43 protein-coding genes and 1 tRNA gene (1 of these 44 running past the window's edge) are annotated in these 57,671 nt (G+C 23.7%); 36 read left to right on the top strand and 8 right to left on the bottom strand.

Annotated features, from left to right (window positions below; all coding sequences use genetic code 11):
• Positions 1–72 carry the final stretch of an aspartate kinase gene (locus tag N3A58_08875; protein MCX8059510.1) on the top strand. 1,134 nt of this gene lie to the left of the window's left edge, so the window shows 72 of its 1,206 coding nt (coding positions 1,135–1,206); its start codon lies off the left edge, out of view; the stop codon is at positions 70–72.
• Between the two features lie 25 nt (positions 73–97).
• On the opposite strand, the gene N3A58_08870 is transcribed toward N3A58_08875, so the two are convergent.
• A complete protein-coding gene (locus N3A58_08870) occupies positions 98–943 on the bottom strand; it encodes a hypothetical protein (GenBank protein MCX8059509.1) in 846 nt (281 codons plus the stop codon).
• Between the two features lie 184 nt (positions 944–1,127).
• On the opposite strand from N3A58_08870, the gene N3A58_08865 reads away from it, so the two are divergent.
• Together N3A58_08865 and N3A58_08860 are read left to right on the top strand one after the other, a co-directional pair.
• On the top strand, positions 1,128–1,865 hold the full coding sequence (locus N3A58_08865) for a DUF434 domain-containing protein (GenBank protein MCX8059508.1): 738 nt from the start codon (positions 1,128–1,130) through the stop codon (positions 1,863–1,865).
• A gap of 76 nt (positions 1,866–1,941) precedes the next feature.
• Positions 1,942–3,126, top strand: coding sequence for a hypothetical protein (locus N3A58_08860; protein MCX8059507.1), 1,185 nt, complete (start codon positions 1,942–1,944; stop codon positions 3,124–3,126).
• A 177-nt stretch (positions 3,127–3,303) separates the two neighbouring features.
• Here N3A58_08860 and N3A58_08855 read toward each other — a convergent pair.
• A tRNA-Ser gene (locus N3A58_08855) sits at positions 3,304–3,390 on the bottom strand.
• Between the two features lie 148 nt (positions 3,391–3,538).
• Between N3A58_08855 and N3A58_08850 the strand changes: the two genes are divergently transcribed.
• The 9 genes from N3A58_08850 to N3A58_08810 all read left to right on the top strand — a co-directional run bounded on the left by N3A58_08850 (position 3,539) and on the right by N3A58_08810 (position 14,911).
• Complete coding sequence (locus N3A58_08850) at positions 3,539–5,998, top strand: chemotaxis protein CheA (GenBank protein ID MCX8059506.1); 2,460 nt, start codon at positions 3,539–3,541, stop codon at positions 5,996–5,998.
• Positions 5,995–6,459 (top strand): chemotaxis protein CheX, encoded by a 465-nt coding sequence (locus N3A58_08845; protein MCX8059505.1) that lies wholly within the window; start codon positions 5,995–5,997, stop codon positions 6,457–6,459. Before N3A58_08850 ends, N3A58_08845 begins: the two co-directional genes overlap by 4 nt.
• A gap of 136 nt (positions 6,460–6,595) precedes the next feature.
• Positions 6,596–7,081, top strand: coding sequence for a chemotaxis protein CheW (locus N3A58_08840; GenBank protein ID MCX8059504.1), 486 nt, complete (start codon positions 6,596–6,598; stop codon positions 7,079–7,081).
• Between the two features lie 53 nt (positions 7,082–7,134).
• Entirely contained in the window at positions 7,135–8,382 is a 1,248-nt protein-coding gene (locus N3A58_08835; GenBank protein MCX8059503.1) for a hypothetical protein, read from the top strand.
• Positions 8,383–8,402: 20 nt separating this feature from the next.
• Positions 8,403–9,566: a hypothetical protein gene (locus N3A58_08830; GenBank protein ID MCX8059502.1), complete on the top strand. Its 1,164-nt coding sequence runs from the start codon at positions 8,403–8,405 to the stop codon at positions 9,564–9,566.
• A gap of 147 nt (positions 9,567–9,713) precedes the next feature.
• Positions 9,714–11,012, top strand: a complete 1,299-nt coding sequence (locus tag N3A58_08825) for a hypothetical protein (GenBank protein MCX8059501.1) — start codon at positions 9,714–9,716, stop codon at positions 11,010–11,012.
• Between the two features lie 12 nt (positions 11,013–11,024).
• Positions 11,025–11,744, top strand: a complete 720-nt coding sequence (locus tag N3A58_08820) for a hypothetical protein (protein ID MCX8059500.1) — start codon at positions 11,025–11,027, stop codon at positions 11,742–11,744.
• A gap of 30 nt (positions 11,745–11,774) precedes the next feature.
• The gene (locus N3A58_08815; GenBank protein ID MCX8059499.1) at positions 11,775–12,689 is read left to right on the top strand and encodes a 1-acyl-sn-glycerol-3-phosphate acyltransferase; all 915 of its coding nucleotides are present in this window, start codon (positions 11,775–11,777) and stop codon (positions 12,687–12,689) included.
• Positions 12,690–12,721: 32 nt separating this feature from the next.
• Entirely contained in the window at positions 12,722–14,911 is a 2,190-nt protein-coding gene (locus N3A58_08810; protein MCX8059498.1) for a hypothetical protein, read from the top strand.
• A 38-nt stretch (positions 14,912–14,949) separates the two neighbouring features.
• Here the strand turns inward: N3A58_08810 and N3A58_08805 are convergent, their stop codons facing one another.
• A complete protein-coding gene (locus N3A58_08805; GenBank protein ID MCX8059497.1) occupies positions 14,950–15,654 on the bottom strand; it encodes a DUF554 domain-containing protein in 705 nt (234 codons plus the stop codon).
• Between the two features lie 122 nt (positions 15,655–15,776).
• Here N3A58_08805 and N3A58_08800 point away from each other — a divergent pair, with 122 nt between their 5' ends.
• The 6 genes from N3A58_08800 (at position 15,777) to N3A58_08775 (ending at position 26,069) form a co-directional block, all read left to right on the top strand.
• A complete protein-coding gene (locus tag N3A58_08800; protein ID MCX8059496.1) occupies positions 15,777–16,730 on the top strand; it encodes an NAD(P)-dependent oxidoreductase in 954 nt (317 codons plus the stop codon).
• 34 nt (positions 16,731–16,764) lie between these two features.
• Positions 16,765–18,657: an ABC-F family ATP-binding cassette domain-containing protein gene (locus N3A58_08795; protein MCX8059495.1), complete on the top strand. Its 1,893-nt coding sequence runs from the start codon at positions 16,765–16,767 to the stop codon at positions 18,655–18,657.
• Positions 18,654–18,977 (top strand): hypothetical protein, encoded by a 324-nt coding sequence (locus tag N3A58_08790; GenBank protein MCX8059494.1) that lies wholly within the window; start codon positions 18,654–18,656, stop codon positions 18,975–18,977. The genes N3A58_08795 and N3A58_08790 overlap by 4 nt, the downstream gene beginning before the upstream one ends.
• Before the next feature lie 118 nt (positions 18,978–19,095).
• Complete coding sequence (locus N3A58_08785) at positions 19,096–22,068, top strand: MFS transporter (protein ID MCX8059493.1); 2,973 nt, start codon at positions 19,096–19,098, stop codon at positions 22,066–22,068.
• On the top strand, positions 22,065–24,881 hold the full coding sequence (locus N3A58_08780; GenBank protein ID MCX8059492.1) for a HAMP domain-containing protein: 2,817 nt from the start codon (positions 22,065–22,067) through the stop codon (positions 24,879–24,881). The genes N3A58_08785 and N3A58_08780 overlap by 4 nt, the downstream gene beginning before the upstream one ends.
• Before the next feature lie 87 nt (positions 24,882–24,968).
• A complete protein-coding gene (locus N3A58_08775; protein MCX8059491.1) occupies positions 24,969–26,069 on the top strand; it encodes a formyltransferase family protein in 1,101 nt (366 codons plus the stop codon).
• Positions 26,070–26,084: 15 nt separating this feature from the next.
• Here N3A58_08775 and N3A58_08770 read toward each other — a convergent pair whose 3' ends face one another.
• Positions 26,085–27,557: a hypothetical protein gene (locus tag N3A58_08770; protein ID MCX8059490.1), complete on the bottom strand. Its 1,473-nt coding sequence runs from the start codon at positions 27,555–27,557 to the stop codon at positions 26,085–26,087.
• Positions 27,558–27,698: 141 nt separating this feature from the next.
• Here N3A58_08770 and N3A58_08765 point away from each other — a divergent pair, with 141 nt between their 5' ends.
• From N3A58_08765 to N3A58_08725, 9 genes are all read left to right on the top strand, one after another.
• Positions 27,699–28,853: a GntR family transcriptional regulator gene (locus N3A58_08765; protein MCX8059489.1), complete on the top strand. Its 1,155-nt coding sequence runs from the start codon at positions 27,699–27,701 to the stop codon at positions 28,851–28,853.
• Complete coding sequence (gene glmS / locus N3A58_08760; protein MCX8059488.1) at positions 28,840–29,271, top strand: methylaspartate mutase subunit S; 432 nt, start codon at positions 28,840–28,842, stop codon at positions 29,269–29,271. The genes N3A58_08765 and glmS overlap by 14 nt, the downstream gene beginning before the upstream one ends.
• Positions 29,255–30,895: a glutamate mutase L gene (locus N3A58_08755; GenBank protein MCX8059487.1), complete on the top strand. Its 1,641-nt coding sequence runs from the start codon at positions 29,255–29,257 to the stop codon at positions 30,893–30,895. Before glmS ends, N3A58_08755 begins: the two co-directional genes overlap by 17 nt.
• Positions 30,896–31,021: 126 nt before the next feature.
• Positions 31,022–32,488 carry a methylaspartate mutase subunit E gene (locus tag N3A58_08750; protein ID MCX8059486.1) on the top strand — a complete coding sequence of 489 codons (1,467 nt, stop codon included), beginning with the start codon at positions 31,022–31,024 and terminating at the stop codon, positions 32,486–32,488.
• 134 nt (positions 32,489–32,622) lie between these two features.
• Positions 32,623–33,870, top strand: coding sequence for a methylaspartate ammonia-lyase (locus N3A58_08745; protein ID MCX8059485.1), 1,248 nt, complete (start codon positions 32,623–32,625; stop codon positions 33,868–33,870).
• Between the two features lie 66 nt (positions 33,871–33,936).
• Positions 33,937–35,331 carry a DUF1446 domain-containing protein gene (locus tag N3A58_08740; protein ID MCX8059484.1) on the top strand — a complete coding sequence of 465 codons (1,395 nt, stop codon included), beginning with the start codon at positions 33,937–33,939 and terminating at the stop codon, positions 35,329–35,331.
• A gap of 162 nt (positions 35,332–35,493) precedes the next feature.
• On the top strand, positions 35,494–35,814 hold the full coding sequence (locus N3A58_08735; GenBank protein ID MCX8059483.1) for a DUF4387 domain-containing protein: 321 nt from the start codon (positions 35,494–35,496) through the stop codon (positions 35,812–35,814).
• Positions 35,815–35,874: 60 nt separating this feature from the next.
• A complete protein-coding gene (locus tag N3A58_08730; protein MCX8059482.1) occupies positions 35,875–36,840 on the top strand; it encodes an alanine-tRNA synthetase second additional domain-containing protein in 966 nt (321 codons plus the stop codon).
• Positions 36,800–37,735: a fumarate hydratase gene (locus N3A58_08725; protein ID MCX8059481.1), complete on the top strand. Its 936-nt coding sequence runs from the start codon at positions 36,800–36,802 to the stop codon at positions 37,733–37,735. Before N3A58_08730 ends, N3A58_08725 begins: the two co-directional genes overlap by 41 nt.
• Before the next feature lie 44 nt (positions 37,736–37,779).
• Here the strand turns inward: N3A58_08725 and N3A58_08720 are convergent, their stop codons facing one another.
• Positions 37,780–38,634, bottom strand: a complete 855-nt coding sequence (locus N3A58_08720) for a YdcF family protein (GenBank protein MCX8059480.1) — start codon at positions 38,632–38,634, stop codon at positions 37,780–37,782.
• A gap of 300 nt (positions 38,635–38,934) precedes the next feature.
• On the opposite strand from N3A58_08720, the gene N3A58_08715 reads away from it, so the two are divergent.
• Positions 38,935–39,486, top strand: a complete 552-nt coding sequence (locus N3A58_08715) for a Fe-S-containing hydro-lyase (protein MCX8059479.1) — start codon at positions 38,935–38,937, stop codon at positions 39,484–39,486.
• A gap of 7 nt (positions 39,487–39,493) precedes the next feature.
• On the opposite strand, the gene N3A58_08710 is transcribed toward N3A58_08715, so the two are convergent.
• Together N3A58_08710 and htpG are read right to left on the bottom strand one after the other, a co-directional pair.
• A complete protein-coding gene (locus tag N3A58_08710) occupies positions 39,494–40,315 on the bottom strand; it encodes a DUF1848 domain-containing protein (GenBank protein MCX8059478.1) in 822 nt (273 codons plus the stop codon).
• Positions 40,316–40,347: 32 nt separating this feature from the next.
• Positions 40,348–42,417, bottom strand: a complete 2,070-nt coding sequence (htpG, locus tag N3A58_08705) for a molecular chaperone HtpG (GenBank protein MCX8059477.1) — start codon at positions 42,415–42,417, stop codon at positions 40,348–40,350.
• A 177-nt stretch (positions 42,418–42,594) separates the two neighbouring features.
• Between htpG and N3A58_08700 the strand changes: the two genes are divergently transcribed.
• The 6 genes from N3A58_08700 (at position 42,595) to N3A58_08675 (ending at position 51,807) form a co-directional block, all read left to right on the top strand.
• Complete coding sequence (locus N3A58_08700; GenBank protein ID MCX8059476.1) at positions 42,595–44,478, top strand: 2-oxoacid:acceptor oxidoreductase subunit alpha; 1,884 nt, start codon at positions 42,595–42,597, stop codon at positions 44,476–44,478.
• A gap of 88 nt (positions 44,479–44,566) precedes the next feature.
• Positions 44,567–45,352, top strand: a complete 786-nt coding sequence (locus N3A58_08695) for a thiamine pyrophosphate-dependent enzyme (GenBank protein ID MCX8059475.1) — start codon at positions 44,567–44,569, stop codon at positions 45,350–45,352.
• 304 nt (positions 45,353–45,656) lie between these two features.
• Positions 45,657–47,462 (top strand): ABC transporter ATP-binding protein/permease, encoded by a 1,806-nt coding sequence (locus N3A58_08690; GenBank protein MCX8059474.1) that lies wholly within the window; start codon positions 45,657–45,659, stop codon positions 47,460–47,462.
• A 101-nt stretch (positions 47,463–47,563) separates the two neighbouring features.
• Positions 47,564–49,738: an ABC transporter ATP-binding protein/permease gene (locus tag N3A58_08685; protein ID MCX8059473.1), complete on the top strand. Its 2,175-nt coding sequence runs from the start codon at positions 47,564–47,566 to the stop codon at positions 49,736–49,738.
• A 194-nt stretch (positions 49,739–49,932) separates the two neighbouring features.
• Complete coding sequence (locus N3A58_08680; protein ID MCX8059472.1) at positions 49,933–50,583, top strand: hypothetical protein; 651 nt, start codon at positions 49,933–49,935, stop codon at positions 50,581–50,583.
• Between the two features lie 45 nt (positions 50,584–50,628).
• Entirely contained in the window at positions 50,629–51,807 is a 1,179-nt protein-coding gene (locus N3A58_08675; protein ID MCX8059471.1) for an HD domain-containing protein, read from the top strand.
• Here N3A58_08675 and glpK read toward each other — a convergent pair.
• Positions 51,804–53,285 carry a glycerol kinase GlpK gene (gene glpK, locus N3A58_08670; GenBank protein ID MCX8059470.1) on the bottom strand — a complete coding sequence of 494 codons (1,482 nt, stop codon included), beginning with the start codon at positions 53,283–53,285 and terminating at the stop codon, positions 51,804–51,806. The genes N3A58_08675 and glpK overlap by 4 nt on opposite strands.
• 282 nt (positions 53,286–53,567) lie before the next feature.
• Between glpK and N3A58_08665 the strand changes: the two genes are divergently transcribed.
• Complete coding sequence (locus tag N3A58_08665) at positions 53,568–55,661, top strand: cation:proton antiporter (GenBank protein ID MCX8059469.1); 2,094 nt, start codon at positions 53,568–53,570, stop codon at positions 55,659–55,661.
• 194 nt (positions 55,662–55,855) lie between these two features.
• Positions 55,856–57,671 (top strand): ABC transporter substrate-binding protein (locus N3A58_08660; protein MCX8059468.1); only part of this gene is annotated, 1,816 nt, incomplete at its 3' end.

The raw sequence follows: 57,671 nt of genomic DNA, 5'->3' as shown, positions 1-57,671 counted from the left end.
AAAAATGATCATGATTCTATTATTAAAAGTTTATATGAAAAATTAAAAAGTTTTTTTATTGAAGAATTTTAAGTATTATAAGTTAAATTTCAAAGTGTTAATGAAATATAAAATTGATTAATTTATAATCTAAATAATTAAGGTATTTTTCTTTTAATAAAAGTATAATTTTTTGATCTAAAATTGATTTTTTAAAGATAATAAAATTGATATTGTCTCTAAAATTGAATATTTTAAAATTTTCGGTATTTTCTGTTTTATCAATATAGTCATCTAAATTTTTTTTACAAATGCTCGAAATTTTTTTTATACTGGAATACAAATTATTAATTTCATTTTCCTTAAAAAATTTTTCAAAATTTTCTTTTCTGACAAAATTATTTATTAAATAATTTCTTATTAACATTTCAAGATCGCTTTCAGTAGAAGTTTTGAAAAAGGATAAAAAGTTTGAATAATTATAAATTATTTCAAAATTATTTATACCTAGAAAAAACATAAAATTAAAATTATAGTTTTTATAAAATTTATATAAAAAGTTTATATCTTCAAGGAAATCCAAAATAAACTTATCAAAATAGGGGAATATTTTAGAAGAGAATTTTTTTGAAAACAGTTTTTTTTCTTTATTTAGATCACATGCTATTATATCAAGACCGATAGAGTCAAAATTAATAAATAATAAAAGATCACCTTTAACTCTTTTTTTAATTTCTTTAATACTATTTTTTATTGATAATAATTCATGGATTGAATCTTGGTCATTATAAATTATGGTATATGGTTTAAATTTAAAATTATTAATTATTAGATCATAGTTTGATACAATGGAAATTATGAAAAATTCATTTGAGAAAATTTGATGATTATAATAAAAAAATAGAATAATTATAATTAAGAAAAAAATAAAATATTTAATTTTTTTTATTTTATTTTTATACATAAATTAAATTAATAAAAAGAATTACATTTTAGTTTAATTTATATTTTATTATTATTGTTTTTATTTTTCTTTTTTAATTTTATTTTTTTAAAAATATTTTTCAACAAGTTGTAAAGAATAATAAATTAAATTTTTAATTAAAATATTAAAAAAATAATTATAATACATAATATAGTAAAGACAGATGAATAAAATAAGAATAGATTTATTAAAAAAAGCTATAAAAGATTATTCAACTTTTTTAAATAAAAATTATCCTGCAGATAATGTATTTAAAATTGTTTCAGATTTTTATAAACTTAATAATGTAGAGAGAGGTTTTATAAAAAGGGGGGTTTGTAAAAAAGAAATTTTAATAAAAAGAAAGAAAAAGAGATTAAAATATTTATGGAAATTAAGAAATAAAAATATTTATATTGATTTTTTTAATATTTTACTAACATTTCATAGTTTCTATACAGGTAAAGTTGTCTTTATTGGTTTAGATGGATATTTAAGAGATATTTCACTTATTGGAGGCCATAATATACATAAGATAAATGTTGAGAAATATTATTATTGTATTTTTGAATTTTTTATTAAAGCTAAACCAAAAAAAGTTATTGTTTTATTTGATGAACCAGTTTCTTTTTCTAAAAATATTAAAGAAGACTTTGAAAATTATATTAAAAATATTAAAAATAATTTTATAAATAATATAAATTATATAAGCAAAAATAGCGCATATAAAAGGTTTACTAAAATAAATTTTGAATTGGTTACTATTAAAAATCCAGATAATTATTTAATTGAATTAAAAGATAAAAATGGTGTCTTAGTAACTTCCGATTCATATATTATTGATAAGTCCGAATTAAAAATATTTGATTTGGTTGGGTGGTATATAAAAAAAGTACTTAAGAAAAAAGTTTTTAATTTATAAAAAATATTTATTAATTAAAAAAGATTGAAAATTATTTATTGAGGATTAATTTATTGGAAAAAATTAAAGGTGTAATATGAAATTGTGTTTAATATTTGGTGGTGTTTCTCCAGAACATGAAGTCTCTATTGCTTCAGCTTATTATTGTTATAATACAATTAAAAAATATTTTAAAAATATAGAATTAAGTCTAATTTATATTTCAAAAAATAATCTAATATATTCGAAAAGGTGTCCATATGAAATATTTAATTATTTTGAAAAAGAAAATAAAACTATAATAGATAAATTTTCACTTGAAAAAATACTTGATCAAAAAGATGTTGAAAATGAAAAAGAAGATATTTCATTTTTGGCTAAAAAGATAATTGATTATGATCTTATATTTCCAATGATACATGGTCCTTATGGAGAGGATGGAAATCTCCAAGGATTTATTTCTATATTAAAAAAGAAGTTAATTGGTTTTGATACTCTAAATTCAGCGATAGGTATGGATAAAGTAATATTTAAAAATATTTGTATTGCAAACAATATTAAAGTAGCCCCATTCATATGGTACCCAGTATACAATTTTATTTTAACAAGTGAGCTTGAAAATTTTATGATCTTATCCAAAAAAATAGATCCTATAGAATATTATCAGAAAAAATTATTTATAAACATAAAGGATAATTTTTTAAATAAAGAAATTATTAAAGAAGTATTTGAAAAATCTAAAAAATTATATTCACTCCCATTTTTTCTCAAAGCATCAAATCTTGGTTCATCAATTGGAGTTTATAAAATTGATTCTTATGAGAAATTTTGGACAAGTTTAAAAGAACTTATATTTTTGACAGATAAAATAATTATTGAAAAACAAATAGAAGGTTTTGAAATAGAAGTTTCTTATTTGAAACTGAAAGATTTTACTGATTTTATATCACTCCCAGGTAGAGTTATCCCTTCAGAAGAATTTTATTCTTATGAAGACAAATATCTTAAAAATGAAGCTAAATTTGAAATTCCTGTAAAACTAGAAGATAAAATTATAGATAATTTTAGAGCTATTAGTTTAAATATCATAAAAGCTTTAAATGCAAAGGGATTTGCAAGAATAGATTTCTTTTATGATAATAAGAATAATGAAATATATTGCAATGAAATAAATAGTATTCCAGGTTTTACTAGAATTTCTATGTATCCTCAATTGCTTTTAAAATCAGGGCTTTCTGAAAAAGATATTTTTGAAAATCTAATATTTAGTTCATTGTATTGATATAATAAGTTTTCAATTTTTTATGTAAATTTTTTCAAAATTAATAAAGAAAATTTTAAATTATTAAGTAAATATTTCTAATCAAGAACATTTTTAAAATGAGATTTTTAGTAATAAAAATATTAGAATAAATAAAGCCAATATAAAATTAATTATCTTTTCATTTTTGTGAGAAAACGGAGAGAGAGGGATTCGAACCCCCGGTCCCCGTGAGGGGACAACGATTTTCAAGACCGCCGCATTCGACCACTCTGCCATCTCTCCCTTATTAAACTTATTTAAATAATTTTTTTATAATTGTCAAGTAATTTTTAATTATAAATTCTTATTAAAGTTAATTTGACAAAATATTAAAAATAAATTATAAATTTTAAAAGATTAAATTTTAATTATTAAATTAGGATAAAATTATATGGAAAAACTTGAAAATTTTGAAGAGTTTTTTTCTGAGTTTATTGTAGAAGCAAATGAAATGATTGAAAATATGGAACAATCTATAATAGAGCTTGAAAAGGACAATAAAAATAGAGAAAAGATAAATGAGATATTTAGAGGGGCCCATACAATAAAAGGTTCTTCAGCAACTCTAGGATTAAATGATATTTCAAAGTTTGCACATATTTTTGAAGATTCCCTTGATTTTATTAGAAGAAATAAAAATTTACCTATTACCTCAGAACTCATTGATATTATATTGGAAGGAATTGATACTTTAAAATTACTTCTTCAAGCAAAACAAAATAATGAAGTTAAAATACCAGATATTGAAGATATTATAAAAAGAATAGAGAATATCCCATCTATGTATTCTATAAATGTAAATGAGAAAGAAAAAGAGAGAAAAGTAATTAAAGAAGAAAAGGAAGAAAATGTTGAAGAATATAATAAAAAAGTTAAAAAAATAGAAGAGTATGAAGCTCAAAAAATTCAAAACGAAGAAAAAAATGAATTAATTGAAAAAGAAGATAAAAAAAATATTTCTATTCCAAAATCTAAAATAGATGAAATGTTTTCTGATGTTGATTTTGAGTATACAAAACTTTATAAAATTACTGTTTACTTTTCAAAGGATGATCCCATGGCTTCAGTTGGTCCAATTCAGGTATATTCTTCTTTAAGAGACCTTGGAGTTGTATATTATACATATCCCGAATATGAAATACTTAAAAAAAATGAGTTTCATCAATTTACTATCTATTTTTTTTCATCAAATAAGAATAGAGAAGTTATTTATAATTTTACTTATATACCTGATACTACAACAGAAGTTATAATTAAAGAATTAAATAAAGATGATTTATTGGAATTTTCTGCAGACAAAATAATTGATAATAATAAAGATGATAAAATTGAAAATTATGAAAAGGGATTAGAAGAGGATAATTCTAATAATGAGGTTTATGAAGAAGATAGCGAAAAATTTAATAAAAGAGAAACAGAAGAAAAAACAATTTCTAAATATGATGTGAATGAAGAGGAAAAATTTGAGGAAAATAAATCACCAGCAGTCCAGGTTAAACAGAAAACTATTATTAGAGTTGACTCGGAAAGAGTTGATGAACTTCTTAATATGGTATCTCAATTAGTTATAAATAAAGCTTCTTTTTCAGATAGTTTGAATAGGCTGAGTGATAGTATCTCTAAGATTTCTAATTATGAGGATATTTTAATAAAATCTATTAAAGATTTGATTATAAAACTTGGTGAAAAAACAAATCTTATTGATTTTGGAAATGAGATATTTGAAAATTTTGAAAAAATTATAAATAGCTTTTCTAATGGATTTAAACAGATAAGAAGTAATCTTGATAACTTACAGAGTGATATACACATTCATTCAAATATTATTAATCAAATGCGTGATAGTGTTATGAAAGTTAGGATGGTACCTATTGAACAGCTTTATTCTAGGTTTCCAAGAATAGTGAGAGATTTGCAGAAAAAACTTAACAAAGATATAGAACTTATCTTAGAAGGTCAAGATACAGAACTTGATAAATCAATAATAGAAGAATTAAATGATCCCTTAATGCATATGTTGAGGAATTGTATAGATCATGGTATCGAATCACCAGCTGAAAGAAAAGCTATTGGGAAAAATCCTATTGGAAAAGTTAAAATCTCTGCTAGAAATGAAGGAAGTATTATCTATATTTCTGTTTCTGACGATGGAAGGGGAATAGATTATAATGAAGTTAGGAAAAAAGCTATTGATAAAGGTTTAATCTCTCCAAATGATAATTTGACTATATCAGAAATTTATAATTTTCTTTTTTTACCAGGTTTTTCTACAGCGAAAAAAGTTTCTGAAGTATCTGGTAGAGGTGTTGGTCTTGATGTTGTTAAAAAGTCTATAGAAAAATTAAATGGGACAGTTTCAGTTGATTCAAAAGTTGGTTATGGAACTACTTTTACAATTAAGTTACCTTTAACACTTGCTATTATTAAAGCCCTTATGGTTGATATAGACAATGAAGTTTATGCTATTCCCATTGATTCAATATTTGAAACAAAAAGGATAGAGTATAATGAAATATTTAAAATTGAAAATAAAAATGTAATAAAATTAAGGAATGAATTTATATCTGTAATTATATTGAGAGAACTTTTTAGTATGGGTAATATAGAAGATTTTAAAAGTGGTTACCTTGTAATAGTTGGTTTTGAGGGTAAAAAAGTAGGACTAGTTGTTGATAATATGCTTGGTGAAGAAGACATTGTTATAAAACCATTAAGCAATAAACTTACAAAAGTAACAGGTATTTCAGGTGCTTCTATACTTGGAAATGGAGATATTGCTTTAATACTTGATGTTAATCAACTAGTTGAATTTCAACAAGTTGAGAATATTGAGCAAAAGGAGACTATATGAACATAGAGTATATCAATCCATTTGTTGAGGCTTCTTATGAAATTCTAAGTGAAGTTTTACAAGTTGAAATTAAAAGAGGGGAACTTTATTTAAAAGAGAATGTTTCATCAATTAAAGGTGTTGGTGTTATTGTTGGACTTATTGGAGAAGCAGAAGGAAGACTTATTCTTGATATGAATGAAAAAACAGCTTGTGAAATAGCTTCTATAATGAATGGTGAAAAATATACAAAAGTGGATGAAATTGTTAAAGATACTATTTCCGAAGTTTCAAATATGATTACTGCTTTATCTATTACTAAACTTCATGACAAAGGCTTTAATTTTGATCTTACCCCACCTTCAATAATAAGTGGTAAAGAAGTTGAAGTAAGAGATAAAGATTTAGAAACACTTGTAGTCCCATTAATTTTACCTTTCGGAACCGTAGAAATAAATATAGCAATTAAAGAAGAATTTTAATAAATAGTTTAATTTTGTAGAATTTTTTTAATTGATTTATTATTTTTTAATTAAAAACTATTATTAAAGTGTAAAAATTTAAAAAGTTGTTCTAAAAAATTTTTTATTATTTAATTTTAATAAGTGTGGAGTAAATATGGAGAAAAAATATGTTACCTTTCATCTTGGTAGTGAAATATATGCAATAGATATAATGTTTGTAAAAGCTGTTTATAAACTTGAAGTTATATATAGATTACCAAATATGCCTGAATCTATAAAGGGGGTTTTTAAAGTTAGAAATAATATAGTACCAATAGTAGATTTAAAACAAAGATTTGTTTTTGAAGGAACAGATGATAGTTCTTCTACAGTTCTTGTTGTTAATGTTAATGGGATGGAAATTGCTATTATAATCGATAAAGTGAGGAAAGTTATAGATATTGATTCGAGTGTTATTCAACCACCACCAGTTTTGAATTCAGGAATTCAAAAAGAGTATTTAGTTGGTATTGCTAAGATAGGGGATAACAAAGAGGATATAATTTTAATTATTGATATACAAAAGTTATTTTCTCCATCTGAAATTTCTAAATTAAAAAATTTAAAAACTTCTCAAATAAAAAATTTGAAATCTATATAAATTGAAAGCAATTATAAATAAAAAAAAATTCCTATTAACCGATAGTTTAAAGTATGAAGTGTTTTAGTACTAAAAGTATTTTTTTCTTTCTTTTCTTTATATTTCTATTTTTATTTTCAATTTTTTTAAGTAAATATTTTTCTTTAGTAGGTTACTTAAATGCAGTAGAAGAGAGTGAAGATTCGTTATTTATAAATTCCTTAGAAAAATTAAAAGATAATAAGTATTCAGAAGCTATAAATTTATTAGAAATATTATTAAACAAGTATCCAGAATCTTCTAAAACAGGAGATTATAATTTTTTTTTAGGGATTTCCTATTATCTTATTAAAAATTATTCAAAATCTAAGGAATCATTATTAAAGGTTACATTATCAGAAAATCAATTTAGTTTTAAAGTAGATTCTCTTTACTTTCTAGGCAAACTAAATTACTTTAATAAAAAATATAATGAAGCTTTATCTTATTTTATTAATTATCTTGATAAAAATAGTAGTGGAATTACTAATATAAATAGTTATTATTATATTTCTGAAATTTATGGATTACTTAAAAACAAAGTTCAACAAGAAAAATATTATAAATTATTTTTTAATAATTCTTTTAATGAGAACTTAAAATTTTCAAAAAATAATTTGACAAATCTTTCAGATTATCTTTTTTTAAGAGAAAAATACTATATATATTATTGTATAATAAATAGTTATAAAAATCTTTTATTAAAAGGAATAGATATTAGTTTCAAAGATGAATCTGAAAAGAAAGTTGATTATATTGAACAGATTGAGGCAGAACTTAATAAACTAAAAAAAGAAAATGAAGAATTAAAAAATAAAATAGCAATTTATGAAAAAAACATGAGTGAAAAAATATCAAGTGATGTAAATACATTATTGGATAAACTAAATAAACTTGAGGTAGAAAATGCAACATTAAAAATAGAAAACGAGCAATTAAGGATAGCTTTGAATAAAGCTTATGAAACTATAGAATATTTAAAGGTTGAAAATAATTCATTAAAAAATCAGATAAATGATTTAAATAAAAAAGTAGAAGAACTTCAATCACAAAAATATATCATTTCTCAAACTAATGAAGAAGTTAAGAATCAAAATGGAAAGGATAATATTGATAGTAAATTACAAGAATTAGAGAAATTAAAAACAGATGTAGAGAAGAAAAACATTATTTTAGATTTGAAGTTAAGAATACTTGATATATTAAATAAAATTATTGAAAAAAAGATGGCTATTTTAAATGAGTTAATATCAATGATTGAAAAAGTTCAGATAGAGGAATAAATATTAAAGATAATTTTTTTATGAAAAATACTAGGAATAAATGCCTTATTTTGATTTTATTGCCTATTATTTTTTTATTCTTATTTTATTTTGATATACCTTTTAATAGAGAAGGTTTTATAAATTTGAAATTATATGCAGAAAATGAACTTGAAAATGAAGAGTTTAAAATAACAATTGATAAAGATAGTGGTTTTTTTAATGTTTATTCTAAAAAATATAAAGTTTACTATTTTTTCCCTTCTAAGCCATTAACTTCTATTATATTAATAAAATATGATACAACACTGATTCAATTGGATAAAATAAGTGCAATTAAAAGAGAGATATTTTTAGATAAAGATACAATAGTTTATAATTTTGAACTTTCATATTTAAGTTTTATTGAAAAAATAAAGTTTGTTAAAATTGATGATTTAAATACTGGAATTGAAGTAAGTTTTGAGATAATAAATAAAGATAAAAGAGGACACTATATAACTCTAGGCCTTGTTGTAGATACTTATTTAGGCGAATCTAGCTTAACTCCTTTTAGAGTTTCAACAACTGGATTAATAGAAAAAGCTAGAGTCTATGAAAAAACTTCAATCCCTGATATAATTTATTCTTTAGATAATCCAAAAGATCCATCCTATGGAATAGTTTTTTATTTTAGAAAAACTGGTTATACTGTGCCTGAAAGAATTTTTTTATCATCATACGATGATATGGTTATTAACCTATTTGATTATAAAAGTTTCTCTCCTTTAAGTTTTGATAGTAAATATAAAAAAGGGGATGCTGCTATTGGAATTCTTTTTGGTGAAAAATACATTGAAAAATCACAAACTTCTATAAATACTATGCTAATTGGTTTTTATCCAATTTTATCTTCAGAGGAGAAAAAAGAAACAATAGATAAAAGTTCAGAATATCTTGAAAAATATATAAAAGAACAGATAGAGAAGTTAAATAAGAAATTAAATGAATTGAAAGATGTCCTTGATAAAGCTTATATTAAAATTAAAGATATTAAAAAACTTGATGAATTTATTAATAAATTAAATGATATATATAAACTAATAATAATGTTAGAAGAGAATTTAAACAATATAACATTAGAAGAGTTTACAAAAAAGATAAATGAGATAAGTAAAATGATAGATTCACTAGAAAAAGAGATCAATAACTATCTGAAAGATTAATAATTTTCTCTTTAATATAAAATTTTAATGTTTTAATATATTTTTATCAATTAGAATAATTTTTAAAAGCGTTTTAACAAAATAATTATTTTTATTAACAAAATTTGATTAATTGAATTTTTTTTATTTAATTTTATATTTTTTTTGATGAATGAATTAAAAGAAAAAGTTAAAAACTTATTTTCTTGGATTAAACTGGATAATGCAGCAAAAATATACCCAAGCATTACAAATACAAAAAATACAAATTTTTTTAGGGTGTCTGTTTATTTAAAAGAACCTGTTAATATAAGTATTCTAGAAGAAACTTTAAATTATGTATTTCCAAGATTTCCATATTTTCAAGTTTATCTTAAAAAAGGCTTATTCTGGTTTTATTTTGAAAAAACTGATAAAATTCCTCAATTATTATGTGAACAAACTTACCCATGTAGAAGTTTAAAAATATTTAATGATAATTTACTTGTAAAGATTATACCATATAAGAATAGAATTTCTGTAGAATCTACCCATATTTTAACTGATGGATATGGTATCTTGACTTTCTTGAAAGCTTTAACAGGATGCTATTTACATTTTAAGTATGGAGAGGATTTTGATTTTGAAGATTTAATAACTCCAAAAAAAAAGATAAATGAAGAAGAATATGAGGATGCTTTTCAAAGATTTAAAAATATAAAAACTGCAAAAGTTCCTAAAAAGATAAGAGCATTTAAGGTTGATTGTGATGCTAACAAAAATAATGAATATTTTATAGTGAGATTGGAAATTTCAATAGAGGAGATTTCTAAAGTTACAAAAAACTTAGGAGTGACAATTAATGATTTTATTGTTGCCTCTATGATTGAAGCATATCAAAGATATTATATAAATGACTCAAAATTATGGAAAAGAAATAAAAAGCAACCTATTACTGTTGTAGTTCCAGTTAATTTAAGAAAACATTTTGGAGTAAATACATTAAGGAATTTCTCATATATTTTAGATCCTTCTATTGATATGAATCTTGGAATTTTTACTTTTGATGAAATCTTAAACAATGTTCATCATTTTATGAAATTGTATAATACTCCTAAGAATATTTTACCATATCTTAAAAGAAATATAATTTCTGAAAAAAAATTTATTATTAAAATTATTCCATTATTTATTAAGGATTTTATATTGAAATTATCCTATGATGCTATTGGATCAAAACCTGTTTCAACATCTGTTTCAAATATAGGAATTATAAAAATGCCAGAAAAGATGAATAAATACATTGATTCATTTGATTTTATTCCTTCCCCGTCATATACTTTAAAATATTTAACAGGTGTTATAGGATTTCAAGATAAGCTTATTATTAATATAGGAAAAGTTTGTAAATGTACTAAAATAGAGCGGTATTTTATAGAAAATTTCATTAAAAATAATATTAAAGTTAAAGTAAAAACAAATTTTTAATTTGGAGGTTTTATGCCATATTGTAAGAGGTGTGGTATAGAAATAGATCAGAAAAAAGATAGATGCCCTTTATGTGGAGAAATACTTGTAACTTCATTTACCAATATTGATGATAAGGGGGATTTATATCCAAATATTTCAACAAATTCTTTTAATGATAAAAGAGATAATTCTAAAGATATAAAAATAATTTGGTCAATAATTGGATTATTTTTTTCGGTAGCTTTATTTATATTTATTGTTATTTTAATAAAATTTCCACAAACTAAAAATTGGGTATTTTATCCCATTGTTTCTATAATATTTTTCTTTGGTTTAATTTCTATTATCTTTTTTCTTTATAGGAAAATTTTTTTGACTCTTTTTTTAGTTTTTATTGATTTATCAATATTTCTTTTTTTTATTGATTTTATTGATAAAAAAATAAACTGGTTTTTAACTTTGGGATTACCTATTATTATATCAGTAATTGTTTTATGTTTACTTTTTTACTTAACTTTTTTAAAAGTTAAAACTAAAGGTTGGAATATATTTGGTTTTATTTTAATTTATATATCTTTTTTTTGTATTTTAATAGATTTTATAATTTGTTTTTATTCATTTAGAAAGTTTGATCTTATTTGGTCTCCATTTGTTTTAGCGATATTAATTCCAATTTCTATTTATTTTTTATATCTTCATTATGGAGCAAAAAAGAAGTTCAATATAGATAGGTTTTTTCATTTAAATTAATTAATAATTATTATCTTTAGGGGAATAATTATGGAAAATATTAAAAATAAATTAAAAAATGAAAAAGAGAATAAAAAAGAAATTGTAAATTTTTTCCATACTAGAAAAAAAGAAGAAATATATGAAGGTGGACTTAAATATAGTAAACTTATTAAAGGTGGTAAGTTTAAGTTAATACCATTTTTAAGAAATGCTTATAAAGAAGGTAAATTATTAACTACATTTAAAATATTATGGAGGACTTTGCTTTTGGGATTTGAAATACCATTTGCTTATTTGAAAAAGAAAACTATTTCTTGGAAAGAATATTCTTATTTAAGGATGAAATCATGGGGGGAAGATTTATGTAAAATTGCTAAAATAAATCTAAAAATTATAGGGGAAGAATTTCTAAAATTGAATGAAACTTATCTTTTTGCTTCTAACCATCTTTCACCTTATGATATTCCAGTTTTGAGTGCATCTATCCCTGTCCCTAATGGTTATATAGCTAACAAACAATTTACATCCTTTTTTGTAACTCATTTTTGGGTAAGACATTCAGGAGGAGTTTTTATAGATAAGCATGATAAATCTTCTCAAATTAAATCATTAAAAGATATTGCTGACTCTCTAAGAAAAGGTAATAATTTAATTTTATTTCCTGAAGGTTATATGAGCAAGGATGGTGAATTGCAGAGTTTATATAAAGGTGGACTAATGGCGGCATATTATGGCAATGCTTTACTTGTACCAACTTTTATTTATGGTACTAGAGAGGTATGTAAACCTGGTGAGTTTGGTGTTAATAAAGGCAAAGATGTTTTTGTAGCGTTTGATAAACCTTTAAATCTTAAGTTATTAAATAAAGAAGATTTAAAAAACATTGATAAAATTATATTTAATAAGTTAATTAGTTTAAAAGAGAAAATAATATCTATTTTTTTAACAAAAACAGACAAATAGATATAAAAAAGATTTAAAATGAAAGAGCTTTTATGGAAAAATCCTATTATAATTTTAAAAAATTTTCAAAAAATATTAAAAAAAATTTTGTTAATCTAAAAAACAGATACAATTTGTCTTATTTTTTTTACTTTTTATCAATTATATTTTTTATAGGTTTTCTTTTTTATTTTTATGTTTTAATTAATAAGCATACTATTTCTAATAAGTTTGATTTGAAGATAAATAAAGCTTATTGCATTATTGATAACAATATTTTTAAATCAAATAGTATTCTTAAATTAAATGGGGAATGGGAATTTTATTATGATAAACTTTTAATTTCAGAAAAAATTGATTATCAAAATGAAGATTTTATTAATAAATACAGGGACTTTATATTTGTCCCATCATATTGGCAGAAAAATAAAGATAAATTTGGCAAAAATTATCCTTATAGAGGTGTTGCTTCTTATAGATTAATTTTAGAGAATAAAAGTAATATTAAAAATATAGGATTTTTAATTAGAGGGATTGGCGGAGCTTATACTTTTTATATAAATGGTGAAGAAATATTTAGAAAAGGTGTCATAAATAGAGATATAAAAAAAGCAAAATTAAAATTCTCATCTGATGTATTTTATTACTCTTTTAAGGAGGGATATGATAAAATAGAAATAATTATAGAAACTCAATCTGATTATTACTTTAAAAGTGGCATTTATTTACCAATAGAAATTGGAAATCAAAAGGAAGTTATTAATAAAAATATTTTTCAAACAGCATCAGATCTTTTTATTTTTGGAATTGTTTTCATTATGGGCTTTTACCATATTATTTTATATTTTGCTGGTTATAAAGAAAAGGCGTATTTATATTTTGGTTTTTTTTCTATAGTATATTCTTATAGGATAATTTCTACAGGTGTACTTATTATAAATAAAATATTTCCAGAATTAAATATAAATTGGGATCTAAGAATATATCAGATATTTTTATTTTTAATTTTACCTACATTTTCAAGTTTTATTGGTAAATTATTTGAAAAATATTATAGTAAGTTTTTATTTAAATTATTTAATTTTTTCCCTTTATTTTTAATCTTATTAAATTTAATTATTCCATTGAAATATATTGATTATTTGTTAATAATTTTTGAAATATTTGCTTTATTTTTTATGATTTACTTAATTTACATTTTAATAATATCTTCTATAAAAAAATACAAATATACTTTTATTTTCTTTTTCGGAATTTTAATTTTAATTTTATCAACTTTTCATGATATTATAAAAGATTTTGGTTTTGGCTTGCAAATAAATCTAATGCCTATCTCTATTGCTTCTTTTATTTATATTCAATCCTTAATTCTTTCTATTAGGTTTTCTGATGAACATAAAGAAATAATTAAAATGTCTAATGAGCTTGAGAAGTTAAATATTTTTTATCAAAAGTTTGTTCCTCAAACTTTGCTAAACTATTTAAAAAATGATAATTTTAAGGATAAAATTATAACTGGAGAAAATCTTCAGACTAAAATGGGTATGATGCTTATAAAAATTAATAATTATAATGAACTTTCCATTAAACTTAATCATGAAGAAATTATTAAAATAATGAACATGTATTTTAATATTTGGAGTAAAATTATTAGAAAAAATTTTGGTTTTATTGAAAAATTTAGTTCAGAAGGGATTCTTGTTCTTTTTCCTACAAATCCTGAAATATTGTTATTTTCATCAAAAGAAATACTTGAGGAAACAGAGAAAAATATTCTTCTAGAAGAGCAAAAAAGATTGGACTTTTTCATAGTATTGCATTATGGAGATATAGTAATTGGAACAATTGGGAGTGAAGAAAAATTAAATGATGCCTTGATTTCTGAAGATTTAGAGTATTTAAAAATTATGGGGGTTATTAATGATGAGTATAGGTGTAAAGTAATGGTTTCAGAAGGGCTTTATGAAATAATTAAAGATGATGACAAAGAGTTAATGAGATATATCGGCAATATGAAAAAGGGGGATGAAGAAACGACTCTTTATGAATATTTGGGTATTTTTCCTGAAAGAGAGCAATACTTAAGGAGTTTTTATAAAAAAGAGCTAGAAGAAATGATATTGTTTTTTAATAATAAAAAATTTGAAATTGCAAAAGATATTTTATTAAAATTGATTGTAAGGAATAATGATGATAATATTCTTAAATATTACCAAATTAAATTAAATAGTATTGAAAAATGATATTATATGGGAAATATAAGATCAATTTTATAAATAATTTAAATTATTATTTTATTAAAGATATAGTTAATTGGGATAATTAGAATAAGAGATGGAATTAAATTAATAATTTTAAAGTTTTTTAGTTTTAATAGATTTAAACTTAATAAGACTAATATAAAACCACCTGTTGCGCTTATTTCAATTATTAAGTTTTGTGGAATAAAATTACCAAATAAATAGAAAAAAATTGTTAAAAGGCTTTGATAAATAAAAAGGGGAATAAAAGAGAATAAAACCCCTATTCCTAAAGAAGATGTTAAAATAATTGAAGAGAAAAAATCCATTAAAGATTTTGTGATTAAGATAGATGAATTTCTATTTATTCCTTCCTCCATAGCACCAACAATAGTCATAGAACCTATACAAAAAAGTAAAAAAGCAGTAAAAATTCCTTCTGAAAAATTAGTTTTTTTGTTTATGTTATTGGAAAACCTATTTTTAAATTTTTCAAATAAACTATCTAAATATTTGTCAATTTTTAATAGATTGCCAATTAAACCTCCTAAGATTAAAGAAATTAAAACACCTATTGGTTGTTTAGTTGATAAGCACATTTTAAAGCCTATGAATAAAGTAAATACACCAATAATTGAAAACAAAATATTTTCCGTTGATTCATTAATTTTTTTTATTATAGTTAATCCAAGAAATGAACCTATAATTACTGCTAAAGAATTTATTATTGTACCTAAAAGTATCATTGTTTATTTCCCTTTTTTAAGATATTAAAATAATTTTAAAAAAATAAAATTGAAATATTTAAATCATTACTTTTTTTATTATTTTTTAAATTTAAAAAAACTATTAAAAAGGAGTAATAATAATGGATAAATGGAATATAGGTTGGATCGGATTAGGAGTTATGGGGAAATCTATGGTAAGTCATTTTATTTCTAATGGGTTTAAAGTTTTTATTAATACTAGGACCAAAGAAAAAGCATATGAATTGATTAATAAAGGAGCCATTTATTGTGATGGTGTTGATGAACTAGTATTAAAAAGCAATATAATATTTACTATGGTTGGTTTTCCAGAAGATGTGGAAGATGTCTATTTTTCTAATAATAAAATTATTGATACAATTCAAAATTTAAATAAGGGAGAATTAGATTTAAAAGATATAAATTTGGAGAAAGAGTTTTTAGAAAAAAGTGGAAAGAAAAAAATATTTATAGATATGACAACTACTAAACCTTCCATTGCTAAAAAAATTTATAATGAACTTAATAGTTTGAATTGTGGTTTTCTTGATGCTCCTGTTTCAGGGGGAGATGTAGGTGCAAAAAATGCTACACTTTCCATAATGGTTGGAGGAGATAAAAATATTTTTGAATTTGTAAAGCCATATTTTGAAATTATTGGGAAGAACATTGTTTATCAAGGAGAATCTGGTTCAGGTCAGAATACTAAAATGTGCAATCAGATAGTTATTGCAGGTACTATGATAGGGGTTTGTGAAGCTTTAATTTATGCTTATAAAGCTGGTTTAGATATTGAAAAAGTCCTTTTTTCAATAACAAAAGGAGCAGCAGGATGTTGGACTCTTGATAATTTAGCTCCCAGAATTATTAGAGGTGATTTTAATCCAGGTTTTTTTGTTGAACATTTTGTTAAAGATATGGGGATAGCATTGGAAGAAGCTTCAAGAATGAATATATCTCTTCCAGGGCTAGCTCTTGTTCATCAACTATATATTTCATTAAAAGCTCAAGGTGATGGGAAATTAGGTACACAGGCTCTTTATAAGGCTTTAAAAAGATTGAATAATATTAGTTAGAAAAAAAATATAAATTTATAAAAATTAATAAATTATGATAAATATAAAAAATCTATATTTTTCTTATGGAGCTAATAAAATTTTTGAAAATATAAACTTAAATATATATAGGAAAGATAAAATTGGTCTTGTTGGAATTAATGGTTCAGGAAAAACAACATTCTTAAAATTATTATCAGGAGAACTTAAACCAGATAAAGGTGAAATTATATTTGAAGGAAATGTTAAAGTAGGCTATATACCACAAGAATTAAATTTTGATGATAATGAAACTCCACTTAAGCTTTGTAGGAAAGCTTTTGAGGAAGAAAATGATTTAATAAAAAAGTTTGAAAAAATATCAAACAATTTTGCAAATAATTCTAATTTAGCAGAAGAATATGATAAAATTTTGCATTTAATAGAACAGAAAAATGCATTTAATATTGATTATAAAATTGAAAACATTTTATTTAATTTGGGGTTTAATAAGGAAACTATAAATAAAAATCTTGTTAATTTATCAGGTGGTTATAAAATAAGAGCATACATAGGATTTCTTTTATTATTGGATAAGGATTTGCTTCTTCTTGATGAGCCAACAAATTATTTAGATATTGATTCTATAATATTTTTAACAGAATATTTAAAATCTTTTCAAAAATCTTTTATAGTAATTTCTCATGATATTAATTTTCTTGATTCTGTTGTTAATAAAATATTTTACTTAAATAATCAAAAAATATTTGAATTTAATGGATGTAACTATACAAAATTTATAGAGAAAAAAAAAGAAATGGTTGAACAAATTAATAAAATTAATGAAAATAAATTAAAGGAAATTGAACATCTACAAGAATTTGTTGATAGATTTAGAGCAAAGAACACTATTGCAAAAAGAGTTCAAAGTAAAATTAAGTCAATAGAAAAACTTCAAAAAGAGATAACTGATTTAAATTTGAAGGAAAATAAAATTAGTTTTTTTATAAATAATAATGATAACAGATTTTTAAATATTTTGAGTTTTGAAAATGTTGATTTTAGCTATAATTCAATTTTAGATAAGGAAGACTTGATTTTTGAAAATATTTCTTTTTCAATTACAAGAGGTGAAAAAATTCTTCTTCTTGGAAAAAATGGGGTTGGGAAAACTACCCTTCTTAAATTGGCTTCAAATAAATTGAAGCCTATTAAGGGAAGAATAATTTACCATAATAAAGCATCTTATGGTTATTTTTCTCAGGATATTACTGAAAGTTTAAATTATGAAAATGATGTTATAACCGAATTTGAGAAGGAAAATGTTTCTTTAAATATGAAGGATAAGGAGAAGAGAACATATTTAGGAATATTTGGTTTTGAAAAAGATGATATTTATAAAAAAATAAAGTTTCTTTCTGGTGGTGAAAAAGTTAGATTATTAATTGCAAAGATATTTGTAAATTCTCCTGATATTTTACTTCTTGATGAACCAACAACTTATTTAGATATTAATTCAAAAGATATATTAGCTCAATGTATTATCAATTTTAATGGAGCAGTAATTCTTGTTTCCCATGATATTGACTTTATAAAAAAAACTGCATCTATCCTTTGGACTATTGAGAATAGAAAAATTAAAGTTTTAAAAAATTTAGATGAGTACTTAGATAGAAAAAAAATAGAATTAGTAAGTAAATATGATAGAGAAAATAAAGAAAAGATTGGTTTTAATAATTTTAAAAATAATGATAATAAAAGAAAAAAAGATGATTATAAAAAAAGAGTAAATGAAAAAAGAAAAATTGAAATAGAAAATGATATATTAAAAATTGAAAATAGAATTAAAGAAATAGAAAAAAGGTTTTTGGTAGAAAATTGGAAAAAAGAACATATTTTTTTAAAAAATGAATATGAAGAACTAAAAGATAAACTTAAAAAACTTGAAGAGGAATGGTTTAATTTATGAGATATTCACCAATGTGGGAGAAATTAGTAAAACTTATAAATTCAATCCCTGATTATAAATTACAGAATATTTTATTAAAAATTAATGATAAAGAACTTGGAATAATTTATCAGGTAGGTGATGAAAGGATAAATTCTAAAATTCGGTCTTTAACTGGTAAAATCAAATTTGATAAAATATTAGAAGAACAAAAAGTTTTAAAGCATCAATTTGTTCCAAAAAATACTTTTGAGTTTATTATTTTGAATCTTATTCATGTCTTGGAAGAAGAGGATGATTATAAAAAATCAAGTATATACTTAAAACCAAAAGATAAATAAGTAATCTTTTCATAAGTCTTATAATAATTTACTAAATTTAAGCTTATAGTTTTTTGAATTTTAAAATTATTTAATTAGAATTATTTAAAATAGAGTAAGTTTTAAAAGGGTTTTTATTATGTTAAAAAAATTATATTTGGTGTTTATTATAATTTTATTATTTTTTATATTTTTTAATAAAGGTTTTTTAAATATTAGACCTTTTACTAAATTTGTATCATTTAATATGCCTTATAGAATAGTTGGAGATAGAAGTAATAACATTTATGTAATAGATAATTCTAAAAGAAGAATAATTAAATTCGATCAAGAAGGTTATATTAAATATATTATTAATGGAGGATTAAGAGATAATGGAAAATTCTTTTATGCTGAAGATTTTGTTTTTGATGATAATGAAAATCTTTATGTAGTAAATAGGATTCCGGATAAAGGGGGCTTTTATACTATATCTGAAGAAATTGTAAGATATTCAAAAGATGGAAAATATTTAGATAAAATATTCAAGATTGAATATAAAGAAAAAGATTCAAATCTTATACAGAAAGGGAAAATAAATAAAATAATTTACTCTAACAAACAAATTAAATGGTTTTATTTAGATAAAGATGAAATTGTTTACTATATCTATGATATTAGTCTTAAAAAAATTATCGAAGTTAAAAAATTTCTTTTTCAATATGCTTCAATTCTTATTTATAACATAATAGAATTTAATAATTTTCAATGGCTTTTAATAACAAAGAAAGGTGATATAATACTTTTAGATTATTCAAAAGGATCATTTTTTACAAATTTTGTTGATAGAAACATTATTAATTCACCTTATGATATTGCTATTGATACATTTAATAACTTATATTTTTCTGATATTTTAGATAGATCTATTTATAGATACAAGTATGGTGTTTTAGAAAAATTTATTTCTGAACAAGATTTAAATGATGAAGGAATATTTTATAATATATTTATTTTAAATTCTTCTAAAGATGTTCTATTTACTGGTTTTAATGATAAAATTTTAATGGTTAATATCGAAACTAAAAATATACATTTATATGATAAATGTTATTATAAAAATAGCCAGTTTCTTTTTATTAATATATTCTGGATAGTTTTTATTTTTACAATTGTTAATATAATTGCATTTATTTTTAGTTTTTTAATAACAATAATAAGAAAAAACTCAAAAGTATTTTTTAATGTAATTTTAATAGTTATAGTTGCTACTTTGTCAACATTTTTTATAACAAAATTAATGTTAAAAAATTTTAATAATAGGTATATTGATATAGTTGATCAAAAATGTTCACTTATGGTCCAAATGATTTCGAGTAATTTAAATGGAGATATTTTAGAAAGGATTAAGACAAAAGATGATTTTTTAAGCAAAGATTACATGGAATTAAGAGAATTTTTACACAAAGCTTTAAATTATAACAATGATAGATGGAATGAAAATTATTATTTTGCAATTTACAAAGTTATTGATAATAAATTATATGGTTACATGTATCTTAATGATCAAATTGGAATAAATTATCCTATATTAGGATGGTATGAAGAAGAAGATAGTGCCCCTTCAAAAGCAATAAAAGGTGAAATAGTTTTTGAGATAGATGAAGACCAATGGGGTTCTTGGTTTTATTCAATGGGGCCGATTAAAAATTCAAAGGGGGAAATCATTGGATTAATAGAAATTGGTTCTGATTTTTATAGTTTCAATTTAGAAAACTGGAATCTTATAAAGAGAGTCATTCTTGATATTGCTACTATTCTTGTTGTTTTAATAATAATATTTTTTGAATTTTTATTTATCACTGATATTGTTGATAAGAAGGATAAAAAAAATTCTGAATTTTCAGACACATATTTTGTAAGACCATTTAATTTTATTTTTACTTTTGCAATAAGTATGTCTATTTCATTTATCCCATTGATGATGAGAGATATTTACATCAAATTTATTGATAAAGGAAATAATTTTGTTTTTAATTGGGGACAAGAATTAATTATAGCCCTGCCTTTATCATCGGAAATGTTATTGTTTAGTATAGCTTTATTATTAGGGGGAATAGTTGTAAATTTTAGCGGTTTTAGAAAAGTTATGATATTTGGAATAATTATTTCTACTTTAGGGTTATTATTTTCTGCTTTATTTGACAATCCTTATTTATTTATTTTTGCTAGAGCTATTGTTGGTTTGGGTTCAGGATTTATTTTAATTTCACTAAGAAGTTGTATAAATTGTGAAATGGATCAAGTAAAAAGAAGTTTGTCATTTTCTCATTATTATTCTGGAGCTTTAGCTGGTGTAAATGCTGGTGTTGTTATTGGTGCTTTTTTTGCTGATCAATATGGATATAAGTTAACTTTTTATGTAGCAGTTATATTAATTATAATTTCTTTTATCTTTGGTTTAAAATATCTTATAAAAAATGAAGATATCAAGACAAATAGAAATATTTCTAATGTTAATATGTATTCAAAAATATTTCAACTTTTATTTAACTGGAAAGTTATATCTTATCTTATTTTTGCAATTATGCCAACTTATGTAGCAGGTATGTTCTTATTTTATTATTTGCCATTATTTAGTGAAAAAATTAATCTTAATATATCAGATGTTGGAAGATTGTTCATATTAAATGGTATTTTGATTATTTATCTTGGACCTTTTTTAAGTGGATTTATGAAAAAATATATAAGTAACAGAACCGGTATATTTTTAACATCTATTTTTTGGGCTTTAACGATAATATATTTTGCACTTAATCAAAATTTAATAGGATTGATTCTTACTATAATTTTTATGGGAATAGTTGAAGGTTTTGGAGTTGTTTTTCAAAATGATTTTTTTCTTGAAATACCAGTTGTAAAAAAAATAGGTGAAGATTTATCTGTAACATATTTTGAATTATTTGCAAAATTTGCAGAAGTTATTGCTCCTATAATATTTGGATGGATATTATTATTTAAAGAAAAAAATGGTATGTTTTTATTTGGAATTATTATGATTGTAATTTCTATTATTTACTTTTTCCCATTCTTATTTTCTTTTATTAAAAGGAAAAAGCAGAGGGTAGTATGATTAATTTTAAAAGTATGAAAAAATTAAAATTAAAGTTTAGTGAAATTTTTTTGAATTCATTTTTAAAAAATGAGTTAATAAAAAAAAGTTTAATTATTCTTCTAGATATTTTAATTCTAATTGTTTTATTATATTTTATTATTTTCTTAAAAGATTATAATTATAAATCAAAAGAGATTTACCTTTCTTATCCATCAATATTTTTAAAAGATATAAACCAAAATAATTATATTGTTGATAATTCTTCTAAAAGAATAATTAAAGCTGATAGTAATTATAAATTAAAATATATTATAAATAGTAGTAAAAAGTCAAATAGAGGTTTTTATCAAGTAGTTGATATAGCAGTTGATAATGAGGAAAACTTATATGTTTTAAATTCTGTTCTTGATGATAATGGTTTTTATATAAATAGAATTTCTGTGATTAAGTATAATAAATATGGTAAATTTGATAAGTTAATCTATGAAAGAAACTATAAAAATGAAGAATTATCTTATATAAATGTTCAAAGATCTTTATATAAAAATTTAATTTATAAAAAAAATATGTTATATTTTTTTCTTTTTGACAATAATAGTGTTAAACAATATGAATATAATATTGATTTAGAAAAGTTAAATAATAAAGAAATATTTAATTTTGAAAAGGCTAATTTATTTATTTTTAATATATTCGCTGATGAAAAAAATGAATATTATATTGCAACAAAGAGAGGTGAAATTTATGAAGTTAAAGATGGGAAATTTAATTTAATATATAAAGAACCTAATAGTTTACCTTACTCTATAAATAAAATAGATGATACTTTTGTATTAAGTGATCTTCTACATAAAAATATTGTTAAAATTTATTATAACAATAAAGAATTTTTATTTAAAACTAGTTTTAATGATCAAAGTCTAGAAAATTATACAAATATTTATAATTACTATTATAATATTAAAGTTTCAGGTAGAAATTTACTTCTAACATCTGAAAAATTTTGCATAGAGGTTGATATAGATGGAAAAATAATTAAAGTATTTGATTATATTCTAAATAAAAAGTTAAATATTATTAAATTTTATCTATTTTTTGCGATTGCGATTATTTTAGTTATAATATTTATTTTTTTATTAATTAATACATATAAAATAGTAATGAATAAAAAATTTTCCATTTTCTTTAAAATGTTGATTATATTTATTCCTTTAATTATTATTTCAATAACCTTGACTTCATTTATTATTTATAAAGATTTGATAGATAGGTATGAATCACTCCTTAATAATAAAATAGCAACAATGATTCAAATGGTATCAAAAAGTATTAATAGCCAAGATTTAAATAAGCTAAATTCACCTGAAGATTTTATGTCTGAACCATATGTAAGAATAAAAGAAAAAATATTAACTCTGCTCAACTTTAATAAAGATGAGTGGAATAAAGATTTTTATTTTGCATTACATAAAAAAATTGATAATTATATTTATTCAATAATGTATTTAAATGATGATATAACTGTTAAAACTCCATTTGATTATTTGAATGAAACAAACAGCATATATACAAAAAGTTATGAAGGAGAAATTGCAATAGAAAAATCTGTTGATCAATGGGGCAATTGGTTTTATGGAGTGGGGCCTATTTATGATGATAATCAAAATGTAATGGGATTAGTTGAAATAGGAAAAGATAATATTGCATTTGAAATGAAAAATAGGGAATTAATAAAGAGAACTATAAGAAATGTAATCTTATTAACATTATTTATAATATTTTTTTTATTTTTGATTTTATATTATTTATTAAACTCAATTAAAAGATTAAAAGAAGGTACCCAAATGATAGAAAAAGGGGTTTGGGGAGTTCAGGTTAAAGTTAAAGGAAGAGACGAAATAGAAGATCTTGCAAATTCTTTTAACAAAATGGTTAGTTACATTAATAAATATTTAACAGAGATTACAAATTTAAATAAAACATATTTTAAATTTGTGCCAGAAGAGTTTTTAAAATTTCTTAATAAACAAAATATTACAGATTTTAAACTTGGAGATCAAGTTCAAAAAGAGATGACAATAATGTTTGTAGATATAGTTGGGTTTACTAAGATTTCTGAAAAACTTTCCCCTTCTGAAAATTTTAATTTCCTTAATTCATATTTAAGTATAATTGGGCCTTTAGTTAGAAAAAATAGTGGTTTTATTGATAAGTATATGGGAGATGGAATAATGGCTCTGTATCCAAATTATGCTGGTGATGCTATAGAAACAGCAATAGAAATAAGAAAGACAAGCATTGATTTCAATAAAAAGCAGAAAGAAAAGGGATTACCAGAAATAGATGTCAGATTTGGAATTCACACTGGGTTGCTTATGCTTGGTATTTTAGGTGAAGAGCAAAGAATAGATTCTACAGTTATATCAGATAATGTAAATTTAGCTTCAAGATTAGAGGGATTAACAAGGAAATTTGATGCTTCAATAATAATAAGTGAATTTTCTTATGATAAATTAATAAATAAAGAAATTTATGTTTTTAGATATCTTGGAAAAGTAAGAGTTAAAGGTAAAGAAAATCCTGTTAAAATTTTTGAAGTTTTAGATGGACTTAAAAAAGAAGATAAAATAAAAAGAATAAAATACCTTGAACATTTTCATATTGGAGTGAAATATTTTGAAAATTATGATTATAATAAAGCATTAAATGTTTTTAAAAAAATTGAAGAAAAATTTCCTGATGATAAAGCAACTAACTTCTATATTGAAATATGTAATTATTATTTAAAAGAAAATATTAAAGAGAATGTTTTAATATTTTATGAAAAATGACTAAATTACTTTTTGGCATTAAATAATTTTATCAAAATATTTGTTAAAAATAAATTATTAATATATAAATATTTTTTTGAGGTTTTAATGATTATAAATAATGTTTTATTGTATCTAGGTAGAAATAGGCCAACTGGAAGGGATGATTATGGAATGATATTGTTTGAAAAACTTGAAAAAGAGGGATATAATATTGAAGGGCTTATTATTTATAAAGATGACCCTATAAATTTATATCCTGAAGTTAAAATGAAAAAAAGATTTTTTTTACCAGATGAATTAAAATTAAAAAGAACTGAGATCATAGAAAAATTAAAAATAGATGAAGTTAAGACAAATATTAATAATTGGTTAAATGAAATAAGAAAATTAAATTTAGATATAGGTATTGTTTTTTATGGGAATTGGATACCATCGGAGTTATTCTCTATACCAAGATATGGTTTTATAAATTATCACCCAGGTCCTTTACCTTATTTGCGTGGTATGGAACCTGATACTTTTGCTATACTTGAAGGTTGGAAAAAGATATGGGGAACTGTACATAAAGTTGAAGAGGATTTTGATAAAGGAGATCTTATTGCAAAAACTGGGATTTATAAAATTTCAAAATATTCAACTCCAATTCAAGTTTTATATAATTTAACAATGCTAGGTGTTGATGCGATATTAAAATCTTTGGATAAACTAGAAACAAAAAAAAATTTTACTAAAATTCAATCATCTGGATCTTATGCGACTTTAAAAAAAGCTAAAGAATTAAGTTTTATTGATTTTGAAAAAGATAATTGTGAAATAATATGGAGAAAGTTAAGAGCTTTTTGCGGACAGGATATAGGAATAAGACTTAAGGTGAAAATAAATGGAGAAGAATTTATAATTTTTGACCTTGAGCTTTATAAGACTAAAATCTTAACTAAAATAAAACCTGGTACCTTAATGGGTTTATATATGGGTAGAGGTAAGTTTAGAAATCAGCCAATATTGAAAGTAAAAGATGGATTTTGTATTATGCTTGTTGATAATGAATGTGAAAAGTTTTTTAGAGAATGGATTATTCCACCAAGGAAAAGAAAGAGAAGAACTTCATTTAAATTATTATTAAAATCTATAAATTTAAAATATAATTCTATTATTATAGAAATTATTAAATCTTACTTAAATAGATTAATTAAAATAAATATATAATTAAATATTAATTATTTAAAAACCTTTACCAGAATAAAATATTAATTTCCAATTATTATCTTTGTTTATACCAAATGTCAAAGTAAAATATGTGTTTACAGGTTGTGCGAAACCAAATCTTATTCCAATTCCAAAAGCATGGAGATAATAAGGATTATTTAAATATAGATTAAAACTATTAGAGTATTTATATAAAATTTTGCATATAGCTATGTCATAAAAACTAAAAACTGATAATTCAAAAGCTAAAAAATTAATATTAAATAATTTTATAAAAGGGGATCTTATTTCAAAACTTGTTATAAAAAAATTATCAGGAAATGTAAGATTTATATCTACGGGGCTTCTAACAAATGGTTCTTCTGAAAGGGACATATTTTTGGAGTTAAAATAATCTAATTTATATGTAGAAGTAGAAAGTTGAGATATAAAACCTATGGAAAAATATTTTGATTCGAATAAAAAACTATTTTTAATATTTATTGAATAGATTGGACCTATATTATAATTAATAAATTGAAATGAATCTTCAAATTTTAAATTATAAAAATATATTAAAGAGGGATAAAATTTTAAATAACCTCTAAAATAGAAATCATTTTTTTTATTTTTATTAATAAAAAAATAATAAATGTAGTTAAAACTTAATGTTTCCTCTATTGAATAAAAACTTCCTTGAATAAAAAAATTACTAAGTTCATTTATAAGATTAGAATTTTGGAATTTAACTAAAGAATTTAAAATAATCTCAAAAAAAGGAGTTATCCTATAACCTAATGATAAATTTAAATCAATCCTGTTAAAGCTAATTTCTTTGAAACCAAAACTATTTTTATAATATAAACTAAAATCTAGAAAAAAGTTAGTATTGAATAATAGTTGATCTGTATAATTTATTCCATTAAGATTATAGCCTAATGTAATAGTAAAAGATTTTCTTAAACCACTAAGATTGTTTTTCCCAAAAATACCATATATAGAACCACCGCCAAATTTATATAGAAATCCTTCCTTTACTTCAACAATTATATTTACAAGATTATTATCCTGAGATAATTCAATAATATCAATACATACAGAACTAAAAAGTGCTGAACTTATTAATATTTTTTCTATATTAAATATTTTTTGTTCCAGGATATTTAATTTGATAGTTTGCTTTGGTTTTATACTTAAAAATGAAATAATTGTTAAAGGATCAGTATAGTTGGTTGGTCTTTTTTTTGGAAAAATGTGTAAATTTTCCCAATCATAAATTTCTTCATTTATAATTATTCTAATTTTATTAATTGTAACTATTTTATAACTTTCTTCTATTTTTTCAGAAGCTAAAAGATCTTCATTAAAAATTATAAATAATAAAAAAATTAAGAATGTAAAAATTATTATAAAAATAAATCTTTTTCTTTTAAAACATTTTATAAAATTATTAGAACTATTTTTAATTTTTAAAGAAATTTTATTTAAATTAAATATAAATTTTTGCATATAAATTTAATTAAAATATAAAAATTAAATAATTTTATAGTAAAAATAGTTTAATATTTTTAAAATTCAATAAAATATTTTTCTTGACATTTATTTATATTTTAATAATATGTGGCAAATACCAATTCAATAAATTATTATATGGACTATGCCAGTATTTTTAAAAATTTTTCTTATGATTCAAATTCAAAATTCCCCTTCTATATTCAGCTTTTAAACTTTATCAGGAGCAAAATAATAAATAAAGAATTAGAAAAACTTCCTTCTGAAAGAGAGCTCTCAAGTTTATTAAATGTTTCAAGATTAACTATAAATAAAGTATATGATAAATTAAAAAATGAGGGTTTGATTTATTCTAAAAAAGGTAGTGGTTATTATATAAATTTTGATTCATTGGCTTTTGTCCAAAGTAGAAAAGAGAAAGCTTACATTCTAATAAATAATCTTATTGATGAACTCTTAAAAGAAGATTTTAGTTTCAATGATATAAAGAATTTTTTTAATTCTATTTTATCTTATAAAGAATTAAATGTTGCTGAAATAAATTTAGCTTTTATAGATTGTAATATAGAATCCTTTTTTATTCTAAGTAAACAATTAAGAGACCTTTATAAGATAAATCTTTTCTTTTATCCAATTGAGTATTTTTATAAAAGAAATTATGATAATATTTTTAAACAATTAAAAAATAGTTTTGAATTTATTATAACCACAAAGAAACATTATAAAGAGATTTATGAAAAATTTAAAGGAGAGTTTGAAAACGAAGTTAATCTTATAAAAGTAAATATTGAACCTGATTCTAAAACAGTACTTAAACTTGCAAAAGTTGACAAAAATGCAAAAAAGCTTGTAATTACTTTTTCTTCAAAATTTTCTATAATAATAAAAGACTATCTTAAAAAGTTTGATATATATAAAAATGTTGATTTTTTCCCAATTGAAAATTATTTAAATAAAAATTTAAGTTTTTTTGAAAGTTATAATTTTATAGAACTTGAGAAATATATAAATGAGAATTTAAAAAAATATGATTGTTTTATAATTCCAGAATATTTTAATATTGGTAATTATTTAAGATACTTTAAAGAAAATAAGAATTTAAGAATAAATTTAGATGAAAATATTTTAATGAAAATTGATTATTTATTTAAAAATTATTCAAATATGATAATATATTTTAATTATAAAATTGACAATGGTTCTTTATTATTAATAGAAGATAAGATTAATGAAATTTATAGAAAAAAATTTAAAGATTTTATAAAAGAAGGGGTTTTAAATGAAAAAGATTAATATAGTTACAGGAGTAATTGGTTCTGATTGTCATGCAGTTGGTAATAAAATTATTGAAAAAGTATTTTCGGAAGCAGGTTTTAATGTTATAAACCTTGGAGTAATGGTTAGTCAAGATGAGTTTATTGATGCTGCTATTGAATCAAATGCTAAAGCTATTCTCGTTTCATCTCTTTATGGGCAAGGGGAGCTTGATTGTGAAGGTTTAAGGGATAGATGCATCGAAAGAGGTTTGGAAAATATTATTTTATATGTTGGCGGAAATCTTGTTGTTGGTAAACATGATTTTGCAGAAGTTGAAGAAAAATTTAAAAAAATGGGTTTTGATAGAGTTTTTGGTCCAGATGCTGATCTAAAAAAAGCTATAGAATATCTTAAAAAAGATATTGAGGAAAGATTCGGTGAAAAAATTGATTAGTATTGATATAGGCTCAACCTATACAAAAGGCTTTTTATTTTATCTGTATGATAATATTTTATTACCTGCAAAAAGATATCAAATCTCAACAACAGTAAACCATCTTGCTGATGGTTTTTTTGAGGTTCTCTATAAGTTATTGGAAAATGAAAATATAAAAAATTTTCAAGATATTAAAAATTATAAAGATTTAGATATTTTTTATTCTTCATCAGCTAAGGGGGGCTTAAAAATTATAGCTATAGGAATTGTTCCAGAATTAACATTAAAAATAGCTAGACTTACTGCATTATCTGCTGGGGGTAAAGTAACAAAATCTTTTTCATATAGATTAACTGTTAAAAATATAAAACAAATAGAGGAGGAAAATCCTGATATTATACTTTTCACTGGTGGTACTGATGGCGGTAATGAAGAGATAAATATTCATAATGCTCAAATGCTATCAAACATGGATATAAAGCCAGTAATCCTTTATGCTGGTAATACTGCTTGTGCTGATGAGATTTTTGACATATTTATAAGAAAAAATTTTGAAATAAAAATAACAGAAAATGTAATGCCTGAAATTGAGAAGATAAATATAGAGCCTGCAAAAAGTAGTATTAGAGATATATTTCTTAAAAATATAATACATGGCAAGGGTTTAGATGAGATTGTAGAAAAAATAGGGTTTTACCCTGAACCAACTCCTTTATCAGTTTTTAATTTTATTAGTGGAATACCAGAAAATGTTAAAAAAATAAAGAAAAATTTAAAGGAACTAAATTTAAATATTAATAATAGAATAAAAACAGATGTTAGTAATTTAAAATCATTTGATAGTTATATCAATAACTTTAGTATAAAAATCAAAGAGGTTGAAAATATTTTAAATTATGATTGGGAATCATTTATTGCAATTGATATGGGTGGAGCAACCACAGATTTTTATTCTTATCATAGAGATGTAATAGAAGATAGTAATGTAATGATAAAAGGAATTATTGAACCAACAGTAAAAAGAACTGTTGAAGGTGATCTCGGGATGAGGGTCTCTGCGAAGGCGGTTTTTGAATGTGGAGTAGATTATGTAAAACAAATCTTTAAGATAAAAAAAGAAGTTAAAGGATTTAAATTAATTGAGATGATTGATAATGAAGAAGATTTCGTTAATAGATTTTGGGATTATGTTTGTAAGGTTAATCAAAATACATCTTATTTACCTGAAAATGATTTAGAAATTTTTTTTGATGAAATTATTGCCTCTATATGTATTAAGTTTTCCGGATTAAGACATGCTGGCAAATACAAGAGAATATTTACCATAAATGGTGAGAAATTTATTCAGTATGGAAAAAATTTAAAAAATGTTAAAACAATGATAGGAAGTGGGGGTTATCTTGCAAGAATGGAGATGTTTAATCCAAAAGAATTATTAACATTTTCATATGAATCTTTTTTTAACAAAAAACAATATTATGAATTAGAAGAAGAGATAGCTCTTTTGCCAGAAAACTTTGTTTATCTAAGAGATAAAGAATATCTGCTACCTATACTGGCAAATATTTCTAAAAAGTATCAATATGAAGCAACATTATGCCTTATGATGAATTTGGAAGAAAAAATTAAGTATTCTTCATAATTAAAAATAGTAATTGGTATTATTTGAAAAATTAAGATAAATATAGTTAGAAGAAAATGAGAAATGAAACTTTTATAAATATTAAAAAATATAAATAATACAAAAAATTGTTAGAGGAGATATAAAATGGAAACCAAAAGAGAATTGAAGAACAAAAAAATTCCTATTGATCTATTTTTTGAAGAGAGAAAAGAAGTATTACAGGGATGGCCCACAGGAAAAGATATAGTGGATATTAATGAGGGGATAGAGTATCAGCGAAAGATTTCAGGAAATAAAAGATTTTCTAATGTTTTAAAGATTGCTGATGAGAAGAAACAGACTCTTATTCAACCAAGAGCTGGAGTTGCTCTGCTTGAAGAGCATATTGAACTTTTAAGATATCTTGAACAAGAAGCTGATCTTTTACCAACAACAATAGATGCATATACAAGACAAAATAGATATACTGAATGTGAAAAAGGTATTCAAAGATCTAAAGAAGCAGGTAGATCATTATTAAATGGATTTCCTGCGGTAAATTGGGGGGTTCATAATTGTAGAAAGGTTATTGAAAGTTTAAATAAACCAGTTCAAGTAAGGCATGGTACTCCAGATGCAAGACTTCTTGCAGAAATAACACTTGCAGCAGGTTTTACATCTTTTGAGGGGGGAGGTATTTCATATAATATCCCTTATGCTAAATCTGTACCATTAGAAAAATCATTAAGAGATTGGCAATATGTGTATAGATTAGTAGGATATTATGAGGAGAATGGAATAAGGATAAATGTTGAACCTTTTGGCCCTTTAACAGGAACTCTTGTGCCTCCATTTATTTCAAATACCATAGCAATAATAGAGGGTATTCTTGCTTTGGAACAAGGAGTTAAATCTATAACTCTTGGATATGGACAATGTGGTAACCTTATTCAAGATACTGCTGCTGTTATCTCTTTAAGAGAATTAGCTAAAGAGTACTTTGACAAATTCAATTATCAGGATTATGAATTAACTACAGTTTTTCATCAATGGATGGGAGGTTTCCCAGAAGATGAGGCAAGAGCTTTTGGAGTGATTTCATGGGGTGCAGCTACAGCAGCACTTGCAAAGGCTACAAAAGTTATTGTAAAAACACCACATGAAGCTTTGGGTATTCCTACAAAAGAAGCTAATCTTCAAGGTTTAAAAGCTACAAAGCAAGTTGTAAATATGTTATATGAGCAATCAATGGATAGATCTCCTCTACTTGAGAAAGAAATAAATTTAATAAAAGAGGAAGTAAGGTATCTTTTAGATAAAGTTATAGAAGCAGGAGAAGGAGATCTTGCTATAGGGGTTGTAAAATCTTTTGAAGCAGGAATTCTTGATGTTCCATTTGCACCATCTATTTATAATAAAGGGAAAATAATGCCTGTAAGGGATAATACAGGTGCTATTAGAATTTTAGATAATGGTTTTGTACCGATGAAAAATGAAGTAAAAGAGATACATAAAATTAAGACAAGAGAGAGAGCTGATTTTGAAAAAAGAGAACCAACATTTCAGATGCTTGTTGATGACATTTATGCTATAAGTAAAGGAAGACTTGTTGGAAGGCCAAGAAAAAATTAATAACATTTTTATTAATTCATAAAAAAATTATAGTTATAAGATGTAGGAATGCAAAAATAAAAAAAAAATTTATAAAATTTAATTTTTATAACATAGAATTAAGAAGTTATATAAAATAAAAAGAAGGAGAACATATGAAAATTAAAGATATAATTTTATCAGCTGGTAAAACGGGTTTTTTCTTTGATGACCAAAAAGCAATAAAAAAAGGTGCTAAACAGGATGGTTTTATTTACGAAGGTAGACCTGAATTACCAGGTTTTGAGGCTATTAGACAAGCTGGAGAGTCAATTTCTATAATGATTATTTTAGAAAATGGAAATATAGCTATTGGAGATTGTGCTGCCGTTCAATATTCAGGAGCTGGTGGAAGAGATCCTCTATTTTTAGCAAAAAATTATATTCCTTTTATTGAAAAATATATAAAGCCTTTATTGCTAGGTAGAGAAGTTAATAATTTTAGAGAACTTGCAAAAGAAATTGATGATCTTGTTATTGATGGTAAAAGAGTACATACTGCTATAAGATACGGTATCAGTCAAGCCTTATTAGATGCTGTTTCAAAAGCACATTGCGAAACTATTGTTGAAACAATATGGAGGGAATATAATTTACCTAAAGTTATAAAAAGGGTTCCTATTTTTGGTCAATCTGGAGATGATAGATTTATTAATGTAGATAAGATGATATTAAAAGAAGTAGATGTTCTCCCACATGGTTTAATAAACAATGTAGATACAAAGCTAGGGAAAAAGGGAGAATTATTGAAAGATTATATTAGTTGGATTGCAAATAGAATAAAAAAAATACGACTTCACAATAATTATATTCCAACAATTCATATTGATGTTTATGGTACTATTGGAATAATATTTGAAAACAATATAGATAAAATAGCAGATTATCTTGCCTCACTTGAAAAGTATGCTCAAGAATTTCAACTATATATAGAAGGACCTGTTGATTTAGGTGAAAAGAATAAACAGATAGAATATTTAAAAAAGATAAAAGAGAAACTTGAGTCTTTTGGGTCAAGAGTAAAAATAGTTGCTGATGAATGGTGTAATACTTATGAAGATATAGTTGAATTTACAGATGCCAAAGCTTGTCATATGGTACAAATAAAAACTCCAGATCTTGGTTCAGTTCATAATATAATTGAAAGTGTTATTTATTGTAAGAAATTTGGAATGGAAGCTTATCAGGGAGGTACTTGTAATGAGACAGACATTTCAGCTAAAATTTGTACTGACATAGCTATTGCTGTTCAATCAGAAAGATTACTTGCAAAACCAGGAATGGGTTTTGATGAAGGATTTTGTATAGTTAAAAATGAAATTGAAAGAGTTATTAATCTTCTTGAGTATAAGTATAAAAGGTAAAAAGAATGTATAGGTAAATGTTTAAATACAAATATATTTTTTATTTAATCTTTAGGAGTAAAAATAATGATAAAAAAAGAAATTTTAGAAAAAAATCCACAAAAAGATGAACTTAAGATACTTTCACCTACTGCTATTCTTGGTTATGGATTTCCAGAAAAGTCTTTTTTAAATGCAATGGAATTGCAACCAGATTTAATTGCTGTTGATGCTGGTTCTACTGATCCAGGCCCATACTATTTGGGAGCAGGAGTATCTTTTACAGATAGACTAGGTGTTAAAAGAGATTTAAGATATATGCTGGTTCATGGAGTTAAAAATGGTATTCCTGTTGTCATTGGTACTGCTGGTGGTTCTGGGGCAAAGCCACATATGGATTGGTGTGAAGAAATAATAAAAGAAATAGCTAAAGAAGAAAAGCTTTCATTTAAGATGGGAAAAATTTATTCTGATATAGATAAGGATTTAGTTATTAAAAAATTTAAAGAAGGAAAATTAATTCCTTTAGGTTATCCAGAAGTTTTGAATCTTGAGGATATTGAAGAAACTCCTCATATTGTAGCTCAAATAGGTGTTGAGCCATTTATTGATCTTCTTAAAGAAGGATGTGATGTTATTTTAGCTGGAAGAACCTATGATCCAGCTTGTTTTGCTTGTCTACCTATCATGCTTGGTTATGATAAAGGTTTAGCTATTCATCTTGGAAAAATATTAGAGTGTGCAGCAATTGCTGCTTCTCCTGGTTCTGGTTCTGACTGTGCATTTGGTATATTAAAGAAAGATTCATTTATATTAAAGCCTTTAAATGATGATAGAATATTTACAACTTTATCAGTAGCAGCTCACTCACTTTATGAAAAATCGGATCCTATTCATCTTCCAGGTCCTGGTGGACAGTTAAATCTTGAAAATGTTAAATTTATAGATATTGGAAATGGTATGGTTGAGGTAAGAAGCTCCAAATATGAAAAATCTCCAAAATATATGATTAAACTGGAGGGATCAAGAAAAGTTGGTTATAGAACTATTACAATAGCAGGTTCACATGATCCAGTGATGATTGAAAAAATAGATTCTATTATAGAAAAAGTTAAAGAAAGGGTAAATCTTTTACTTGAAAAAGAAAATATAAATGGAGATATATATTTTCATGTTTATGGAAAAAATGGAGTTATGGGAAAACTTGAACCTGTAAATAAAGCATTTTCTTATGAAATAGGAATTCTAATTGAGGCAGTAGCAAAGACTCAATCTGAAGCAAATACTATTTGTTCTCTTGTTAGATCAACTATGCTCCATTATGGGTATGAAGGAAGGATTTCAACTGCAGGAAATCTTGCATTTCCTTTTTCACCTTCTGACATTAAAGCAGGAGAAGTTTATAAATTTTCATTGTATCATCTTATGGAACTTGATGATTTTTCAATATTCAAAAAGCAGATTGAATATATTAAAAATTGATTAATTTATTTATAAAATTTTTATATTTTTATTTTTTAATGTAAAAAATAAAAACAAAATTATATAAAATAAAAAATATTTAACAGATAATATAAAATAATATTTATGTCAAAAATAAATATTTATTAAATTAATTAAATTAAAAAATTGATGGAGATATAGATGATAAAAAAAAATATAAGAGAAATAGCAAAAGTTATTAGGAGCAAAAATTCAAGTCCATTTGAACTAACCTTTGATATAATTTTTAAGGATGCTGAAACATTTAAAAAAGTTAAAGAAAAAAATCTTATTAATAAAAATATTATTTCTAAATTATTTAAGGTTGATGAAGAAGAAATTTTTGATATAATATTCTTTGAACCAGCTTTAGCAGTTAAATTTGGAATGAAAAGGATTATTCCATCTGGTTCTCCCGGTGATACAGATGTTTATGGAGCACAGCAGCATGGTCCTTTACTTGATATGGAATTTGAACTTTAAGTGAATGTTTTTTAAAATTATATAATTATAAATGTCTATATTTGTATTAAGGGGGTAAATATGCTTTCAATGCCAATTAAAGAAAATCTAAGATTTGCTGTTTATTATGCTCCAAGAGGAAGATATAGATTATATATTCTTGGTAGTCAAATTGCTGATAAATTTTTATACCCAACAGATTATTTAATCGGAGTTATAGGGCCTGAAGGTTCTGGTAAATCAACTTTAATAAGGGGAATATTCCCTGGGCTTGAGCTTACAAATGATGATGAAGGTGTAAATATACCAAACAATCCAATATTTAGTTTTGAACCTTCAGACTATTTTTCTGGTCACACTTTTCATATTGATGTAAGGCATGAACTTGCATTTCACCAAATGCATGAAATAGTTGATGTTATAAATAAAGTTGTTCATTCAAATAGAAGAGTAGTTGTTGAGCATTTTGATCTAGTTTATAAGCATCTTGGCTACAATGCTCAGATAATATTTGGAATAGGTGAAGAAGTTAGAGTTTATAGACCATCTGTTCTAGGTCCATCACCATATAAAATTAAAGAAGTTGCTGAAACAAATCTTATATATAGACTTATGGCCCATACAGCAGAAGATCTAACAGGTCTAGTATTGATGAAGCTTTATGGTATTAGTAGGGATATTTTGCACTCTGATGTTAGGCATGGTTTTGTTATTGGTTTTAGTGAAAGACCAAAGATCGATTTAGAATTAGTAGAAAGTGAAGTAAAAAAGTTAATAGAGCAAAACTTACCAGTTAAACCTTTAAATGGAGATTATATTTCAATTGGGGAGGAGAAATATTATTGTACAGGGAAAAGAATTCATGTAAAAAGTACTGGTGAAGTAAAAGATTTTAGGTTAATTAAACAATTTAAATTTGATCCGATTTCAAAGCAGTATCTTATGGTTGGATTTATTGGTGAAGAGAATATAGAAGTTATGGATGAATTTCCTCCATTAAAAGTGGATGGATTTACTTCTATCGAAGGTTATGCTTCAATGGAATAAGATATTATTTTATTTTTCATTTTTATTTTCTGGAGTAGATATGGAAAAAATTAGGATTATAAGTTTTAATGAAATAAAAAATAAAGTTGTTGATTTGATTCTTCAAACATCCTATATTCTACCTTCTGATGTATATCAATCTATAAAAGATAATATAAAAATTGAAGAATCTCCAGTTGGTAAATCTATTTTAGAAAAATTGATTCAAAATGCAGATATTGCTAAAGAAAATTATATGCCAATATGTCAAGACACCGGCACTGCGGTTTTTTTTGTTCAAGTAGGTGATGATGTTAAAGTTGAAGGTGGGCATATTTCAGATGCTATTATTGAAGCAACTAGAGAAGCTTATGATAAAGGCTATCTTAGGAAATCAATGGTAAATGACCCAATTTATGATAGATCTAATACTAAAACAAATTTACCTCCTATAATTCACTTTGAGAACATTTCTGGCAATAAAATTAGTATAAAATTTGCTCCAAAAGGTGGGGGTGCAGAAAATATGAGTGCACTTAAAATGTTTAAACCTCTTGAAGGGGAAGAAGCTATTATTAAATTTGTTGTTGAAACAGTTATTTCTGCTGGAGGGAATCCCTGCCCCCCAATTATTATTGGTATTGGAATTGGAGGAAACTTTGAAAAATGTGCAATTTTAGCTAAAAAAGCACTTTTTAGAAATATAGGAGAAAGAAATAAAAATCCAAATTATGCAAGACTAGAAGAAAGGATAAAAAAAGAAGTTAATAACACAGGGGTTGGTCCTCAAGGTATAGGTGGAAGAGTTACCTGCCTTGATGTTTTTATTGAATATTACCCATGTCATATAGCATCATTGCCTGTTGCTGTTAATTTAAACTGTCATGCCGCAAGACATGGTGAAATTGAGATTTAATTAAATTGAAGAAATATTAAAAAAACTTAGTTTTATTAAGGAAATTATTTAAGTATAAATAACTTATGATAAATAATTGATATATATTCTAAAATTATAAGATTGATTAATTCTAAATTTGAATTTGATGGAATAAAAGAATCAATGTTTATTCCTTTTGAGGAATTAAAATCAACAGGATATAAAAGATAATTGAGATTTAGATAATCAGATATTAATGAAACTCTTTTCATATGAAATGCTGAACTTACTATAATAATTTTTTTCTTATTAAGATTAAATTTATTTTTAGCAAAAAGTAAATTTTCATATGTGTTTTTGCTTTTAGTTTCTGTTAATATAAAATCTTCATTAATTCCAATTGATATTAAAAAATCTTTACCTATTTCACTTTCTGCAATATTATTATATTTATTTTGAAAAATTACTCCCCCACATACAATAATATTAGGAATAATGATATTTTCATTTTTATTAAAATTTTTTTTGTTTGATTTTATAAAATTGAAAAGTTTAGCTCCTTCTATCAATCTCACAAGAAAGAATCTTTCTGGGTAACCTTTTTGTGAAGAAAGATATGAATTCTTAATATTTTTAATGTTACTTGATAAAATAACTATATAATCAACACCAAGTAAACTATTCTGTTTAAAACTATCAATTTGAATTTTATATTTTTTTTCAAGTGAATTAAAAAGTATATTTTTTGTAATATTTATAGAAAAAATATAGATTAAAACTCCTGAAATAAAAAAAATAATTGCTAAATATTTCAACTTATTATTTTTCAATTTTTTATTTATAAAAGCTAAATATAAACTTGATGTTATAAGTAAAATTATAAAAATAGATGGTGGTAAAAATAATTTAGTAATGATTTTAAATATTAAATTAATCATAAATTATTTATTTTCAAATAATAAAATAGTAATTTAATATTAATATTTTTTATAAAAAATATCAATAAATTATTTAATAATTTTAATTTATTAATTATTTTAATTAAAATTATATTAAAAAAAAATTCATCTTAATAGTTTTGTTTAATTTTATTTTAAATTAACAACCTAAATACTAAAAATATCTTGAAAATATTAATTTTAATATATTGAATTTATTATAAATTATAGTAAATTTGGTTAATAAATAATTAAAAGATTTAATTTATTTTTAATCTTAAAATTAATATAGAGGTTTTTATGATTAAAATTAGTACACCATTAGTAGATGAAGTTATAGATAGATTGTTTGCTGGTGATGAGGTTTATATTTCAGGTAAAATATATACAGCAAGAGATATGGCACATAAGAGACTTATTGAAGTCATTGAAAAAGGAGAAAAACTTCCTATAGAATTAAGTGGGAATATTATTTATTATGTAGGCCCAACACCTGCAAAACCTGGAGAGGTTATTGGAAGTGCAGGTCCAACAACAAGTGGAAGAATGGACCCATTTACACCTAAATTACTTGATAATGGATTAAAAGGAATTATTGGAAAGGGAAACAGAAGCAAGGAGGTTATAGAAAGTCTGATAAAAAATAAAGCTATATACTTTGCTGCAATAGGAGGTGCTGGAGCATTAATTTCAAGATGTATAAAATCATCTAAGATTATCTGTTATGAAGATCTACAGACAGAAGCAATTAGAGAGTTAATAGTAGAGGACTTTCCTGTTATTGTTGCTATTGATTGTAGAGGAAACAATATTTATAAAATTGGACCTGAAAGATATAGAAAAATAAATTAAGTTATTACTATTTTGCATAACAATAGATACAACCATATTTACAGGTATGGTATTGCCCAATATCTATACTTTTGTCACAATTGCAAAATTTTCTTTGATATTTGTCTTTTATTTCATTGTATTTAGTGCCATAAATGTTATTAATTATATTACAGTCAATACATTTAGAACTTTTAATATTATCAAAGTTTGTAAATAATTGTTTTTTAATAAGTAAATTTATTTCATCACAACATAATTCAATTTTTAAATTGTAATTTTTAGAAATTGATGAAAAATTGCTAAGAATAGAAATTTTTTTTTCAAAATTAATATCAATTATATTTTCTTTTATCAATTTTTTTATGTTCTTTTTATAGAATTGTAGAAAACTTATTATAACTTTATTTGTAAATTTATTAAGAATAGATGAGTATTCTTCAAACTTTTCAAAGTGAAAATTATAAGAGTATTTTTTAGAAATTAATATTGGATCATATCTCCATACAACTCTATCCTTTCCTATTAAAGAACTTAATTCTTTAAAATAGTTTAAGAATAAGTTTTTATCACTAAAAGCTGGCTCAATTTCTTCTGTATATGGATTTATAGTAACAAGTACATAAAATTTATATTTTTTTAATAATTTAATATTTTTTATAATATTAATTGGATTTCTTGTCCAAAAAACAAAAAAAGAAACATCATCATCTTTTAAGGATACATTTTTATTCTGTTTATAGTTATATGGATTTTTAACTTCAATAAATCCATTTTTTAAACACCTTAAAAAATATTCAAAAAAGAAAACAGGGAAATCAGTTCTTCTGCTAGCTGAAATAATATTCATATAAATATTTTTTTAATCTTTTTAACTATTTATTAAAAAGCTTTAGATATTAATGTAGCAATTTTTTTTGCAAAGTTTATGGGATCTTCTGGCAAAAACCCTTGTGCAAGCATAGCTTGATCATAGAGAAGATGAGCAATTTCATAAATATCTGGATGTTTTGCATCAACAGCAAATTTTGCTTTTAATGTTTTATAAACTTCATGTTCGGGATTTATTTCAAGTATTTTATCTATTTTAGGAAAATCAATTTTTTCAAATTCTGATAAAATTTTTTCCATTTGAAGACTCATATGCTCTGAAGCAGAAACAACACATGCTGGACTTTCTTTAAGTTTGGTAGTAAATCTAACATCCACAACTTTATCCTTTAGTATCTCTTTTAAATAATTTAGAAGCTCTTTTGAAGTTTCCTCTTCTGTTTTTATAATTTCTTTTTTTTCTTTGTCAATTTCAGCATTTAAAACAGATTGAAACTGTTTTCCTTCATAGTCATGCATCATTGGAACAATAAATTCATCGATATTATCAAGAAAAAGAAGTACTTCATAACCTTTTTCTTTTATAGCTTCCATTTGAGGTATGTTTAATAAAGTATTTTTATCTTTACCAGAAATATAGTAAATTTTATCCTGATCTTTTTTCATTCTTTCTACATATTCTTTTAATGTAGTCATTTTTGAAATATTATTCTCAGAGCTCAAATCTTTTTTTTCTGATTCTTTACCTTCCTCAGTTTTTTGATTAGATTTATCTGAATTTATATTTTCTTTAATTGTCTTTTCTTTTTCTTTTGTTATTGTGTATGTTGATTCAAAAACAAGAAGATCTTTTAATTTAGTATTTTCTTTTGAGAAATCTTGATAAATTCCAGTTTTTATAATAGTACCAAAATCTTTAAACCAATCTTCATATTGCTTTCTTTTATCTTTCATTAAGGAAATTAATTTGTCATAAATCTTTTTTTCAATATTTTTAGAGATTGTTTTAAGTTGTTTTGTATGTTGCAATATTTCTCTTGAAATGTTTAAAGAAAAGTCTGGAGAGTCAACAAGTCCTTTAATAAACTTAAAGTGATCAGGTAATATTTCTTCACAGTTTTCCATAATAAAAACATTTTTAGAATAAAGTCTTAATCCTTTTTTATATTCAGGTGAATAAAGGTCAAATGGAGCTTTTTTGGGAATAAAAAGTAAAGCTTTAAATTCTATAGTTCCCTCACCTTTAATATAAATATAATCTAAAGGATCAGTCCAGTCATGAAAAGTAGACTTATAAAATTCAAAGTACTCTTCATCTTTCACAGAAGATTTATCCTTTTGCCATATAGGTTGCATTGAGTTTAATGTTTTTATTTCTTTCTTTTTAATTGGTTTTTTATCATAGTCTGGTGTACCATCATCTTTTTTGGGATATTCTTCAATTTCAACTTCCATTTTAATTGGGTATCTAATAAAATCAGAGTATTTTTTAACAAGTGATTCTATTTTGTATTGTTTTAATAATTCGTCATAGTCAAAATCATCATTTTCTTCTTTTTTATCTCTTAAATATAATATAATTTTGGTTCCTCTTGTAGCTTTATCATAATCTTCAATTGTATATTCTCCATCACCTTTTGACTCCCATCTTACTCCTTTTTCAGAAAAAGGAGATTTTGTTAATATTACTACTTTTTTGGCAACCATAAAAGAAGAATAAAAACCAACTCCAAATTGGCCTATTAGTTCTAAATTTTCAAAATTACTTCCTTTTTTATTATCTTTTTCTTTGTTTATTGCTTCAAAGAAAGCTTTTGAACCAGAATTCGCAATAGTTCCTATATTATTTATAACTTCTTCATAAGTCATACCAATACCATTGTCTGATACACTAATAGATCTATTTTTTTCATCTATTTTGATTTCGATAAGAAGTTCTTCATCCTTACCTAATATTGAAGGATCTGTTAAAGCTTTAAATCTTAGTTTATCTAAAGCATCTGAAGAGTTTGATATTAGTTCTCTTAAAAAGATTTCTTTATGAGTGTAAATAGAATGAATCATTAAATCTAAAAGTTGTTTTGTATGTGCTTGAAACGATAATGTTTCCTTTCTTTCCATAAATTAATACCCCTCTAAAATAGATAAATTTATCTAAATTTAAAAATAATAAATTTTTTTTCTTATGACAATATAAAAAATATAAATTAATAATAAATTTAATATTTATTTTTTATAATAAAAAATATAAAATTGAAAAAAAAATAAATAGGATTATTTTATAAATTGGAGGCAAAAATGATAGTAAAAGAAGAAGATGTTTCTATTCTTTTAAGTGGAGCAGCAGGGCAAGGGTTAAATACTGTTGAAGATATAATCTTAAGTTGTCTTAAAAAGGAGAGATATTTTGTTTTTGGTACTAAAGAATATATGTCAAGAATTAGAGGGGGAAATAATTCAACTTATATTAGAATTGCTTCTGAAATTAAAAACTCTATAACAAATAAAGTTGATTTTATTTTTTTAATAAATAGAGATTCATTGAAAAGGCATATTGATAGAATTTATGAAGACACATACATTTTTTATATAGATAACTTTTTAACTGAAGAAGATAATGATAATATTTTTAGAAGTTATTTAATAAAAAAAAGAGATTTAGATGAAAATTATTTTAGTAAAAATTTTATAAAGATAGATTATTCTTTTAATACTTGTAATTACTCTTTTGGAATCCTTTATCCTATATTCATTTCAGGTTTAATTTGTAATTTATTTGGAGCAAAATTAGATAATATTTTAGGTATTATAAAAGAAAAGTTTTCAAAAAAGGATAATAAAACAATTGAAGAAAATTTAAAATATTCAGAAGAAGGCTATAATTATGGGTATAAATTTAAAGATAAAATAATTATTAATATAGAGAAAAATTTGAATGATAACTATGATTTTATATCAGGTGCTCAATCAGTAGCTATGGGTGCAATCAGAGGGGGTTGTAATTTTATTTCTTCATATCCAATGTCTCCAGCAACTACTGTTTTTACATATCTATCAAAATATTCAAAATCTTTTGATGTTAAATTTGATAATCCAGAAATAAAAAGAAAAAAAATTGTAGTTGATCAAGCAGAAGATGAAATTGCAGCTATTAATATGGCAATAGGAGCTTCATATGCAGGAGCTAGATCTATTGTATCAACATCTGGAGGTGGATTTGCATTAATGACCGAAGCTGTTAGTCTTGCAGCAATGACCGAAACCCCAATAGTAATTCATATTGGACAAAGACCTGGACCTGCAACAGGGCTTCCAACTAGAACAGAAGAGGGAGATTTTAATCTTGTAAGATATTCAGGCCATGGAGAGTTTCCTAGAGTTATTTTAGCTCCGTCAACTCCTGAGCAAGCATATTATTTAACTGCTAAAGCTTTTTATCTTTCTCAAAAGTATCAAATTCCTGTATTTATTTTAACCTCACAATATTTTCTAGATTCTATATTTACATGTAAGAGATTAGATGATTTAAGTTCTAAATTTGATTTTGATATTAATAGTGTTTTTATTGTTAAAACAGAAAAAGATTATATAAGATATAGATTGACTGATGATGGAATATCTCCAAGAGGTGTGCCTGGATATGGTGATGGTGTTGTTAGGGTTGACTCAGATGAACATGATGTTTATGGGCATATTACTGAAAGTGGTGAAGTTAGAAAGATTATGGTAGAAAAGAGAAATAAAAAAATTAATAAAATTTTTGAGGAATTTATTTCCCCAGAATTTTATGGAGATGAAAATTATGACATTTTGCTTGTTTGCTGGGGTTCTCTTTTTAATATAGTTAAAGAGGTTTATAATATTTTAAAAAATAGATTATTTGTACCTTACAAAAAAATAAATAACATAAAAAAGTTTTTTGAGAATATAAAAATTGGCATAATTCATTTTTCTCAAGTTTATCCAATACCTTCTTATGCAGAAATATTAAAATATTTTCAAAAAACAGAAAATATTATTCTTGTAGAGCAAAACTATTCAGGACAGTTTGGTAATTATCTTAAAGAGGTTTTTAATTTTGAATTTTCTTTAAAAATATTGAAATATGATGGGTATATAATGACCCCTGAAGAAATAATAGATAAATTATATTTATTTGCTAAAACAAAAATTATAATTTAAATAAAATTTTTTAATTAAATTTTATATAAAATTTTATTTATTTTTTAAAAAATAAATTTTTAAATTTTAATAAATTGAGGAAAATAATATGAGTGATTATAAAAATGATAAATTTGACATATTTGAAATAAATAACAAAGATTTAGCGTGGTGTCCTGGATGTGGTAATTATGATATTTTAAATTCTTTAAAAGAAGCTCTTGTTGAGCTAGAAATTAGTCCTTCTAAAGTTGTTATTGTTTCAGGGATTGGGCAAGCAGCAAAAATACCTCAGTATATAAATGTTAATATGTTTAATGGTTTGCATGGAAGGGCTCTACCTGCTGCAATTGGAATTAAACTTACTAATCCTGAGTTAATAGTAATTGCTGAAAGTGGAGATGGTTGTTCTTATGGAGAAGGTGGGAATCATTTCATTCATACAATAAGAAAAAATCCTGATATTTTAAATATAGTACATAATAATCAAATTTATGGTTTAACAAAAGGACAAGCTTCCCCTACAACAAGACGAGGTCAAAAAACATCTCTTCAATTTGATGGAGTACCATATTATCCTTTTGACCCTATTGCAGTAGCAATTTCACTGGATGCATCTTTTGTTGCAAGAAGTTTTTCAGGTTATAAAGAGCTTACTAAAGAATTAATAAAAATTGGAATTCAACATAAAGGATATGCTCTTTTAGATATTTTACATCCATGCGTTTCCTTTAATAAAGAAAATAGTTATCAATGGTATAAAGAAAATACTTATATTTTACCTGAGAGTTATAACCCTAATGATAGAGAGAAAGCTTTTTCTATAGCTTCAGATAAAACTAAAATAGCCTTAGGTTTAATTTATATCAATAAAAATAAAGAAATTTATCAATAATTATTTTTAATTTTAAAGCATTTATTTTTTCTTTATTTGAAATATATATTTTTTATTATTTGATCTTTTAAATTGTTTATAATTTAAATATTTTGATTAAATAATTGATTAATAATTTATAATTTTTAATAAATAAAATTAAAATTATATTATTTTTAATAGTTAAGATTTCTTAACAAATATATTGCAAAAAAAAAATTATTAAGTAAATTCAATTAAAGGGAAATTACTATTAATTTTTATTAAAGATAATATTAATAAAGTTCTGCAAGTTTTATTAAAATATAAATAATGAGGAAATAGTATGGAAATTAAAAAAAGTTCTATGGCCAAAGCTGAAGATATAATTTCTAATAAAGAAGCTTCAAAATTTTTATGGGGATATATCAAGAGAAATTTTTTACAAATGATTTTTGGAATTTTAGTTTTAGTTGTTGTTGATTTATTGCAACTAATAATACCTAAATATGTAAAAGAGTCTCTTGATTTATTGTCAATGGAATATTTTAGTGAAAAATTAATATTAATAATTTTTATTAAAATTATGATTTTATCATTTTTGATGGCTTTTTTAAGAGTTTTCTGGAGACTTGGAATTATAGGGGCTTCAAGGAAAATAGAAAAGCAGGTTAGAGAAGATATGTTTTTAAAAGTACAAAGTTTGTCTTTTAATTATTTTAATAAAACTAAAACTGGGGATTTAATGGCATTAATGATTAATGATGTTAATGCTATAAGAATGGCTACAGGGCCCTCATTTATAGCCCTTACTGATGCTTTGTTTATGGGGACTATGTCTCTTATCTTTATGTTTGCTTTATCTGTTAAAATTACTATTCTTTCAATAATACCTCTAGGTTTTATTGCTATTATTTCTGCAATAATATCTCCTCGTTTAAGGACATTTTTTTCTCAAGTTCAAGAATCATTTTCTTCAATTTCAATGATAACTCAAGAAGTTTTTTCAGGGATAAGAGTTGTTAAAGGTTTTAATCAAGAAAAGGATGAATTAATAAATTTTGAAAAGCGTTGTGATGATTATGTTTCAAAAAATCTTAAGTTAGTTAAAATTTGGGGTATTTTTTTTCCAATAGTTATTTTTCTTTCTTCTTCTTCCATTTCATTACTTTACCTTTTTGGTGGTAGAGGTGTTATGATTGGTGAGATATCTCTTGGTACTCTTGTTGCTATGACCATGTATTTAGGACAATTTGTATGGCCAATGATGGCTATAGGTTGGCTTATTAATATGTTTCAAAGAGGTATTGCCTCATCTAAAAGAATACTTGTTCTTTTAAAAGAGGTACCTGAAATAAGTGATAATGAAAAAACAGATTTTAAAATAGATAAAATAGAAGGTGATATTTTGATAAAAGATTTAACTTTTTCTTATAATGGGGAGAAGGAAGTTTTAAAAGGTATAAATTTACATATAAAAAAAGGTAATTCATTAGGCATTATGGGTAGGCCAGGTTCTGGAAAATCAACTTTGATATCAATTTTATTCCATCTTTTTAATGTTGAAGATGGAAAAGTTTTTATAGATGGTTATGATATTAATAAAATCCCAATAAAAACATTACGAAAATCCATTGGTTATGTTCCTCAAGACTCTTTTTTATTTTCAGATTCTATTAAAAATAATATAACTTTTGGAATCGAAGATGATAAAGTAGACTTTGAAATTGTTGAAAAATATGGGAAAATAGCTTCTATTCATAAAGATATTATTAATTTTCCAGCAGGATATGAGACTATTGTTGGAGAAAGGGGTATAACATTATCTGGGGGACAGAAACAGAGAATAGCTATTGCTAGAGCACTTATAATAAATCCATCAATTTTAATTTTAGATGATGCATTATCTTCTGTGGATGCTAATACTGAAAGAGAAATTCTAAATAACTTAAAAGAGGAAATTAGAAAAAGAACATCTATAATAATAGCTCATAGAGTTTCTACTGTTAAAGATTGTGATGAAATTATAATATTGGATGAAGGGAAAATAATTGAAAGAGGAACTCACGAAGAATTATTAAAACTTGATGGTTATTATGCTAAATTATATGAACTTCAAAAACTTGAAGAAATTGTTTTCGAAAAGGAATAAAATAGAAACTATTATTTTTTAAATAATATAATATTATTTTTAATTAATTTTATTTAAATTTTATATTAATTTTTTGAATATTTATTGGAGGAAATTTTTTTATGGATTTTTATCATGAAGAAGATAAAAATGAAGGCAAGCTCTATTCTAAAGAAGTATATTCTCTGTTATTCAAATATATTTTTAAATATAAAAAATATTTTATTCTTTCAATTTTATTTGTTTTTATAATAAGTGGTGTAACTGTTGTGACACCTTATATTTCTAAGATAATTGTTGATAGGTATATTTCTAAAACAGGAAAGATTATAAATAAAGATATTTTTTATAAACTTGAAACAGATGATTTTTATAGAAAACAACTAAAGAAAGGGATTAAACTTAGCAATGAATACATTTTTATACTTAATTCTGATTTAAAGTATTTTTCTAAAAAGAAAATGGAGTTTTATACTGAAAATAATGCAATTTTGAATAAAGATTTTTTATTAATTGAGTTAGATAAAAATAAAATTGATAAAAAAATTATTGAAAAATTAGATAGTTTAGTTCTAGAAGATAAAGCCAATAAATTTGGTATTAGTTTTTATACTATAGATTCAAAATATTTTAATAATTTTACTTTTAATGAGCTTGTAATAATTAGAAGTAAAGATTTTAAAAATGTTATCCTCTATTCTCTATTAATAATATTATTATTGTTTATACAATTTTTTATTACTTATATTCAAATAATATTTTTAATGAAACTATCTCAATATTCTATGAGAGATTTGAGAGAAGACCTTTTCAAGCATATTACTTCACTTGAAATTTCTTTTTTTGATAGAAATCCTATTGGTAAAATTGTAAATAGAGTAACTAATGATATAGAAACATTAAATGAGTTGTTTTCAAATGTATTAGTAACCCTTTTTCAAGATATTTTAATGATGGGGGGAATTGCTATAGTGATGTTTTTTACTGATATTTATCTGGCATCAATAATAGCTATATCATTTCCTTTTATTGTAATTTTAACTATATATTTTAGATATGCAGCAAGGGAAGCATATAGAAAGATAAGAACTAAAATATCACAATTAAATGCTTTCTTAAATGAAACAATTACTGGAATAAGAATTATTCAGATATTTGTACAAGAGATAAAAAATTATAAAAAATTTATGAAAAACAATAATGAACTTTATAAAGCAAATATAGAACAACTATATGTTTACGCTACATTTAGACCATTAATAGGATTTTTAAGATGGTTTGCTTTGGGAAGTTTAATCTATTTTGGAGCGAAAGGTATACTGCAAAATAGAGTGTCTTATGGATTAATTATAATGTTTGTTGCTTATATTGAATCATTTTTTTCTCCAGTTCAAGATTTTGCAGAAAAATTTGATATAATGCAATCTGCTAATGCAGCAGGAGAAAAAATACTTTCTATATTAAATACAAATTTTATGAATGAATTTAAAGAAGAAGAAAAACTTAAAGATTATGAAAAAAAATATATTAAATTAACTTATAATGCTGATGATTTATATAGATTTAAAGGACACATAATTTTTGATAATGTATGGTTTTCTTATACAGGCGATGATAATTGGGTTTTAAGAGGTGTTTCTTTCGAAGTAAAACCACAAGAATCACTTGCAATAGTTGGAGAAACTGGTGCTGGTAAAACTACTATTACAAATATTCTAAATAAATTTTATAAGATTCAAAAAGGGAAAATATTAATAGATGGGAAAGATATAAATGATATACCTCATTCTATTCTGAGAAGAAATATTTCAATTGTTATGCAAGATGTTTTTCTTTTTTCAAGGACTATTAGAGAAAACATTGTATTAAATAAAGAATTTAATGAGGAATACTATAAACTTGTTAAAAAGTTAACTTTTATAGATGATTTTATAAATAATTTGAGAGATAAAGATGATGAAGAAGTTATGGAAAGGGGGGCAACTTTTTCAGCGGGTGAAAAGCAACTTCTTTCTTTTGCTCGAGCTCTATATTTTAATCCTTCTATACTTATCCTTGATGAAGCTACCTCAAATATAGATACCCATACTGAAAAACTTATTCAAGAAGCTATAAAAAACCTTATGAAAGGAAGAACAACAATTGCTATAGCACATAGATTGTCAACAATAAGAGATTCCAAAAATATTATTGTTCTAGATAGAGGGAAGATTGTTGAACAGGGAAACCATGACGAACTTTTAAAAAACAAAGGTATTTATTATAATTTATATAAATTACAATTTTCAAAAATATAATTTTTTTATATAAAAATATAATTTTAATTTTTATTTAATTAAATATTTTAATAAAAAAATATATTTTCATCAATTTGTTGAATTTATATCTTTATATGTTAATATCTAAATATATGTTTATTATTGTTATTTTTTAATAATAATAGATAATTATAATATTAATTTATTTTATTATACTTTTGGGTTAAATTTAAATGAGTGACTTAAATGATATTGATAATAAGTTTGACGATAAAGCAACTGATTTAAGAGAATTAATAAAAAAAAGTGCAATTGAGTTTAAAAGAAATTGGGTGTCATTTGCAAAAGTTTTATCAGAAGTATATAAGGAAAAGCTTTATCAGAATTGGGGATATTCATCCATTTATGAATATGCAAAAAAAGAACTTTTTATTAAAAAAGAGACAGTTTTTAAATTATTAAGTTCTTATGATTTTTTAATAGAAGAGAATATTGTATTCGAAGATAACAATATACCACCTTTGGATTCAATAATTGGTCTTGCAAAGCTAAAAAATACTGTAAATAAAAATTTAGAAAATAATAATTTAAGTTCAGATAAAGTTAAAGATATTATACAAAATTATAGTAATATAAAAAATGATGTTCTTCAAAAGGGATTAAGTTTAAATACTATAATAAAAAAAGGTAAAAGCATCATAAATGATAATATTTTAGATGATAATGAAAATACAAATGAGAAATTGAGTAGCATAAATCTATCTAGAGAAGAAAAAAAGAGAGCACTATTTCATTTAAGAAGACTATCATATATTATTATAAGGGATGATACCCCTACTAATATTATAAATTCAATTAAAGATATTGAAGAGTTCTTATCATAATATTCATAATTTATTTTATATTACATAAAAAAATTTGGATTAAAAATGAAATATAAAGATGAATATATTATTAAGAACCTAAAAACAATATTTAATAAATATAGGCTTTATTTTATTGGATTATCAGCTTTAGAATTTTTCTATCATAAAAATACTTTTAATTATTTTATAATTTCTGATATTGATATTGTTGAACTATATAAGAACCAAGATTCTGTTTATAAATTAGATTTTGAACCATTTGATTATGCTATAAAATTTAATGATATTTTTGTTTATTTGAGAATATATAAATATAATTCTTTAGATGATAAAATATATCTTCAAAATTTTTATAAACATATAAATCATCCACTTCTTTTGCCTTTTTTTTATGATTTACACCAGGATATTCTATATGATTTTTATTCATTTGGCGCAATGTATAAGGGAAATAAAATCTATGAAAAAATTATTTTAGATTTTGATGATGATTATAAAATTTATTCTTTGTTTTATTTTAATAGGTTTGCTTTATTAAATGATATAAAAAAAGATGATGAAAGTTTTAAAAAAAACATAAATGTTTACTTCAAAGATATTGAAAAATATAAAAATTATATATTTAATTGCTATACAAGATCTGGATTTATTAATAAGTTTGCTTTTATTTATTTTATTCTTATAGATAGATTTAATTATTATTTATTAAGATTATTGGATAGTTTATTTATATTGAAAGAAGTATTTCCTGATTTATATAAACTTAAAGAGGTATATCATAACAAAGAAAATCATCCAGAGGGAGATGCTTTTGAACATTCTTTAAGAACATTAAGATATCTTAGATCAAATGATTTTGTATTAAATTTTTCAGTTCTTTTTCATGATATTGGTAAATATGAAGTTAAAGATATTAAATATAGGGATGGGGAAAGAGATTGGAAATTTCCATATCATTCTAAAGTAGGGGTTAATAAAGCTTTGAATATAATCGCTAATTGGAAAAAATATTTATATTTTTATGAAAAGTTGGAAGAAAGAATTACCTATCTTATAGGAAACCATATGATTATTTCATATATAGACAAATTAGATGATAAGGAAGTAAGTAAAATTATAAATAATAATGATATTAATAATCTTGTTAAACTTTATAAATCAGATCTTCTTTCATCTATGTCGGAGTTAACAAATTATAAGAAAATAGTCTCTTTCTTAAAAAGAAAAGGATTAAGTATTTAAAAATTTCTTATTTTATCTATAGCCTTTTTCCAATGGTAATATAGATTATTTCTTTTTTCTTCATTCATATTAGGTTTAAATATTTTTTCAACCTTATATATTTTTTTGAGTTCATCAAAGGATTTAAAATAACCACATCCGAGAGCTGATATAAGAGCAGCACCAAGAGCAGTTGTTTCAGTTATTTTTGGTCTTATTATTTCAACATTTAATATATCTGCAAGGAAATGTAAAAGAAAATTATTTTTTGCAGCACCACCATCAACTTTTAATGAAATTAATTTTTTATTTGAATCTTTTTCTATGGCCTCTACAACATCTTTAGTTGAAAATACTATTCCTTCAAGTGCAGCTCTAACAATATGTTCTTTTGTGGTATCCCTTGTTATTCCAAAAATAGCACCTTTTGCTTCAGGATCCCAATATGGAGCTCCCAGTCCTGTAAAAGCAGGTACAAAATATATACCACCATTATCAGGAACAGCATTTGCAGCAAGTTCAGAAGAGGGAGAGTTTGGTATAATTTGTAAATTATCTCTTAACCATTGAATTGCAGCACCAGCTATAAAAATCGATCCTTCTAGAGCTCTAAAGGTGTCTCCATTAATTGTCCAGGCTATTGTAGTTAATAGTTTATTTTTTGAATGATAAATTTCTTTTCCTATATTAAACAATATAAAACCACCTGTTCCGTAAGTCATTTTAGCTTCACATTCTGAGAAACATGTTTGTCCAAAAAGAGCTGCTTGTTGATCACCAAGTATGCCAGTAATTGGAATTTCTACACCTATTAGAGATTTATCAAGTTTTCCAAAATATGAATTTGAATCAATAGCTTCAGGTAAAATTGAAGGATCTAGTTCAAAATAATTAATTAATTCATTATCCCACTTACAAGTTTCAATATTAAATAACATTGTTCTTGATGCATTTGAATGATCAGTTTTGTGAGATTGTCCTCCTGTAAGTTTGTAAAGTAACCAAGAATCAATTGTTCCAAAACAAAGCTTTTTTTCTTTTAATAGTTTTTTAGCTTTATCAACATTGTCTATTATCCATTTAATTTTTGTGGCACTAAAATATGGATCAACAACAAGTCCAGTTTTTTGAAAAATTATTTTATCATAATTTTCTTGTTTAATTTTTTGGCATAACGGAGTTGTCCTTCTACATTGCCAAACAATAGCATTGTAAACAGGATTTCCACTATCTCTATCCCATAATACAGTTGTTTCTCTTTGATTTGTGATACCAATAGAAACAATTTGTTCAGGTTTTATATTTGCTTTCTGAATTACTCTTTTTATTGTTCTAAGTTGAGTTTCCCAAATTTCTTCAGGATTATGTTCAACCCAACCTTTTTGGGGGAATATTTGGTTGAATTCTATTTGATCAATTGCTACAATATCTCCTTTTGAATCGAATAGTATTGATCTTGATGATGTAGTTCCAGCATCAAGAGCTAGAAAATAATCCATAGGCATAATAAACCTCCATAAAAAGTGATTTTTTAATTTATAATTTATTAATTTAAAATTATTGTTTTAATTAATTTTATTTTATAAATTTAATAATTCAACAAAAATAAGAAAATTAATTTTTTAAATAATTTATAAATAAAATTTTTAGAAAAAATATTTTTAAAAACTATCTTTTAAAAATTAATTTTACAAAAATTAAGGTTGACATTTATATTTTATATTATATGAATTTAGAAAAAATTTATTAAAAAATTCTATAAATATTTATAGAGGCTATTTATGACAGAGTTAATGTTAGTATTTGTTATTCAGGTCGGAATTATTGTTTTTGCAGCAAAAATCGGGAATTTAATTTTTGAGAAGTTAAAATTACCTGGATTATTAGGAGAATTATTAATTGGCATTTTAATAGGTCCATATTTATTAGGCAGTATTCCTTTACCTATTAGTGGTTTTGAAAATGGAGTTTTTCCATTAAACCAAGAATTCCCAATATCTAAAGAATTATATGGTTTATGTACTATAGCATCAATTGTACTTTTATTTAATGTTGGATTAGAAACTGATATAAAATTATTTTTAAAATATTCAGTTGCTGGGTTTTTTATTGGTCTTGGGGGTGTTTTAGGCTCATTTATTTTGGGTATATTAGCAGCATATATATATAAAGTATTTATATTAAAAACATCTTTTATATTTACTAGTCCCTCTACACTTTTTCTTGGAGTAATGAGTACAGCAACTTCAGTTGGAATTACTGCAAGGATTCTCTCTGAGAGGAAGAAACTTGAAACTCCGGAAGGGGTTTCTATACTTTCAGCTGCAGTAGTAGATGATGTACTTGGAATAATATTTTTAGCGATAATACTTGGAGTTGTTAATTCATCTTCAAATTCAAATAAAATAGATTGGGTTAAAATATCTTTAGTTGGAATAAAAGCTATATCTGTTTGGCTTGGAGCGACATTTATTGGATTGCTCCTATCCCAAAAATTAAGTAAAACATTAAAATTATTTAAACATAAGGTATCAATTTCTATTATGGCACTGGGTTTATCTTTAATTGTTGCTGGTTTGTTTGAAGAAGCAGGACTTGCACTTATTATTGGTGCTTATGTTACAGGTATTTCACTTTCAAATACTGATATAAGTATATTGATAAGAGAAATGCTCCAACCAATATCTGAGTTCTTGATACCAATTTTTTTTTGTGTAATGGGAATGCTTGTTAATATAAAAGAAATGATAAATATTAATGTTTTAACTTTTGGAATTATTTTTCTAATATTAGCAATTTTAGGAAAAGTTATAGGTTGTGGATTTCCTTCATTATTTTTCAATTTTAATTTTATTGGAGCACTAAGGATTGGTTCAGGAATGATTCCTAGAGGAGAAGTAGCTTTAATAATAGCTGGTATAGGAATTGCATCAGGTTTTATAAGCCAAGAAATATTTGGGGTTTCTATTTTTATGACTTTATTTACTACAATGATTGCTCCAATTTTAATGCTAAAGTTATTTTTAAATCCAAAATCAGGTTATAAAGTTAATAAGACAGAGGAAGAGACATACAAAACTACAACTTATCAATTTCCAAATGAAGATATTACAAATCTAGTCCTTGGCTATATTCTTAAAATGTTTGAAGAAGAAGGTTTTTTTATTCATATTATTAATCAGGCAGAAGAAATATATAATGTTAGAAAAGATACAAGTTTTATTACAATTGAGAAAGAAGAGGATAGAATTATTTTAAGTTATTTTAATGATGATGATTTAAAACTAATAAATGCTATTTTCATAGAAGTAATTGCTAATGTTGAAAAAACTATAAAATCTTTACAAAAACCTATTGATACAAAAAAGGCAATAGAACAATTTATAGGTTCAGATAATATTGAAGATAAGATTCAGAATAAAAAATTTGCTTCTGAATATGCTTCCTATTTTTCAAAATTACTTATTATTCCAGATTTAAAAGCATCTACAAAGGAAGAAGTTATAAGAGAACTTGTGGATAGAATTATTTTATTTAATCCTGGATATGATAAAGATCTAATTATTAAAGACATAATTGAAAGAGAAAGGAGCATGAGTACTGGAATGCAATATGGAATAGCATTACCTCATGCTAAAACACAAGCAGTAGACAAATTAATATGTGCAGTAGGTATAAGCAAAAAAGGTATTGATTTTAACTCTCTTGATAAAAAACCATCTTACATTTTTTTTATGGTTTTATCTCCTAAAGGAGAAAATGTTTCCCATTTAAAATTTATGGCATATATTGCTTCAATTTTAACAGCAGAAAGAAGAGAAAAACTTATAAATGCAAAAACAATTGATGAAATATATAATATAATTATAGAATAAATTTAATAATTAATTGTTAACAAATAATTTAAGTTATTAAAAAATATAAATATTAATGAAAATAAATTTATTTTTTACCAATAAAATGAAAATTAAAAAAAAAATTTAAAAAATTCTTTACTTTTTTATTTTTTATATTAATTATTATTAATAAATTAATCAGAGTAAAAACTCTGAAATAATAGGAGGTAAAAATGAAAAAATTTATTCCTTTTCTGATTGTTTTTGCAGTTATGATTTCTATACTTTTTACTTTTGGACAAGCTGCAAAAAAAGGCCCTATTGTTGATACCATTTTAGTTGATGTAAGAATGCAAGAAGATGTTGGTATGAAGGATGCAGCAGAAGGTAAAACAGACATATTCTTTTGGGGAGTTCAAGGAAGAACTTATAAAGCTTTACCAGATGATGTAAAAGCTAAACTTGATGTTTACAGGATTCCTTCTGGTTCATGGTCTATTAATATTAATTCATATCCACATAAAGCTCCTTACGTTGCAAATGTTGGTGGCAAAGATCAATTTAACCCCTTTGCAATTCAAAAAGTTAGATTTGCATTAAACTGGTTGATTAACAGAAAGTATATTATTGATGAAATTTTAGGTGGTGACGGACAACCAATGTTTACAATGGCTACTCCAGGACAACCAGGAACTTATAGATATGGTTTAATAGCTGCAAAACTTGGTATGACAGCTACAGGAAATGAAAAGAAAGCTATTGAAGATATAAATGCTGCTTTAACAGAAGCTTCAAATTTACCTGAATTAAAAGGTAAACTTGTTAAAAAAGATAACTTTTGGTATTTCAATAATGAACCTGTTACAGTTAAATTTTTGATAAGAGTTGATGATCCAAATGGAAGATTAAGATCAGGAAGATATATAGCAGATCAAATAGAAAAAGCAGGAATTAAAGTAGAAAGACTTGAATGGGATAGAAAAAAAGCTATATCTACTTCTTACTATACTGATCCTAAAGAAATGCAGTGGCATCTCTATACAGAAGGTTGGGGTGCAGGTTCAACAAGAAAATGGTGGGAAGGAACTATTGCTCAGATGTATGCTCCATGGTATGGTTACATGCCAGGTGGTGCTGATCCAGCAAAATGGAATTATGAACAAAAAGAGATTGATGATTTAACTAAAAAACTTGTTAATGGACAATTTTTAACTGAACAAGAATATTGGGATATGGCACTTAAAGCAGTTGAATTAGGATTGAAAGAAGCAATGAGAATATATATTTGTTCACAAGAACAGTATTATGTTGTAAATAAAGATAGATTTGTTGATAGAATGGCTTACGGTGTTGGTGATGGTATGAATCATTGGTCTTTAAGAACAGCTGATGTTAAACCAGAAAAAGATGGTTCTAAAGTTTTAAGAATGACTGAATTTTCAGCAAAAGGTGCTCTATTTATGTCAGCTTGGGACCCAATTGGAGTAGATGGATTTGCAGATGTTTACAGTAGAGTTTTAATGGAGCCAATGAGAGATTTTGGTTCTTTTGAATCTCCATATTCTGCAGATATGATGCCATGGAGAGTTCAATGGGATTTAAATAAACTTCAGACAAAAGGAACAATTGATAAAGATGGCAAACTTGTTGGACAGATTCCAGTTCCAGCTAATGCTATATGGTATAATTCTAAAACAAAAAAATGGGAACCTGTAGCAAAAGGAACAAACTCTTTTGCAACATGTACATATAAATTTGTTTTCTCAAAATATCATAACGGTCATCAACAAAGATTGGTTGATGTTTTATATGCAATAGCTTTCTCTGTTGAATGGGCAAATAAAGATGGTGATAATGATAAATATTATGATGATCAGTATTCGAGTCAAGTTAAACCAGGTCTTGATATTATAAAAGGAATTGTAATTAATAATGATGGAACTATTACAACATATTATGATTACAACTGGCCAATGGAAAAAGCAAGAGTAGCTTCAGCAGGTGCTTTCTGGGTTCCTTTGACTCCATGGCCAATTTATGAAGCAATGG

The organism is Spirochaetota bacterium (genome assembly GCA_026415295.1).
Taxonomy (GTDB): domain Bacteria; phylum Spirochaetota; class JAAYUW01; order JAAYUW01; family JAOAHJ01; genus JAOAHJ01.
Note: the sequence above shows the minus strand (reverse complement) of the source record. Positions and strands in the feature narration are given on the sequence as shown.

Coding starts and splice junctions, on each gene's coding strand:
- N3A58_08870 (MCX8059509.1), bottom strand. CDS start 943: ATGTATAAAAATAAAATAAAAAAAATTAAATATTTTATTTTTTTCTTA.
- N3A58_08865 (MCX8059508.1), top strand. CDS start 1,128: ATGAATAAAATAAGAATAGATTTATTAAAAAAAGCTATAAAAGATTAT.
- N3A58_08860 (MCX8059507.1), top strand. CDS start 1,942: ATGAAATTGTGTTTAATATTTGGTGGTGTTTCTCCAGAACATGAAGTC.
- N3A58_08850 (MCX8059506.1), top strand. CDS start 3,539: ATGGAAAAACTTGAAAATTTTGAAGAGTTTTTTTCTGAGTTTATTGTA.
- N3A58_08845 (MCX8059505.1), top strand. CDS start 5,995: ATGAACATAGAGTATATCAATCCATTTGTTGAGGCTTCTTATGAAATT.
- N3A58_08840 (MCX8059504.1), top strand. CDS start 6,596: ATGGAGAAAAAATATGTTACCTTTCATCTTGGTAGTGAAATATATGCA.
- N3A58_08835 (MCX8059503.1), top strand. CDS start 7,135: ATGAAGTGTTTTAGTACTAAAAGTATTTTTTTCTTTCTTTTCTTTATA.
- N3A58_08830 (MCX8059502.1), top strand. CDS start 8,403: ATGAAAAATACTAGGAATAAATGCCTTATTTTGATTTTATTGCCTATT.
- N3A58_08825 (MCX8059501.1), top strand. CDS start 9,714: ATGAATGAATTAAAAGAAAAAGTTAAAAACTTATTTTCTTGGATTAAA.
- N3A58_08820 (MCX8059500.1), top strand. CDS start 11,025: ATGCCATATTGTAAGAGGTGTGGTATAGAAATAGATCAGAAAAAAGAT.
- N3A58_08815 (MCX8059499.1), top strand. CDS start 11,775: ATGGAAAATATTAAAAATAAATTAAAAAATGAAAAAGAGAATAAAAAA.
- N3A58_08810 (MCX8059498.1), top strand. CDS start 12,722: ATGGAAAAATCCTATTATAATTTTAAAAAATTTTCAAAAAATATTAAA.
- N3A58_08805 (MCX8059497.1), bottom strand. CDS start 15,654: ATGATACTTTTAGGTACAATAATAAATTCTTTAGCAGTAATTATAGGT.
- N3A58_08800 (MCX8059496.1), top strand. CDS start 15,777: ATGGATAAATGGAATATAGGTTGGATCGGATTAGGAGTTATGGGGAAA.
- N3A58_08795 (MCX8059495.1), top strand. CDS start 16,765: ATGATAAATATAAAAAATCTATATTTTTCTTATGGAGCTAATAAAATT.
- N3A58_08790 (MCX8059494.1), top strand. CDS start 18,654: ATGAGATATTCACCAATGTGGGAGAAATTAGTAAAACTTATAAATTCA.
- N3A58_08785 (MCX8059493.1), top strand. CDS start 19,096: ATGTTAAAAAAATTATATTTGGTGTTTATTATAATTTTATTATTTTTT.
- N3A58_08780 (MCX8059492.1), top strand. CDS start 22,065: ATGATTAATTTTAAAAGTATGAAAAAATTAAAATTAAAGTTTAGTGAA.
- N3A58_08775 (MCX8059491.1), top strand. CDS start 24,969: ATGATTATAAATAATGTTTTATTGTATCTAGGTAGAAATAGGCCAACT.
- N3A58_08770 (MCX8059490.1), bottom strand. CDS start 27,557: ATGCAAAAATTTATATTTAATTTAAATAAAATTTCTTTAAAAATTAAA.
- N3A58_08765 (MCX8059489.1), top strand. CDS start 27,699: ATGGACTATGCCAGTATTTTTAAAAATTTTTCTTATGATTCAAATTCA.
- glmS (MCX8059488.1), top strand. CDS start 28,840: ATGAAAAAGATTAATATAGTTACAGGAGTAATTGGTTCTGATTGTCAT.
- N3A58_08750 (MCX8059486.1), top strand. CDS start 31,022: ATGGAAACCAAAAGAGAATTGAAGAACAAAAAAATTCCTATTGATCTA.
- N3A58_08745 (MCX8059485.1), top strand. CDS start 32,623: ATGAAAATTAAAGATATAATTTTATCAGCTGGTAAAACGGGTTTTTTC.
- N3A58_08740 (MCX8059484.1), top strand. CDS start 33,937: ATGATAAAAAAAGAAATTTTAGAAAAAAATCCACAAAAAGATGAACTT.
- N3A58_08735 (MCX8059483.1), top strand. CDS start 35,494: ATGATAAAAAAAAATATAAGAGAAATAGCAAAAGTTATTAGGAGCAAA.
- N3A58_08730 (MCX8059482.1), top strand. CDS start 35,875: ATGCTTTCAATGCCAATTAAAGAAAATCTAAGATTTGCTGTTTATTAT.
- N3A58_08725 (MCX8059481.1), top strand. CDS start 36,800: ATGGATTTACTTCTATCGAAGGTTATGCTTCAATGGAATAAGATATTA.
- N3A58_08720 (MCX8059480.1), bottom strand. CDS start 38,634: ATGATTAATTTAATATTTAAAATCATTACTAAATTATTTTTACCACCA.
- N3A58_08715 (MCX8059479.1), top strand. CDS start 38,935: ATGATTAAAATTAGTACACCATTAGTAGATGAAGTTATAGATAGATTG.
- N3A58_08710 (MCX8059478.1), bottom strand. CDS start 40,315: ATGAATATTATTTCAGCTAGCAGAAGAACTGATTTCCCTGTTTTCTTT.
- htpG (MCX8059477.1), bottom strand. CDS start 42,417: ATGGAAAGAAAGGAAACATTATCGTTTCAAGCACATACAAAACAACTT.
- N3A58_08700 (MCX8059476.1), top strand. CDS start 42,595: ATGATAGTAAAAGAAGAAGATGTTTCTATTCTTTTAAGTGGAGCAGCA.
- N3A58_08695 (MCX8059475.1), top strand. CDS start 44,567: ATGAGTGATTATAAAAATGATAAATTTGACATATTTGAAATAAATAAC.
- N3A58_08690 (MCX8059474.1), top strand. CDS start 45,657: ATGGAAATTAAAAAAAGTTCTATGGCCAAAGCTGAAGATATAATTTCT.
- N3A58_08685 (MCX8059473.1), top strand. CDS start 47,564: ATGGATTTTTATCATGAAGAAGATAAAAATGAAGGCAAGCTCTATTCT.
- N3A58_08680 (MCX8059472.1), top strand. CDS start 49,933: ATGAGTGACTTAAATGATATTGATAATAAGTTTGACGATAAAGCAACT.
- N3A58_08675 (MCX8059471.1), top strand. CDS start 50,629: ATGAAATATAAAGATGAATATATTATTAAGAACCTAAAAACAATATTT.
- glpK (MCX8059470.1), bottom strand. CDS start 53,285: ATGGATTATTTTCTAGCTCTTGATGCTGGAACTACATCATCAAGATCA.
- N3A58_08665 (MCX8059469.1), top strand. CDS start 53,568: ATGACAGAGTTAATGTTAGTATTTGTTATTCAGGTCGGAATTATTGTT.